The organism is Oribacterium sinus (genome assembly GCF_014202695.1).
Classification (GTDB): Bacteria; Bacillota; Clostridia; order Lachnospirales; family Lachnospiraceae; genus Oribacterium; species Oribacterium sinus.
The window spans coordinates 1-42,547 of sequence record NZ_JACHHH010000015.1; the positions used below are offsets into that span (position 1 = coordinate 1).

The window sequence follows — 42,547 nt, forward strand, 5'->3', positions numbered from 1 at the left end:
GGCAGAAATGAAATTTCAAACTGCCTGATTTTAGGGATTTTTTAAAGCTAGGTAGAATTTACCTCTGCACTGGAATTTACTTTTTCAATTTAGCATTTATACATTTTGTCTTTAAATGAAATTATCTATTTTTAGGGACTTTTGAAGCTATTCGTCAAGCTATCTTTGCATCTTGTCGAACTCTCTATTCATCAGCTTGTCTCTTAATCTTCCTTCAACTGGAATTTTTCCATAAGCTCATTTAAGGTATGAGCCTGTCCGGTTAACTCTTCGGAAGCCGCGGCACTTTCCTCCGCTGTTGCGGAGTTATTTTGTACCACGGAAGAAATCTGGTCGATTCCCACACTTACCTGCTTTACGCCCTTGGCTTGTTCATCCGATGCCAGAGAAATGTTGCTGATCATACTGTTAATCTTCTTACTTTGTTCAGAAACCACCACTAAAGACTGGGCCGTTTCCTCGGAAAGCTTTGCTCCCTTACCGATGGCATCAATAGCCTCTTCGATTAAGCTGCTGGTATTCTGGGCAGCCTTGGCAGACTTTTGAGCCAGGTTTCCTACCTCATCCGCCACAACGGCAAAGCCCTTTCCTGCCGCTCCGGCACGGGCTGCTTCGATGGATGCATTTAGGGAGAGGATATTGGTTTGGAAAGCAATATCGTCAATGGTCTTGATGATCTTATTGATTTCCTGAGATTTCTCCGTAATATCCTGCATGGCTCTGGACATCTCATCCATCTTATTGGTGCTGACATTTACAGCCTTCTCCGCATCATTGCTTAATTTTGCCACTTCCTCGGTAATCTTTACCGTACTGTCAATCTTGTGGGAAATATCATCCATGGTAGCGGAGAGCTCTTCAATGGAAGAAGCCTGTTCCGTTGCCCCTTCGGAAAGAGACTGAGCGGCATTGCTGACCTGATCCGCTCCTTCCTGTACCTGCTCTGCGGAATTTCTGATTTCCTTCATGGTATTGGACAGGTCTCCCCGAATCTCTCTAAGAGACTGTAGGAGAGGTGCATAGGCACCGGCATAATACTCCTGATCCTCCATATCCACCCGATAATTTCCTTTGGACAGCTCACTGAGTTTATCCTGCAAATCGGAAATAATGCCCCGGATTCTCTGCATGATTTCTCTCATGCTTTCTGCCAGCTCTCCGATTTCGTCTTTCTTATTGTACTGAATGTCTACATCGAAATTTCCCTTGGCCACTTCCACTCCGGAAGAAGAAATTTTCTTTAAAGGAGCCAATGAGGTACGAATCAGGAAATGGGTAAGGCAAACTAAAATCAATACCCCCAATAAATTGGTCAACACAGCAGTCTTTACCAAAGTCATCAGAGTAGCATTATATTCTGCTTCAGAAAGGCTGACACTTACCCACCAGTCTGTATCTCCTACTTCTAGCGGAGCAAGAAAGCGCTTTACCTTACCATTATCCAAGCTATCAGTAACCACATTAAATGATTTTCCCTCTGCCTTCATGCTTTCCAGAGTATTGTATGCATCCTCCGGCAATGTATCCTTTACGGGTTTTGCAACGGCGTCCGCATCCATAGAATAAGCAACATTGCCATCATGATCGGTTAACTCAACTGCCAAAGATGGAAAACGTTCGTCCGATTGCTGCAGAAGTTCGAAAACATCCATTTTCATATCCACAAGAACATAGCCCTTAAATTCCTCTTTAATAACAATAGGAACCATTATGGAAAAAACCCAATCCTTGGTATAGGCATCCTGATAAATGCTGCTAACGCTAAGCTTTTGTGTTTCTTTTAAATGCTTAAAATCCTCTTCTTCCTGATAGCCTGCGGAATAGGTCTGCACAGTACGAGTCTTGGCATTTTCCTTGCTAAGATAGAGGGAATAGTCATCCACGCCGGGAATAAAGGCACCCTTGTCAAAATAGACTCCTACGCCAAATATACTGTCATCACTGTTGACCGCCGCGTAAAGAGAGTCCAACATAGCAGACTCCGCATTATATAGATTTGCCGGAATGGCAACATTTCTTACCCGAGACTGGAAAGTAGTTGGTCCCATCACCTTGGTGGCAACGGCATTTCCATTCCCATCCACAATATTCCAGATATTGGCGGGCACAGCCCCCACCTCTTCCTGCGTCTCATAAGCCGACATAATGCCTTCTCTAATGGTTTCCGCAACTACCTGATTTTGATAGAGAATATTTTCAATATCATTGATAGCCATGTGGGTTTTATCTACCATATTGCTGTCAACGGTCTTTTCCATACTGCTCTTACTAATATTAATTAGAATAGAACCTGTCCCGATAAGTGCAATCGCTGAGCAAAGTCCGATTAAAATCGACATTTTGCTGCTTAAACGCAAGCTTTGGAACAAGCCTCCCTTCTTCGCTTTCGGCTCTTTTTTCTTTTGTTCCACTCCTTTTTTCATTTTCTCTTCTCCTTAAGTGCTAAAACACAGCTGTTCATCTGCTGACTCCTAAGTTTTTCGTCCCAAGCAAAGAAAAGAATAAGAAGTATAGAAAATTCTTATGCGTTTGACTTGATATATAAATTAAATTTTATAGCGATATGCCCAATAGAACCTATCCATTCCTGTTTTTTACTCTTTAAAAAATACAAAAAAGCGGTGGAAGAAAGTCTCCGGTTTTTATCCCGTTTTTCTTTCACCGCTTCTTTCTTATGCATTTTCTACAAACTATTTGCTATCCACTTAGCGCTACTTAAGATAGAGAAATGGTAGCTACTTCGTATCCTTCCGCTTCAATGCGAATCTCCTGCTCTTTATCCACATTGTCTGTAGGAATGGAGAATAAAAGTAAATCTTCTAATTCTTTCTCTCCTTTTGAGTCTCCGAAGCTAAACTTCTCTCCCATCTTCAACAAATCAGTACTGAAAGGTGCCATTTGTCCGTATGTTCTTCCTGCAACGGTCAGACTCTTGATACTCTTTAGGTATTTCTGAACAGCCTTTCTGTCTCCCTGGAAAGAAAGCTCGTAATATCCCTGAGCCTCTTTCTTCTCAAGCTTATCTACTACAGGTGCGGACTTTGCCTCAGCCTGTGTGTATTCAATCACAAGATTCTCATAGCCGTCTGCTTTCAATATAAGCTTATGAGCTCCTGCTTCTTTAGGATAATAATTTAAGTTTAAAGTGATACTTGTACCCTCAGTCGTGACAAAGAAGCTTGGTTCTCCTATTCTCACAAAGGCATCAAAATATTTTTCCTCAATTTTTTGATAGTGTACATCATCAACAACTACCTCGTTAAGGGCGCCGAGAAATTCTTTTTGACCCTTACTAAGGTTATTAAATGCGAAAAGTTTTACGTTATACTCTCCTGCCTCCGTTCTGTCGAAGTCTTTAGGGATAATCTTCTCCGGCTTCTTAAGATCTAGCTTTTCATCCTGAAGCTCTTCCTTTGTTGCATTAACATGAAGAGTTACCGGATTATAGCCATCTGCCTGAATTTCAACAGTGTTCTCTCCCTCATGGAAGGACTTTTTGTTAAAGTTAAGAGCATTGAGATATCCTCTCACCTTTTCTTTTCCCCTAAGGTCATGCCAATATGTATTTGCTTCTTTACTTAAATCCGCTTTAGCATCTCCCACTGCATATTCAGTCTGATTTACCGTAACCTTATTAATGCTAAGCAGTAACTCTTGAAGCTCATTGATCTGATTTCCTTCATCAAAGGATAAAACAAAGCAGTTTTTAGCTGCATCATAAGATAAGGTATGTGTTCCCGGCCAGTTCTTTAAATTATTTTCTGGCTGAGATGGGGTCTCAGGAGTTTCTGGCTGAGTCGGATTCTCGGGCTGGGCCGGGCTTACCGGAGTCTCCGGCTGAATCGGATTCTCGGGCTGGGCCGGGCTTACCGGAGTCTCAGGCTGAGTCGGATTCTCAGGCTGGGCTGGAGTTACCGGATTTTCTGGCTGAGTCGGATTCTCTGGCTGGGCCGGGCTTACCGGCGTCTCAGGCTGAGTCGGATTCTCTGGCTGGGCCGGAGTTACCGGATTTTCTGGCTGAGTCGGATTCTCTGGCTGGGCCGGGCTTACCGGAGTTTCTGGCTGGGCCGGAGTTACCGGAGTCTCAGGCTGAGTCGGATTCTCAGGCTGTGCAGGGGTTACCGGAGTTTCAGGCTGTACCGGAGTTACAGGAGTTTCCGGCTGTGTCGGGTTCTCAGGCTGTGCCGGTGTCACCGGAGTTTCAGGCTGAGTCGGGTTCTCGGGTTGTGCCGGTGTCACCGGAGTTTCAGGCTGAGTCGGGTTCTCGGGCTGGGCCGGAGTTACCGGAGTTTCAGGCTGAGTCGGTGTCTCGGGCTGGGCCGGGATTACCGGAGTTGCAGGCTGTGTTCCGGGTGTTTCTGTATCTGTAGATGCTCCTGTTCCCTCTGTAGAGGGAGTAGGAGTTCCAGCGGCACTTCCTCCGGTTGCTGTTCCTGTAGCGGCTCCGGCTGTTGCAGTTCCTGCTCCTCCTGTGGTAGATGCAGTTGCTCCTCCTCCGGTGGATCCGCCACCTCCACCTCCTCCGAAGCTTCCGCCTCCGGGTGCTGCAATAGCTCTACTTGCCCCAAGAACCTGTCCGGGAAGAGCACGGCTTGCTCCTGCTACCTGCTGGGAGGACGCTGCAGAGGGAAGTCCCTTGCCTGCCTCATAGACGGCATCTCCATTTTCGCCATGAAGCCACTGTCCACTCTGATTTACATAGTAGCCGTCCGGAGTTCTTCCATTTACCACCAGCACTCCGTAATTGTTGTCATCGGTAGGCATCAGATAATAGCAATAGCCGTCAATCCACTGCCATCCGGTTAATAATCTTCCCTGCTGTGCCCCAGATTCTGTACTGAGGAAATACCATTTTCCATCCAGCTGTAACCAACCGGTCTTTAACTGTCCGTTTTCCGGATTCAGATAGTACCACTCCTGGTTATATACTACCCAGCCCTTTACAGACTGTCCTTCTGCATTCCGGAATACCCATGCATTGTTTTCTACCTGCCAGCTTCCCGAAGTATTGCTCTTACCTGTCTGGGCAAATGCAGAAAAGCTCGGTGCAAGCATCATTGCCATTACTGTGGCAATGACTGTCGTCTTCAAACCGCGTCTAACCATTTCTTCTTAGTTCCTTTCAAAGTCAACTTGCTGTCCCTCTGTCTAAAATTCATTCTCTCCCTCAAATGAATATTGTGCGATTTTAGTAATATATCATAAAAACTAAGCTAATTTTCTCTTAATACTATTGTAGTTTTTAATAATGCTATTTATAAATTAAATAGTTTGCTTGCTTTTCTTTAAGTTCGAGCTTTCTCAGTATCGGTTAGGACTGAAGACGGATTGTTTCCCATATCGCCCCCGGAATTTCTCCAAAAAAGCGCACAAAAAAAGGACTGTAAAAATCAAAATAAAGAATTTTCGGCAATATAGGTCTGAATACGGGGTAGTCTGAGCCCGTCGGTACTTGCGAAAAACAAGTGAAACGAAGTTTTTCGCTTAGTATCCGCTACGAGGCGAAGCTAGCGAGAGCGTGCCCCAATTTCAGACCTATATTGCTTAGAAAATTTATTTTTACAGTCCTTTTCTGATTTTTACCCTTAAACTAGGAAGCACTTTCCGCGGCAGTTTTCGTCATCTCCTTCATATTCTTCTTTGCTTCACAGTAGGCTTCCATTTCCTCCGCTACAATCTTCGCTTGATGCACCGCTTCCACTACGGTTTTGGCACCGGTTACCACGTCTCCGGAAGCAAAAGTTCCTTCCTTCGTCGTATGCCCCTTCTCATCCGTAAGCAGTAAGCCCAAGTTGTTGGTCTCCAAATCTGTAGTGTTGGAAACAATGTTGGCTCTGGGGTTCTGGCTGATGGCTACGATAATGCTGTCCGCCTTAAAGAAGACTTCTTCTTCCGGCTGTCCCTCTTCCTGCTTCTTCAGGATAATGCCCTCGTCCGTAATTTCCACCGGAGAGTGATGAAGCAGAAATTCTACGCCATCCTCCTCCGCCTCAGCGATTTCCTTCTTGCTGGCAGTCATATTTTCCATGCCCTTACGGTAAATGATGGTGGCTCTGGAGCCGCTTCTTTTTGCAGTTCTGGCAGCATCCATGGCCACATTTCCCGCACCGATGATAGCAACATTTTCTCCTAAATGATATGTCTCCGGAGACTTTAAGTAGTCAATGGCAAAATGCACATTTCCAAAGCTTTCTCCCTTGATGCCCATGGTTCTCGGATTCCATACACCGGTACCGATGAAGGCTGCGGCATAACCGTCCTCAAAAAGCTTATCCAGAGAAAGCACCGGTCCGATCAGGATGTTGGGACGAATCTTTACCCCCAGATCCAGCAAATGCTTTTCCAGGAGATCAATGATATATTTCGGAAGACGATACTCCGGAATGCCGTAACGAAGTACACCGCCGATTCTGTTTCGAGACTCGAAAATGGTTACCTTGTAGCCCTTTCTTTGCATCAGAAGAGCAATGGTAATTCCGGCAGGGCCACCACCGATTACCGCAATACGCTCCTTGTTCTCCGCACCCTTTTCAAAATGCAGTTCTTCCAGATATTTTAAAGAAATCTCCTCTTCCATCTTATAGAAGGGAATAGGAATCCCCTTCACTCCCCGAATACAATTTCCCTCACACTGCTTCTCATGTTCACAGACCAAAGCGCAGATGGCGGAAAGAGGGTTATTCTCGAAAAGAATTTCTCCCGCCTTCTTCAACTCTCCCTGCTTATACAACTCAATAACCTCCGGAATAGAGGTATTTACAGGACAATGCTTGGAGCATCGTGGATTCTTACATAACAAACAACGATTGGCTTCTTCCATTAAAAATGTGTTCTGACTCATCTTCCCTCCCTTAACCCTTACTCTAGCTTCTCGGTTTCATGGTTTACGCTAAACTCTCACTTTACATACTTATCCTAAGTTCTTAGTCAAAAGGCTTAGTCCCATAATCTACTCAAAAGCCTTAGTCTAACTCTCTTTTTAGAAGAAAAATTCTACCACAGTTTATTATCGACCATTGTTTATTTCTACATTCATAGTTCTAAAATTTTCATAATGAAACAAAAAAGGAGCTGTAAAAATCAATTTAAATAAAATTTTTCGGCAATATTGGTCTAATACGGGGTAGTTTGAGTCCGCATTCAGACCTATATTGCTTAGAAAAATTTATTGATTTTTAACATCTCCCTGACTTTCAGTTGAAAGCTTCTTCTTACTTCTTGGTAATCTTGGTTCCTGTCTTACCCTGTAATGCTTCTCTTGCCTTTTCCAAAAGGGTAATCATAGCTTCATTTCCCTTCTTAGCGGAAGCGAACTGGATAGCAGCCTGTACCTTTGGAAGCATGGATCCGGGAGCGAACTCGCCCTGGTCTGCATACTTCTGAGCCTCTTCTACGGAAAGGTCTGTTAACCACTCCTGATCCGGCTTACCGTAACGGATAGCAACCTTCTCTACAGCAGTCAAAATAATCAGCATATCTGCTTCCAAACTCTCTGCCAAAAGGGCTGCAGCGAAGTCCTTATCGATAACCGCAGCGGCTCCGGCAAGGTGCTTTCCTTCAGAAACCACGGGAATTCCGCCACCACCACAGCAGATTACCAGCTCTCCCGCATCGGACATAGCCTTAATTGCGGAAAGCTCTACAATCTCCTTTGGCTTTGGAGAAGCAACTACGCGACGATATCCACGTCCTGCATCTTCCTTAATATTCCAGCCTCTCTTCTGTGCCTCAGCCTCAGCCTCTTCCTTAGTCATAAAACGACCGATTGGCTTGGTAGGATTCTGGAAAGCAGGGTCATCCTTATCTACACGAACCTGAGTTACTACGGTTACTACTGGAGGTACCTTTCCTCCTCTGTTCAAGAATTCCTCTCTCAAGGCATTCTGGATATCATAACCGATGTACGCCTGGCTCATGGCTACACATACGGAAAGAGGAGTCGGATCTTCCTTATGCTCGGAAGCAAACTCTCCCATAGCATTGTTGATAACACCAACCTGAGGACCGTTTCCGTGAACAACTACTACTTCATTTCCGTCTTCTACAAGATCAACGATAGCCTTTGCGGTGGTCTTTACGGCTACCATCTGCTCCGGCAAATTATTTCCCAGGGCATTTCCCCCTAAGGCGATAACAATTTTCTTTCCCATATTTTTTCTCCAATAAAAATTTTTACTCCTGAAACAGGAAAAATAGGCTTTTCAAATTCTTTTTAAGGGAAGAATAGCGCCCCGAATAAATCGGGACGCTATATCATTCTCCCTCTAAGCGTTTATTCTTAACGAGTATCGCACGCGTAGTGTGCGATATCTCGTTTTGCTTCAAAGGTTCTATCTGTCTGCATAAATTATGCTTCGAAGATTCTATCCTGTCCGCGCTTCTGTAACTCCTCTAATACCTTTGCAGGATCCTTGAACTTCTCAAGAAGGATCATAGCTGCGATAACGTATGGCTTGTAAGAAGCCTCCTTGTAAAGTGGGTCTCTGTAACGATCGAATACAGTTGCGTCAACCTCACCTTCCTTGCAGGATACGCCGGTGATATCAGCAGGTAAGCAGTGCATGTAAAGAGCCTTTCCGTCCTTGGTCAGCTTCATCATCTCTTCTGTACAAGCCCAATCCTTGTGCTGAGCGTTCTGTGCAAGAAGCTCCTTCTCAAGAGCCTTGATGCCCTCTGTGTCGCCCTCACCGTAAAGATTGGTTCTCTTCTCCATAGCTGCGAATGGAGCCCAAGACTTTGGATATACGATGTCAGCATCCTTGAATGCTTCCTTCATATCATTAGTAACCTTGAAAGATCCGCCGGACTCCTTAGCATTCTTCTCTGCTACGTCTACAACGTCCTTCATTACATCATATCCTTCCGGATGAGCAAGAACTACTTCCATACCAAGTCTTGTGAAAAGACCGATTACACCCTGAGGTACGGAAAGTGGCTTTCCGTAAGAAGGAGAGTATGCCCAAGTCATAGCCAGCTTCTTACCCTTTAAGTTCTCGATTCCGCCCATCTCGTGGATTACGTGTAAAGCGTCAGCCATACACTGTGTCGGGTGGTCGATATCACACTGTAAGTTAACCAGAGTAGGTCTCTGCTCTAAAACGCCGTCCTTGTGTCCTGCCTCAACAGAGTCAGCAACCTCGTGCATGTAAGCATTTCCCTTACCGATGTACATATCATCACGGATACCGATAATGTCAGCCATGAAAGAGATCATGTTAGCGGTCTCACGAACGGTCTCACCGTGAGCAACCTGAGACTTTCCTTCATCCAGATCCTGAACCTCTAATCCAAGAAGGTTACAAGCGGAAGCGAAGGAGAAACGAGTTCTTGTGGAATTATCACGGAATAAAGAAATTCCTAAACCGGAATCAAAAACCTTTGTAGAGATGTTTCTCTCTCTTAAGTTTCTGAGTGCATCTGCAACATCCCATACTGCCTTTAACTCATCATCAGACTTTTCCCATGTAAGGAAGAAATCGTTTAAGTACATCTTGTCAGTCTTAAGTCCCTTAATTTCCTTTACTAACTCTTCAAACTGCTGCTTCTTATCCATTTTAATCTCCTTTAAAAATGTGTTTATCCGATAAAGCCCCATGGCTTAATCTTTATTCTTATTTTGCACCTCTACTCCGGACTTGCCGAAAAGTATAGTACTGATTTGCACTTTAGACTCTAAAACTTAGTCACAGTAGTACTGCGGAAGAGCTGCGTAGAATGCTGCACAGGTTACCAAGTCCTTCTTCCATGTGATCTCGTTAGGTGCGTGAGCCTGAGCCTCAGCTCCGGGTCCGAATCCGATTACAGGGATACCGTTTCTTCCCATGATGGAAACACCGTTTGTGGAGAAGGTCCACTTGTCAAGAAGAGGTCTTGGCTCTCTCTCTGCCACTGTATCCACTTCACCGATTCTCTTCTCACCGTAAAGATCCTTGTAAGCAGCAACGGAAGCCTTACATAACTTGTGATCCTCAGGAAGTACCCATGTTGGGAAGTAGCACTCGATTGGGTATACACATCCTGTGAAGGAAGGACGATCATAGTTGTACATAGAAACTACAACATCCTCACCGTACTTCTTTACTGCAGGAAGCTGTCTGATTTCCTCAAGACAAGACTCCCAAGTCTCTCCGGCAGTCATTCTTCTGTCCAAAGATACAGCACAGCTGTCAGCTACTGCACAACGAGAAGGAGATGTGAAGAAGATCTCGGAAGCGGTAACAGTTCCTCTTCCTAAGAAACGAGCCTCTTTCCACTGCTCATTGTACTTCGGATTTAACATCTTAACCAATCCGCGGATAGAAGTAGACTCTGCATCTCCGTTGTTGTTTAATGCACGAACATCGGAAAGAATGTCAGCCATCTTGTAGATTGCATTGTCTCCTCTTTCAGGAGCGGAACCGTGGCAGGAAACACCCTTCACGTCAATGCGGATCTCCATACGTCCTCTCTGTCCTCTGTATAATCCACCGTCAGTAGGCTCGGAAGATACAACGAACTCAGGACGAATCTTATCTTCGTTGATGATGTACTGCCAGCAAAGACCGTCACAGTCCTCTTCCTGTACAGTTCCTACTACCATTACGCGGTACTTATCGTTCAGAAGTCCCATGTCCTTCATGATCTTTGCAGCATATACAGCAGAAACGGTTCCGCCGAGCTGATCGGAAACACCTCTTCCACCGATCTTGGTGTCATCCTCGTATCCGTCGTATGGATCAAATGTCCAGTTTGATCTGTTTCCGATTCCTACGGTATCGATGTGTCCGTCGAAGCAGATCAGGGTCTTTCCGGATCCCATGAATCCCATTACGTTACCCTGTGGGTCAACCTTAACCTCGTCAAAGCCAACCTTCTCCATCTCATTCTTGATAGTCTCAACGTGCTTTGCTTCGTCAGCGGACTCTCCCGGATTCTTTACGATTGCTCTCAAGAAAGCACTCATGTCAGCCTTATAGCCTTCTGCTCTCTTCTTAATCTCTTCCAAAACTTCCTTATTTAACTGTCCCATACTAATATCCTCCTTAGTTATATATAAGCCTGTTATCCAGGGTGTTGCACAATTTGTTTCTTTGAAAATAAAGTTCTATCTTACTTCTCTTTTGCTTCCCAGATGATGTTCTTCCAACGCTCAGGGTCTGTATCTCCCTCGGTGTTGAAGCAAAGCACCTTACTGTTCTCGTTAAGCTGTAACTTCTCTCTTAAATCCTTGAAGTCATCCTGTAACATGATGGCAGCCAATGCACCGAAGCCTGCTGCACCGGACTCTCCGGAAAATACCTGATCGTCTCCCTTTAACGGAGCGTTCAACATTCTCATTCCTCTTGCAGCAACGATATCCTCAGCAGAGATAAATGCCTTTGCATGATTCTTTAAGATATCCCAAGAAGTAATGTTTGGCTCTCCACAAGCAAGTCCTGCCATAATGGTAATCATGTCGCCGTCTACAATGCGGATGTTTCCGTCATTTGCCACAGCGCCCTTGTAAAGGCAATCTGCAACGGAAGCCTCAACCACAACCATAATAGGAGGATTCTCCTTATAACGGTTAGCGAAGTATCCTACAACTGCACCTGCCAAAGAACCTACGCCGGCCTGTACGAATACGTGGGTAGGTCTTTCTCCCAGCTGGTCGGCAGCCTCATCCGCCATGGTTCCATAACCTTCCATAATCCATGCAGGAATCTTCTCATAGCCTTCCCAAGCGGTATCCTGTACTACGATTCCGTGCTCTTCCTTCTCGGCAAGAGCTGCAGCCTGTCTTACACACTCGTCATAGTTTACATCGGAAATCCATGCCTTGGCATTCTCAGCCTTGATGTGGTTCAAACGGGTCTCTGTAGAGCCCTTCGGCATGATGATTACACAGTTCTGTCTTAACTTATTAGCCGCCCAGGCTACTCCTCTTCCGTGGTTTCCGTCGGTAGCGGAGAAGAATGTTGCTGTTCCAAACTCTTCCTTTAACTTCTCGGAGGTTAAAACATTGTAGGGAAGCTCGGAAATATCCTTTCCGGTTTCCTCGGCAATGTAACGAGCGATAGCGTAGGAACCGCCTAATACCTTGAAGGCATTTAAGCCGAAACGGTAAGACTCATCCTTTACGTACACATTGCCCAGGCCAAGATATTTTGCCATATTGGGAAGCTTGCAAAGTGGGGTCTCAGAGTACTGAGGGAAGCTCTCGTGGAAGGTTCTTGCCTTCTTTACTTCTTCCATAGACATAAGAGGAAGATTCTTATCCTCTGTCTTTGGCATTTCATTAATTTTCCATTTTAAATCCTGCATGGCTATTCCTCCTTTTTTTCGCCACTATACTGTTACTTTTTGCTTTGGTCAATATAGCTGTATAAAGTAAATTTACTGATGCCGTAGAAATTGGAAACCTTGTCTCCTGACTTGGTAATCAGGAAGGCTCCCGCATCCCGTAAGAACTGGATGGCTTGGATTTTTTCTTCCTTATTCATCAGAGCCGGCGGCTTTCCAATCCGCTTCACACTTTGATTAATCAGGTTGTCCAAAAGGTCATTCACGTTCAAAGGAATCTGTCCGTCCCCGTTACTGTCATGGCTCTCCACCGTGGTAATGGACTGCAATGCCGCATCCACATTCATCAGTGCGGTTACATCATAGTTGATGCCCAGAACCCAGCGGTATTTTCCGGTGCTGTCCTTCAGGAAAACTGTAGAGGACTTTAGGATTCTGCCGTCCTGGGTAGTGGTGCGATAGCCCAGATGATCCACAATGATGTCTCCCTTTTCTATCGCTTCCAGGGTTTCCAGTACCACCTTTGAGGCGCCGTCTCCTATCTTTCTTCCGCTCACATGTCCGTTGATGATGAAAATGATGGTATGTTCCAAATCCTTTACGGAAAGATCATGGATACAAACCTCGCAATCCTTTCCGAACTGTCTGGCAATACCGTGAGCCGTACTCACCAGCATTTCCAAGCTGCTATCCTCTGTCATTTTCCCTCCTTTCTACCGGAATTTATGCTTTCAAAATCTATCGAAATGCACTACCTAAAAATTTTTTATGTACCCCCTATCTTAGCACGGTTTTTTTACTTTGCAATGGTTTTTTCAAAAAATTTTTTAGCTTCCAAAAATTTTTTTATGTTCTCCATTGCATTTACTTTCAGGGAATGATAAAATCCTATCAAATCTGTTTTTCCCTAGAATTTTCAAGGCTTTACAGCGATTTTTTTAGGAAAAACTGTATACAATTTTCGCACTGAGCCAAGGGCTCTTAGAAAGAAAAGGAGGATTGAGCTATGTTTTTAATCGGAAATGGACGTCTTTTCACCAGAGACGAAAAGAACAGCTTTTTCGAGAATGGCGCAGTAGTTTGGGAAGACAACACTATTGTAGAAGTAGGAGATTTTGAGACATTAAAGAAAAAATACGCAGACGCGGAATTTATTGATGCAAAGGGTGGTGTGATTCACCCGGCTTTTATCAATACCCATGAGCACATCTACTCTGCTTTGGCAAGAGGCTTATCCATCAAGGGTTATGCTCCTAACGGATTCTTAGAGATTCTGGACGGACTTTGGTGGACTATTGACCGGAATCTGGACAACGACTTAACCAAACTTTCCGCAGAAGCTACCTATTTAGAGTGTATCAAGAACGGAGTAACTACCATCTTCGATCACCACGCTTCCTTCGGAGAGATTTCCGGATCCCTTTTCGCCATCGAAGAGGCTGCCAGAGACTTCGGCGTGCGTTCCGTTCTTTGCTATGAGATTTCCGATCGTGACGGTAAGGAAAAGGCACATGCCGCTATTAAGGAAAATGTTGACTTCGCAAAGCATGCTCTTTCCCTGAAGGACGACTTCATTAAGGGAATGATGGGTATGCATGCAAGCTTTACCATCTCCGATGAGACCATGGAGCTTTGCCGTAAGGAGAAGCCGAAGGAGATCGGATACCACATCCACGTGGCGGAGGATATCCTGGACCTTCACCGTTGCTTAAAGGAGCACGGCAAGAGAATCGTAGACAGACTCTATGACTGGGATGTATTGGGGGAGAAGACTCTCCTTGCCCACTGCATCTATGTAAATCCTCACGAGATGGATTTGATTCGCGATACCAATACCATGGTAGTACACAACCCGGAGTCCAACATGGGTAATGCCTGCGGATGTCCTCCTACCATGGAGATTGTACATAAAGGAATTCTTACAGGATTAGGTACAGACGGATACACCCATGATATGATAGAATCTTGGAAGGTGGCTAATATTCTCCATAAGCATCATTTGGTAGACCCGGGTGCCGCTTGGGCAGAGGTTCCTGAAATGCTTTTCCAGGGCAATGCTCGTATCGCTAACCGTTATTTTGAAAAGAAGCTGGGCGTATTAGAGAAGGGTGCGGCTGCGGATATCATCATCACCGACTATATCCCGCCAACACCGATGAATGCCGGCAACTTAAACGGCCACATGCTCTTCGGTATGAACGGTCGTTCCGTAGTTACCACCGTAGGAAACGGTAAGGTTCTGATGAAGAACAGAGAGCTTCAGGGAATCGACGAAGAGAGATGCCTTGCCAAGATTCGCGAGGGTGCAGCTCGTTTAGAGAAGAAAATTAACGGTTAAAACGGAATTTCACAAAAAGCAAAGTATTTCTATAGAAGAAAAGGGTAGCTGAGAACCCTTTTCTTCTGGAAACTTTGTTCGCAACATTAATGGGCCATTCTTGGTCAGGCAAGAATACCCCATCAGGGAAAAGCCCTCCTGTCTATCAGGAGAAGACGCAGGATCTTAAGCAGGAGGGCAAAATTCCCGAAAAGGAGATTTCCATGAGTGATATTATGACCCCGATTCCCTTTGACAGATTGATGAACCGTATTTTGGTAGAGCATCAACAGGGAGCTGTTTTTGGTATGCAGAAATGCTACCAGGCAAAAAACCTTCAGCCAAACACTCTTTTTGGCAGAAAATTAGAAGGACAGATTGGACCTGCTGCAGGACCTAACACCCAGCTTGCCCAGAACATCGTTGCTTCTTACTACGGCGGCGCTCGTTTCTTCGAGTTAAAGACCGTACAGAAGATGGACGGTAGAGAGCTGGCAGCTTGTGTAGCAAAGCCCTGTATCACAGCAGAGGACGAGTGTTACAACTGTGAGTGGTCCACAGAGTTGGAAGTACCACAGGCTTTTGCAGAGTATGTAAAGGGCTGGTTCGCTTGTAAGGTTATGGCGAAGGAGTATGATTTAGGCGATCCGGATGCTTTCCAGTTCAACATTTCCGTAGGATATGACCTGGAAGGAATCAAGCTTCCTAAGGTAGACCGTTTCATCAACGAGATGAAGGACGCTAAGGATACCGAAATCTTTAAGGAGTGTAAGGCATGGCTTTTGGCTAACCTTGACCGTTTCCAGAAGGTGACCAAGGAAGATGTAGAGGCTATTCAGTCCGAAATCATCAACAGCGTTACCGTTTCCACCCTTCACGGCTGTCCTCCTTCCGAGATTGAGGCGATTGCTTCTTACCTGATTCAGGAAAAGCATTTGCACACCTTCGTAAAGTGTAACCCTACTCTCTTAGGATATGAAACCGCTCGTGCAATCTTAGACGAGATGGGCTACGACTACATCGCTTTCACAGACTTCCACTTCAAGGATGACTTACAGTACAGCGATGCAGTACCTATGTTAAAGCGTTTGCAGGAATTGGCAAAGAGCTTGAACTTAGCCTTCGGTGTAAAGATTACCAACACCTTCCCTGTAGATGTGAAGAACAACGAGCTTCCTTCTCAGGAAATGTACATGTCCGGAAAGTCCCTCTTCGCTCTTTCCATGTCTGTAGCAAAGATGCTGACCAGAGACTTTAACGGAAGCCTTCGTATCTCCTTCTCCGGCGGTGCGGATTACTTCAACATTGAGCGTATCGTGGAGGCCGGCATTTGGCCTGTAACCATGGCAACCACCCTCTTAAAGACCGGTGGATACCTTCGTTTCATCCAGATGGCTGAGCTTTTAGAGAAGAACCTTGCAAAGCCTTGGGAAAAGGTTGAGCTTTCCTTAGTGGAGAAGATGATTGCAGACGCTAAGAGCGATAAGCACTTAGTAAAGCCTGTTAAGCCCCTTCCCAACAGAAAGTCCGATAAGAAGGTTCCTTTGGTTGATTGCTACACCATGCCCTGTCGTGACCGTTGCCCAATCCACCAGGATATCACCAGCTACGGCCGCCTGGTAAATGAAGGCAAGTTCCAGGAAGCTTTAGAGGTTATCTTAGATAAGAACCCGCTTCCCTTCATGACCGGAAATATCTGTACTCATACCTGTCAGTCTGCTTGTACCAGAAATCACTATGAGACAGACGTACAGATTCGTACCAACAAGTTAATCGCTGCAAGAGGCGGATATGATGCCGTTCTTCCCGGATTAAAGCAGGAAGGTTCTGTGCAGAAGAAGGTTGGTGTTATCGGAGCAGGTCCTGCAGGTATCTCTGCCGCTTTCTTCTTGGCAAGAGCAGGCGTAGAAGTTCATGTTTACGATAAGGACGCTGTAGCCGGCGGTGTAGTAGCCAACGTTATCCCCGGATTCCGTATCCCTGCTGAAGAAATTCAGAAGGACGTAAATCTTGCGAAGCAGTACGGCGCTCAGTTCCACCTTGGACAGGAAGTTAGCGATATTGACGCTTTCCGTAAGGAAAATAACTTTGATGCGGTAATCGTTGCTATCGGTGCCCACAAGGAAGCTCCACTTGTTCTGGAAAAGGGAGAGGCTTACAACGCCCTTCACTTCCTGGCTGACTTCAAGACACAGGGCGGCAAGGTAAACTTAGGAAAGAACGTTGTTGTAGTAGGTGCAGGAAACACCGCTATGGACGTTGCAAGAGCTGCGAAGAGAAATGCAGGAGTAGAAAATGTTTATCTGGTTTACAGAAGAACAAAGCGCTACATGCCTGCGGATCAGGAAGAATTGGAAGAGGCTATCGAAGAGGGCGTAAACTTCCAGGAGCTCCTTGCTCCATTTACCCACGAGAACGGTAAGTTACTTTGCCACCGCATGGTACTCTCCGATGTGGATGCTTCCGGAAGACGTTCCGTTAAGGAAAGCGACGAAGTGGTTGAGATTCCTTGTGATACCGTAATCGCTTCCATCGGTGAGAAGGTAGACGGTTCTTTCTATGAGAAGAACGGTATTGCTGTTACCGACAAGGGACTTCCTGTATTAAAGAAGGAAAGCAATGAGACTTCCGTAGCCGGCGTTTATGCTGCAGGAGACGGTGCTTTCGGCGCTTCCGTAATCGTAAAGGCTATTGCCGATGCGAAACTTGCTTGCGAAGCAATCTTAAACAAGACCATCGGTACAGATCGTCCATCCTTAACCACAGACGAGAAGATCTATGCTAAGAAGGGTAATCTAGTAGAGCCGGAGAAGGGATTAAATCCTGACAAGCGTTGTCTTGCCTGCGACCACATCTGTGAGAACTGCTGCGATGTATGTCCTAACCGTGCAAACTTCGCCATCAAGGTTCCCGGCGTAGAGATGCACCAGATTATCCACGTGGATTATATGTGTAACGAGTGCGGTAACTGTGAGACCTTCTGCCCATACAATTCCGCTCCTTACAAGGAGAAGTTCACTCTCTTCCACAGAGCCGAGGAAATGGAAGACTCCACCAACGACGGATTTGCATTCGTTGACAATGATGGAAATGCCATTGTTCGCGTAGGCGGCGAGAAGATGAACTACAAGGTAGGCGATAAGAATACAAAGCTCTTCTATCGTCTGGCTGAACTGGTAGATACCGTTTACAACGATTATTCCTACCTTCTGATTTAACATTTAATAATAAAAAAAGGACTGCAGAAAAAGTTATGTTTTCTGCAGTCTTTTTTATTTCTTTCTCTTCTTTATTTTGTAACCAAATCTTCCCTTTTCTGTCTTTCCTAATGTGCTATCATTTTAAGGTGTTGCAAATCCTTAATTATCCTAATGTTTTTAAGAATTTACAATAACCCGGGAACAAGTTGAGTGACAAAGCTAAGCTTCTAAAGCCTTCCATCGTTCTAAGCTTTCAGAAATAGAAGGAGTGATAGGAGCTTATAAATCTATAAGGAGTGTTATGATGAAAATGTTGAATCGAAATAAGACGAATCAAGCGCCTTCTTTTATGAAAGGAGCTCTTCTCTCTTTCCTCTTTCTTTGCTTTTTTGCCCTTCTCCCTTTATTCGGAGTAAGAAAAAGCTTTGCGGAGGAGCATCATTTGAAGTCCTACTATAGTTTGTACGGAGCGGATACCGGCTTCCAAAGCTACAGTAACGATAGCCAAAGGCAGATGAAAGCAGGAAATTATCCCACCGCAGTAAAGATTCTTTTAAAGCATCAGCCGGAGGGAAGTACCGGTACCATTCAGTATCAGGTCAACATTTCCGGTAGCGGCTGGAGTAAAACCTATGAGAATGGACAGGTCGCCGGAGAAGGGCAGAGCATGCCTTTAGAGGGAATCCGCGTTTTCCTAAACGGCAATTTAAAAGATCAGTATGATGTGTACTATAAAACCTCGGTACTGGGCACCTGGCAGGATTGGGCGAAAAACGGAGAAGACAGCGGAAAAATCGGTGTAGGAATGCACATTGACGGCATTTTAGTCACTGTGGTAGCAAAGGGGGAAAGCCCCAGAGAGGAACAGCCGGAGCAGAGCCATAAGGTCTCCAAGAGCAATGTGGACGCTTCCAAGCCCATGGTTGCCCTGACCTTTGATGACGGTCCCGGAAAATATGAAGACCGTATTCTGGCAGCCTTCCAAAAGTATGGCGGAAAAGGAACCTTCTTCTTCGTAGGAACTCAGGCAGAAAAATATCCTTCCGTAGTGAAGCGTGTGGCAGAGGCAGGACATGAAGTTGGTAACCACAGCTATAAGCATGAGAATCTTCCAAAGCTTTCTCAGGCAGGAGCAAGCCAGTCTCTGGCAAAGACCAACGAAATTTTAAGAAAACTTTCCGGTCAATCCGTTTCTCTGGTTCGCCCTCCCTACGGAGCTACCTCCGCCAGCGTTAAGGCCGCTTTACAAAGCCAGGGACAGCCTTCCATTCTTTGGAGCATTGATACCCTGGATTGGAAAACCAGAAACTCCAAAAGTACCATTAACACGGTATTACAGCACGTAAAGGACGGAGATGTCATCCTGATGCATTCTATCTATTCCCAAAGTGCCGATGCGGCAGAGGTACTGATTCCCGCCTTACAGGAAAGAGGCTTCCAGCTGGTAACCGTATCCGAGCTGGCGAAGGCAAAGGGCGTAGACCTGCAGGCAGGACACAACTACGGCTCCTTCCATAAGAAAGGTTAATGTTCAAAGAAAAAAGGAAATAATAAAAGAGCTGAATCAGTAAAGACATCAGAAGGCTTTTCAGAAAAATAACTTCGGAATAAGGGGCAATCTGAGCCCGCGGGTTCTTGGCTTTTGTTTTATAAAAGCTTAGAACCCCTGCGAGGCGAGGTTAGCGGGAGCGTGCCCCTGTTTCGAAGTTATTTTGTATTGAAAAGCTAAAATAATAGTCTTTATTCAGCTCTTTTTATTTCCTTTTTTCTACTTAGATTACCTTCCCATAAGAAGGTTCTTCCGTACTGCCTCCAGGAAGTCCCTGCAGGACTCGCTGCAGCTGTCCTTGTCTACGGGAATCAGCGCATTGCCACCGATATCCAAAAGATACAACGTCTCCATATCTATGATGTTTTTCAGCTCTTCATAGTACACAATCATGCTGCTGCGTTCCGTCTTCATCAAAAAGTAGTTTTTATAGAAGGCGATGCTTACCGGTAAATTCAGCTTTTTATTGGAAGACCGATACAGATTCTGAAGTTGTCCCTTATAAAGATAAAACAGCAAAAATGGAACAAGAACCATAAGAATTACCATGCAAATGGCAAAAAAGCTATTTCCCATCCAATACTGAGTAAATGCCAAAAGGCCTAGAGCAAACCAAAAGATAAAAACCAATCCCCAGATTTTCTTCTTATAATAGGACATCATGAAACGAATAAACTTCTCTTCACCGGGCAAATATCCTGCGGTATATTCCGGAATCTTATCTCCTGCGCGGCGATAACGATGAAGCTCTTCCGTAGTCCATCTTCCGTTTTTCAGGCCATCTACGTCCTGCTCTGAAGAAGTATTCTTCTGTCCTGCCTCGGTGATTCCTTCCTTGTTCTGTCCTCTTCTATCTTCAGAAAATTCTTCTTGATTTTTAGCCCTAAGCTTCTCGGATTCTTCTTCGATAAGATGGTACTGCTCCTCCTTGGATCTTCTGGCATTCCATCTGGCTAAGTCTTCGGAAAGCCCCACCAGCTCTTCTTCCATGTCTTTATTTTCTTCTGCTGCCATGCTTTTTCCTTTCTGTTCCTGCTGTCTTTTTCTTTGCTCCTTTTCGCACGGAAAATCCGAAACTTCCCAAGACTTTTCCAAGACCGAAATATTGTCCGTGGGAATAAGCCAAAAGCTTTGCCTTTTCCAGTTGCAAGCGTTTCTTTTCATCCAATAAGGAAGAGTCTACATGAACCGCCAGGATTTCCGCCAAAAACAGATCGTGACTTCCCAGCTCCAATACCTGCTTTACTTTACATTCCATATTTACCGGGCACTCTGAAATCATGGGAACGGAAAGCATTTTCCCCTCTTCCTGATGCAAATGCAGCTTTTCCCACTTATTGATATTTCTTCCGGAACGTACACCGGCCTCATCCGTTTCCCGTACCAAATCTTCCGTAGGAAGATTTACTACAAACTCTCCGGTTTCCATCAACATAGCATGGGAGTAACGCTCCTTCCGAACGGAAATGGAGAGCATAGCCGGTGTGGAGCAGACTGTTCCTGCCCAGGCCACCGTAAGCATGTTGCTTTCTCCTTTTTTATTTTGACAAGTCACCAGCACAGGAGGCACCGGATACAGCATATTTCCGGGCTTCCACATTTCCTTGGCCATAGAGCTTCCTTTCTTCCAAAACAATACAATTCATTGTATCGAGATTAGGATGGAAATTCCTCTTTATACGATGGGGGGATGATCCAAATAGGGGCCCACAAAAGCCAGGAAAAAGCTGAGAATTGCCGCTCCGAACAACATTGTCAGAACAATTCCCACCACAATGGCAATCAGCTGGGCTCTGGCAAAATTTCGAATATTCTTATTTTTCGTAGCTCCGAGACTCATGATAATCACCACAATAAGTCCTACCAGAGGAATCGCAAAAACCACCTGATACAGGAAGAAGTGAAGAGCCGGTACCACCTTAAGCTCCTCAGGCAGGTCTTCCTCGGAAATATCCCATGGTCCGGGCCTTCTTTCCAAAGTATCTCTGCTGTACTGTTTTTCCATGCTCTGCTGCTCTCCGCCTACATTACCGTTATTGTTCTCGTATCCCTGTTCTTCCATAGTGCCTCCTTTATGCTGTCCTTTTCCAATCCTTCTCCAACCCTTTGTTTATACCATGAATCGGCTTTCGGTAGCAAGCGAAAGGCATTTCAAAACCATCGTTTGCTTTCTGAAATTGTGCATTATATAATAGAAAAAAACATTTGAAAGGAGAATTTGCTATGTCTTGTACAACAATTTTGGTTGGTAAGGATGCCAGCTACGACGGTTCCACTATGATCGCCCGTAATATGGATTCCGGTTCCGGAGAGTATACTCTGAAGAAAATGATTTCCGTTTCCGGAAAGAATCCTCCCAAGAAATACCGTTCCGTGCTGTCTCATGTGGAGATTCCTCTTCCGGACAAGGCACTGGATTACATTTGCTTCCCCAACGCCTTAAACGATAATGGTATCTGGGCAGGCGCCGGCACCAACAGTGCCAATGTCTCCGTTTCCGCTACGGAAACCATTACCAGTAACGAGCTGGTACTGGCAGCGGATCCCTTGGTAGTACTTCACAAGGAAGGCAGGGCAGAAATTCCCGGAGGCATCGGGGAAGAAGATATGGTAAGCTTGCTGCTGCCCTATATTCATTCCGCAAGAGAAGGAGTCCTTCGTCTCGGAGAGCTTTTGGAAAAGTACGGCACCTATGAGATGAACGGAATCGCCTTTTCCGATACCAAGGAGATTTGGTGGCTGGAAACCATCGGCGGACACCATTTCATCGCCAAAAGAGTTCCGGATGATTCCTATGTGATGATGGCCAACCAGCAAGGCATCGACTCCTTTGATTTAAAGGATGCCTTCGGAAAGCAGGAATCCCATATCTGCTCCAAGGATTTAAGGGAATTTATCGCAGAGCATCATTTGAATCTTTCCTATGAGGAAGAGTTCAATCCAAGAGACGCCTTCGGTAGCCACTCCGATGCGGACCATGTGTATAACACTCCCAGAACCTGGTATATGCTGAAGACCTTGAATCCCCACTGCTTCCGTTATGAAGGGGAAAATGCAGACTTCACCCCGGATTCCGATGACATCCCCTGGAGCATGGTGCCGGAGAAGAAGATTAGTCCCATGGATGTAAAATACGTGCTCTCCTCTCATTTCCAAGGCACCAAATATGACTGCTACGGAAAATACGGTGATGCCAGTCATGTGGGACAGTTCCGTCCCATCGGCATCGAGCGCACCTGTTTCCTGTCTCTCCATCAGAATAAAGAAGAAAAGATTAAGGACTTGGAGTGCATTACCTGGCTTGCCTTCGGAAGCAATGTCTTTAATGCCCTGATTCCCCTCTTCTCCTCCGTGGGAAAGATTCCCGCTTACTTCAGCACCACCAGGAAGGAAGTCAGCACCGACAGCTTTTATTGGAACAACCGGCTCATCGGCGCTTTGGCAAATGCTTCCTACGCCATCAGCCGTTTCCACGTGGAGCGCTATCAGAACTCCGTACAAGCCAAGTGCTATCAGCTGATTCTGGAGTGCAAGAAGGAAATTGCAAAGAAAAAGAGAAGTCAGGAAGAAATTCGAGCAATGCTGGAAGAATGCAATGAAAAGATTGCCCGTTGTGCCAAGCAGGAAACCGCCGAGCTTTTGGACAAGGTATTGTTTGAAGCCAGCAGCGTGATGAAAAACTCCTATTCCCGCTCCGACGCTTAGAGTACTGTAAAGGCGGCATAGGCCAAGCGGCCAAAAGGCATTGCCCCTTAAAGCAATAGGCAATGCCTAATTGCGAAGCGTAATGCCCCAGGATAAGAGGAAATTCCCCATTATAGAAAGAGGTATATTTATGACAACATTGATTTCCGCGGAAGATACTTGGGCGCTATGGACTATTCTGTCCCTTAGCGTGGCTATCTCTATCTACCTGGAACAAAAATATGTCTGGGCCAACAAGATTACCGGCTGTATCTTAGCCACAATCTTCACTTTGGTGCTGGCAAACCTGAACATCATCCCTACAGAGTCACCGGTATATGATGCGGTATGGAGCTATGTGGTTCCCCTGGCGGTGCCCCTGCTTCTCTTCAATGCCAATGTAAAAAAGATTTTAAAAGAATCCGGCAGAATGCTGGCCATCTATCTTCTGAGTAGTGCCGGAACTCTCTTGGGGGGCTTTGTCGCTTACTTTAGCTTGAAAAATGCTATCCCCAAGCTCAACGATATTATCCCTATGTTCGTAGGAACCTATACCGGCGGCGCAGTAAACTTCGTGGCAATGTCCGAGCAGTATGCTGTTCCGGGAAAAACCGTTTCCGCTGCCATCGTTGCGGATAATCTTTTGATGGCACTATATGTTTTCGTCCTTATTTCCCTGCCTTCCATGGCCATCATCAAAAAACTGTATAAGCAGCCCTATGAGGATGCCCTCTTGGCACAATCCGAAGAGGACCGGGATAAAAACAAAACCATGGCAGCGAAGTTTTGGGGGGCAAAAAGCATTTCCCTAAAGGACATTGCCTTTGCGGTAGGGATTGCCTTTACCATCGTAACTGTTTCCACCAAGCTCTCCGGAGTCATCAGCGGATTCTTCTCCGGAAAGGACGCCTTCAGTCAGTTTATGGGCGGTTTCTTCGGGAACAAATACCTGCTGATTACCACTATTACCATGATGATTGCCTCATTCTTCCCGAAGCAAATGTCTTCCGTGAAAGGCTCTCAGGAAATCGGTACCTTCCTGATTTACCTCTTCTTTGCGGTAATCGGTGCCCCTGCCTCCATTCTTTTGATTATTAAAGAATCCCCTCTGCTTTTGGTTCTGGCTTTGATTATGGTAGCGGTAAATATGATTATTTCCCTGATTTTCGGAAAAATCTTCAAGTTCTCCATCGAAGAAATCATCATTGCCTCCAATGCCAATATCGGCGGCCCCACAACAGCAGCGGCCATGGCCGTATCCAAAGGTTGGACAGAGCTGATTATCCCGGGACTACTGATCGGAACTCTGGGCTATGTGATTGGAAATTATCTGGGCATCTTTGTGGGAATGGTTTTGCATTAAACAAAACTTTACCGACTTTGTAAAAGAATCTCATTCTGATAAAGCGCAAAAAATCAAAAGAATAAAGCACAAAAAAAGCAGAAGAACAAAACACAAAGAAATCGGAAGAAACAGAAGAAAAAAGAGGCTTGCAAAAAATCAAAACTGTCTCCTATACAGCATGAAGACTATGGATATCTTGATTTTTTGTAGGCCCTTTTTCTAGTTCAGTAGCCAATCAATTAAGCTTACAACATGAATTCCCTCATATTCCTCGTCCAATGCTTTGTCTAAAGTAATCACCATTTTTGTATAATTATCGGGAATTTGCTGTAAAGGCTTCAATTCTCTGTTTCTTACCGTCTCCTCCAGCATGCTCTCCGTAACTTGTACATAAAGCTTTTCATTGGCCTTTGTAGCAACAAAATCAAGCTCCAAACTAGCTATTTTTCCAATAGCAACATCATAGCCTCGGCGCAATAATTCAAAATACACTATATTTTCCAAGCTATGTCCCCTATCTCTATCCCGAAAACCTAAGAGATAATTTCTTAATCCGATATCCACGATGTAATATTTCCCCAGAGTTCTCAAATACTCCTTCCCCTTAATATCAAATCGCTTGACTTCGTAGAACATAAAGGATTCTTTTAAAGCGCTTACATAAGTTGCTATAGTTTGGGTTGCCGGCCTCCCCTGCCTCTCACGATTTTCCAGCAAATTTTCCGATACCAGAGTATTGCTCACGGAATTTAAGGATGTAGTGTTGCCGATATTATCAGCTAAAAATAGTATGATTTTTCTAAGAAGCTCCGCATCCGTAATCTGCCGCTGTCCTCTTCTTTTTTCCCGTTCTAAGATGTCTCGAAGCACCACCGTTGAATAGATGCCGTCCAGCGCAGTCATCACTCTATCTTGCTCCAAGCCAAAATCTGCAATTCCTGGCATTCCGCCATAGCGCATGTAAGCATCAAGTAAATCTCTTGTTTCTGCGATTTCTCCATTTTCCTTCCAGGCACGTTTTTTTGTTTCCCCAATAGGAGTCTGATAGTCTTTCAAAATATAACCATGAAAGTCTATGAATTCCTTAAAGGACAACGGATACATTTTCACTTCTATATATCTTCCGGCCAAGTAGGTGGAATACTCCGAAGACAAAAGATAGGAATTCGATCCTGTAATATAAATATCGCAGTTAAAATCTACTCGAAAGGAATTAATTGCATTTTCCCATTGATGAATTCTTTGTAATTCATCAAAAAACAAATAAGTTCTTTGATTCTTCGAAATCTTTTTTTTCACATAAGCATATAAATCCTTATAACTCATTTCTTGAAATTCTAAGGATTCAAAATTGATTGCTATAATCTGCTCTTGTTTTACTCCCGAATGCAAGAGATGTTCCTGCATCAGCTTTAAAAGACTGGACTTACCACACCTTCTGATTCCCGTAATAACCTTCACCGGCTCCGTGTCTTTAAAAGCAATCAATTTATTCAAGTAAATACCACGTTTCTTTAATTTTCTATTCTCGTCCACCTCTTACACCTCCTTGCTAAAGTTGATAATAAGAATACCCTAAACTTTTATTTTTTTCAAGTTTAGGGTATTTATCAATCAAACTTTTTTATTTTCTATTTTTCCTATTCTGCTTTTTCTGCCCCTTGTTTGTCTCCCCTCTATGTTGTAAAATAGTTATGTTGTATTTTTTCTTGTTTGCTGATGAATTTTAAGCTATAAAGGAGGATTGCATGGCAGATTTTCAAGAAAATTACCTAGGAACAAATCGGCAGGAAGAGCAGGAGCGAGTACGACAGCTGGCCGATGACCCTGAGGTGCAGGCACGACTCACAAAGATTCGTGGGGAGATGCAGGAAAATATTAAATGGAAAAATTATCTTATCGTTGCGGCCATCGTAGCCGGTTTACTGATTATTGTATTTAAGCTACTCGGAATATTGCTCGTAGGGCTCCTTTATTTTTTTGTCTATCGTCCGAAAAAAGAGCAAAGAAACGCTTACTTTGCAAAAGGCGGTAAGAATAACGATGATTTGTATGCGGAGGAATTCCTAAAGCCCATTCTTCAGAAAATCTTCCCAAAAGCAAATCTTGGACAAAGAGGAAGCCTGCCTCTACAGGCCATGAAAAAGGTAACGCCCAAATCAGAAAAATATGAGCCTTTCTTCTTCCTGTCTTTAGGAGATGAGCAGGACACCCGCATGTGTAATCTCTACTCTTCCCACATGGAGACCAGAATAGAGACCCGAAACGGAAAGGAATATGCAAAAAACGTTCAGGTGACAGACTTTGTCGGACAGGTATTTTCCATGCAGCTTCCCGTAAACTTTAACGGACAGCTACGGGTTGTTCCTACCAAAAAAACTTTAGTTCTAAAACGAGAAGTACAGGATGCCTATCCCGGAGCCCTTCCCGGAGAGCAGAAAATTGATGTGGAGGATATTCAGCATAACGAAAACTTCAACATCTACTGCAGTGATGAGCTTTCCGCAAGAAAGTTCCTAAGCCCAAGAGTTTTAACCTGGTTTGACGAACACATTTCTCAAAACGGTCTTTGTGTCTATCTGGAAGGAAATAAGCTGTATATCTCCTTATATACCGATAACTTTATCTTCCCCACACCTCAGACTCCTGAAGAAGTAGACGGCCTGTCCATTGAGAAGGAATATAAGGAGCTTCGGAAGCAGCTGGATTTTCTTTTGGATTTTACGAAGGTATTCCAAAGCTAAAAGAAAAAGAGCCTTTTTAGGAAAGCCCATCAAAAAGACCGATAAACCCGCATAGCGATGGTTTATCGGTCTTTTTTCTTTGGGGGAACTTTCCTACTGTTCCATTCAAGAGCACCGTACTATATCAAGGACAGCATCAAGCTGATACCATAGCCTACAAAGATAAAGCCCCCCATAGGAAAGGCATCTTTCATCTTTATTTTCTTTAGAAGCAGAAAGGGGATGAACGTAATCGCACAAAGAATAAAGGAGAAAAGAAGAATGATACAGGCTGCACTGATACCGGAATAAAAGGCAATGGCAGCATATAATTTCACATCTCCCATTCCCAGTCCCCCCTTTGATAGGAATACCATCAATAGAAGAAAGAGCAACATAATAAACAGGGAGCCTAAGGACTGGAAAAGGAATTCTTTCCACCCAAGGTGATAATGCAAAATTTCAATGAGGCCTATCACTACCCCTGCCACCAGAAAAATCAGTACTAAGATATTCGGAATAATATATTTTTCCCCGTCTACAATGGCCGCTACAGCCAAAATAAAATACAGCAAAGTCAGACGAACGATAGCAAAGGTATCTACTGCATTCTGTGCTGTAAAGTAGCCAAATACAGCGGAAAACAGAATAAACAATCCATACAATATATTTTTTGCCTTTTTATTGAAAATCGGATGGGTTTCCTTTTTATCTATCCCTTTTCGCTGTTGCTGTTTTTGATGCCATACCAGCAAAATGTGGCTTAGCTTAATAGCTAACACAGAGAGAAGCAGATATAATACACCGATGCCTAGTTTTAAAGCCATGTTTTCCCCTTTAATAGTCTTCCAATCCCCACAAATGAACCTTCACCTTCTGGGATAAGTCCAATGGTTCTGTTTTAAAAAGATTAAACCAAAACTTCATCTTGTACTTGGCAACAAGGGTTAAGTCGCCGTTATTGACCGTCCCGCTAAGCTCCATGTTCCCTACTACCCCCAATTTTTTTAATTTAGTATAAGCACTGAGTTTATTTCCATCCCCGGTAAAATAGGAATAAAACCGATCCTCCAGTACACCGGAAGACACTGTTTCATTCTTGTGCCAGCTTTCCGCAGAAGAGAAGCTTTGGTCTCGTACCACATAACGCTCAAATCTTTGCAAAATAGTACTTACACTGGTATTCTCCAAGCTTATTTTTTCATTCCAATAAGGATCCAGACTCAGACTATTGGCCGTTTGCACCAAAGTATGCATCACCTGATTCTGCGCCGAAAACACAAAGAACACACCATTCAATGCCATAAATAAAAAGCAGAATATGGGCAAGATAATCGCCGCCTCTAAGGTAACGGAAGCTCTTTCTCTAAGCAGCGTCTCTTTAAGATTATTTTCAACGGTATCTTCAACGTGATTTCGATTGCTCTTCATTTTATCGTTTTCCTCTTTTCCCATCATGAATCCTCTCCAAAAGAAGTAACCAAACCGAACAAATCCTTTCCTAGATTGATAAAGGAATCTACCAATCCTGCTATCTTGGAAAGATCACTTATTTTATTATTAAAATACTGGCTAAAATGGACCGTATTGACGTAATGAAGCACATCCAGGGTTGAGGCAACTGCCACTACTTTTACTTTGTTGGATTCTTTTAAGTCGACTTTCTCCAACAAGGGTGCAAAAAGAAAATCAAAGCTTTTTTCCGCTTCCAGTACATAATGGCATCGTCCAAGATCATCCGGAACTCTCTTTACCCTTACCGTTTCCTTACCGCCACCATTTCCGCCACTGTACTTCGTAAGTCTAAATCCTAAAAAACTACTTGCTTTCTCATTTCCGTGTATGAGAAGATTAATTTGTTTCAGACTAAGATAGCGATACAAGCCTATATTTTCAATATCTTGTACCGTTATCTCCTCTTTGTATTCCAAGCCTTCGTATTTATAATTCTCTGCCACTCTCACTACCGCCGCATTGCAGGCTGCTGTAAACATGTTTCGCTGATACAAATGAACGGATAAGGCCAAAAAAAACATAAGAATAAAGATAGAAAATATCATTCCTATCCCCCATTCCAGCATTATGGTTCCCTCTTCACTTCGAACATCCATAACTCACCTCTTTTGTTCCCATTGTTTACATTACTATTTAGAAAAAACCGATGCCATAGCCTTTGCTTCCTGACTTAAGTCTTTTAGATAGAGAGCCGCTTTTTCCACCGACCACTCACTCAGCTTCTTCTTGGTGTACGGCACCGGAAACATATATTCATTGGTATATTTGCTGATATAAAGTTTATTCCCCTTAAGGTAGGCACAAAGTCCCTGATCTGAAATCTGCTCATCAAACCAAGCCAGAACACTTGGACTTAAGAACTTTCGGGCAGCAATCTCATCCGTACAGTAAATGTTGTAATTTTCATTGTGCCGCACATCCTCCACATCAATCTTCTGCTCTCCCTCTAAGGCTCCCGCATATTTTCCCTGGGTCTCTATATTCAAATGCGCAAGTTTCTTTGTGGGCACAATCCGTACATGCCCTTGATAAACTTCCGTCAGAGTTAGGGCGTACAAAACGCCTTGGAAATCCCTCACTGTCTTAGTTCGTTTTTCCTTTCCACTCTTGTACTCTTCTTCATGCCAGGCATACAAATTACAAACACTAAGGTTTCGTTCATCATGAAATTTCAGTGCATAGAATTGATTATACTTCTCTGACTTGGGAACCGCATATTTTACATCCTCTATAGGCTCTTCTCCCCAGGAGTGAATCTTAGCCTTCGGAAGTATTGCCCCCAGTATCAGATTAAGAATCTGTTCTGTATAGATATCATCCAAATCGATATCACTTTTGCTCTTAAAAAAGGGGATGATGATTAAGACAAACAGCAGGACTACTGCCAAAGGAAAGCCTGCACGACGAGGCAGATAGCACAACACGAAGAGACAAATTAGTCCCTTGGCAGCCATGTCTACACCTTGCCTGTCTCTTTTTACAAGTTCGTCTTTTATCAGTTTATAGTTTTTTTTAAACTCTTCAGTGCGTTTAAGTTCCTTTAATTTCTCTACTTCTTCAGCTGTTAATGCCATTTTCCTATTTTCTCCTTTAAAATTGTACTTCCGTGAATGCTTTCACCTCTGATGCAATTTATTGGCCTTCCCTTATTTCTCCTCTATCTTACATCGATAACTGATAAAAAATACCCACCGTATCTCTAATCTCTTGATTCAACTCTTTAAGGCTGAGTGCTGCTTTTTCTACTGACCATGCATCCAGCATTTTCTGTGTATATGGTACTTGGAACAGATAGTGATCCTGATATACTGAAATAAACAGCTTATTTTCTTTCAAATATAATGATAATCCTTGCTTCGACTTTCCGTTTCCGATATATACTTTAAACCTCATAATAATACTGTTCTCTAATACCCAAGCGTTTTCGTACAATCAAGTTTAAACCCGCCAGTACTTTTTGTAATGGGCACAAATTCATTTAATTGATACTCTGTGGTAGCGGTAATTCCGGTATAAGCTTTACTCAAATGATAATCCGTTTTTTCCTTATACTTTTCCTTTGCCTCCAATTGCACAAGGTTCTGTAACCGCATAAGATACTGATCTTGATTTGTTCCTAAAAGCATCAAAATTAAACAATGCTCCCCATAGTCCAGCTTCATAAGGCCTTTCTCATCTTTTAAGCCCATGGCCTCTGTGGCTGTGGTTTCCTTTGGTTCTTGCGGAACAGTATTCCCTGAGTTGGAATTATCATTTTGGGGCTTCGTACTATCCTTTGTAGCTTTCGATGCATTGTTCTCTGAATTGGAATTATCATTATCTGGTTTTGTGGTATCTTTGGTAGCTTTCGATTCAGCGTTCTCTGTTTTAGAATCGTTGTTATCTGATTCTTCACTGCTTTCTGTCGTACCTCCGAATGTACTATTTATTTTATTTTTTGCTTCTGCTGCGATCTTATCCGCTGTATCCTGAGTGCCCTTTTTGATTTGTTTCGCTGTTTCATCATTTAACCCCCTACACTTTGAAAAATCCTCGATAAAGTTTGATATGCCTTCAGTAGACATATAGGCCTTCATCTTAATAAGACTAACGGATTGTTTGTTTACCAAAAGTATCATATCTATAAATGACTCTAGTAAAAGAAGTATCACAAAAACAACTACTACGAAGGGACCGGTAACACTTGTTTCTGTAATCCAGTCAGAACTTGCAATAGCCGGGAGATTAGAGACCAATCTTAATAAGAAGCCATTAAAGAAGGTACCCACCTGTGCACCTTTTTCCGAGTTGGAACCGGTTAAAAGATACTCCAGCTCTGCTCCCTTGTAGAGTTTGTCCCTTCCTTCCACATTATCCATTTTAGGATAATGCCAGAAATCTCCGTCTAGAAAACCGATATTATAAGTACCACCGGCCATTTCAAAAATATTACTATACTCATATCCCGTTAAACTGGAACCATCACTATAATTGGTTCTATTTGGCATATTGTAAACACCATAGCCATAGAGCAGAAAATTCTTCCCCAGGGACTCTCCACCGGAAAGTAGACGCCCAAGATTTTGGAGCCTGCTACTTGCCCAATCAAATATACCCTTAAAGAAGGTGACTAGGCTCTTCAAAAAAGTTCCAAGAGCTGTTAACGTCGCGAAAAAATCTCCATCTGCTGCCGCCATTAAGAACTGCCAAATAGAAGATAATAAATTCACAACGCTATCCGTTATTTCCGCTGTCCCCAAGTCCAGCACACCGCTTTGATTAATCAACTCACTGGGATCCAAATTAGAATCTAAGGAACCATCATATAATACTTTTGTCCCTATAATCTGATACAGTAAGTCCTTAAGACTTCTTACAAGATCAATCGTAGAATCAGAGCCTTTAATGGTATTTTCCATTTCTCCATATAAGGCAGCCGTTATTTTATCAATACTTTCTGCTTCAGAGAGAACAATATATCCTTCAATTTTATCATCTGCTTCAGCAGAGTAAGACTCCAGTTTTTTAGCCTGCGCTTCTAGTTTTTCATCATCTTCTTGTCCGTCATTATATATTTCCTTTTGCTGGTTATCTATAAATTTTTGAGCCTGATTATTCATTACATTATAAGTGGCAAAAAAAGGATCCTCTATTGTATCTTTACCATACTTATTCTTATACTTATTCTTATAGTATTCTTGGGTATTGCTCAGTAGTTCATCTAATCCTTTTGCATATTTTTCCCTGCTTTTTAAAAAATCTCTCTCTTTCTCTTTTAAAGAAGAAAGCCTCTCTTTTAAATCATCGGTAGCTGTGCCAAAGGCTCTGGCCTTGCTATCTACTTCACTAATGTAAGAATCCAAAGAAATCTCTTCTCCATTATCTTTCCTGCTTCTTGCCTCTTCTAAAGCTTGATACGCATTATCATAGGCCTTTCTTGCTTCTTTATACTTTGTTAAAGACTCTACATATTTCTTTGCTTCATCGCAGTATTCTTTTAAAGATTTTGCCATATTAATAGCAGAATCCGTAATATCAATTACATTGTTTCCACTATCCAGTAAATTTTTGCAAATCTGTAAAGGATTTTTTTTATGGTAGTAATCCAATAATTCTTTTATATTTAAGCCCTCTTCCAAAGTATTGATGGGTACGGAAAGCTCACTGTACTCGAATACCTCCTGCCTTAATACTAAAGGTTCAATAAGCGAGTTTTTTCCCTCTGCCGAGCTTCCTGATAAGCTGATGGCCTTTCCGAATCCTTGAACATTCGCTTCCAGATAGCTTTGATAACGAGAATCCAAAGACTCCTCCTGATCCTGTCTCACCGCCATAAAACCGAAACGTTCATCCAAGTAGGGGTCATAATGGGCAAGAGCAGAAAAAATAGAGCTTCCCATCAGCTCTTCAATAATGGCTTGTGCGCTTTGTATTCTGGCATATTCCACGAAAATCAAAGTACACATCAACAAAGGAGAAACGGTTAATGCCAAAAAAATAGAAATCATTCCCTTTCCGCCATTGACATGAGAATACAGAAAGAACTTTAGTTTTTTATGAAATTCTAAAATATTCATGGGAACGATTCTGTCCCTAAGCTTTGGAATGAAAATTACCGGCAAGAAAATAATCCATAGAATAAGAGTCATAAAATTTTTCATGACTCTCCCATGGAAAGAAATACTCATTGAAAACTTTTCCATCTGTCCCCCCTGCATAAACGCATCTTTTTAGATAGTGAACTACCATTGTTATTTTTCTATACATATTACATAACTTTAAACAATTCTCTATTATAGTTTATACTAACTTATGGATTCTTATTTTTCAATATTTATATTAAATTATTTCTATTCTTATCTATAATTAATGCCATTAAAGCTATCGGGAGTTTGACAGTTAAATAGTTCCAAAATCTCCTCAGGCCTTGAAAAGCCTGACTGCAAGCTCCATCACGTTTACCGTGCACTGGAAATCCTTGCAAAAGAGAATGATTTTTTCCGGTCTCAACTTTACAAGAATTCCGAAATGGTACTGAATCGACATAAAAGAGTTCTTTACTATGACTGCACTAACTATTACTTCGAGATTGAGGAAGTGGATGATTTCAGAAAATATGGTCATTCCAAAGAAAACCGTCCGAATCCGATTGTTCAGATGCAGGACTATCATCAACTTCAAACCGTGTCTTCAACAACACGCCGAACCGGAAATTTGTTACAATGCAACTAATTAGAACGGATTACGAGATTATATCTCAAAGAGAAATAAAAAAGATTTTAAACGCAAAGCGAAAGTAGAAATATTGCTAGAATTCAAAAAGAAACGTGCGTCGCTAGGCGATCGAGTAGGAGGCGGCGACTAACCGCCGTCCTCTCACAGCACTGTACGTACGGTTCTCGTATACAGCGCTTTCAATAGTTGACGTGCACAGACTGATAGGCTGTGGCTAAATCGTAAAAGCCACTGTTTATCAGTCTTTCTTTTGTCATTGCCATGTTCATGACAACTGTATGTGTTGTAAACCAATAGCCTCGTCTGCTGTTTGCCGTTTTCCACCCTAGGTCTTGAGGAACTCCCATGACCCTCAGGTTTCGGTATCTGGTTCGCACACATTTCCATTGTTTCCATACACACATACGTATTCTGTGATAGAGCCATCCGTTGATATCATTCATGTTGCTCTTCATACTTGCTATTCCATAGTAGTTAAGCCACCCTCTTGCGTATACCTTGATTCTTTCTAGGCTCGGCTTGATTGACTGACAGCGCTTACGGGAAGAAAGCTCTTTCAGTTTCGACTTAAACTTCTCCCAAGACTTTGCATGAACTCGGACATATATGCCACTTCTGTTCCTTCCCAGTGCAAAGCCAAGGAATTTAAAATTTCGGATTGCAAATACACTGACAGTGCGGCTTTTCTCTCGATTCACTGTAAGTTTCAGTTTCTCCTCAAGATACCTCGTACTGCTCTCTAAGAGTCTCTCTGATGCCTTTCTGCTTTTCGCAAGAAGCACTATGTCATCTGCATACCTTATGCATGGGACACCTCTTTTCAAAAACTCCCGGTCGAACTCATTGAGGTAGATATTCGCGAGCAAAGGGGATAAATTCCCTCCTTGTGGCGACCCTTCCTCTGTTTCAATAACCACTCCATTTTCCATTACGCCACTTTTCAGATACCTCTTGATAAGTTGCACCACACGTTCATCTTTAACATTTTTCCTCAGAAGGTTGATAAGAATCTCGTGGTTGATTGTATCGAAATATTTCGATAAATCTAGAACTACCGCATATGTGTAGCCCTGTTCAGCGTACTCCTTAATCTTAAGTATTGCTCCTTTTGCGTCTCTGTTTGGACGGTAACCGTAGCTGCCGTCTGTAAAAAGTGGCTCATAGATTGGAACTAACTGTTGTGTTATCGCCTGTTGAAGTGTACGGTCTATCACTGTTGGTATGCCAAGCTTTCGCACACCACCATCTGGTTTGGGAATCTCAACTCGTCTTACTGGAGACGGAGTATACTTTCCACGATAGATACGGTTAGTTAACTCCTGTTGATGTTCCTGAAGATAAGGAAGTGCCTCTTCGATGGTCATACCATCAATTCCAGGTGCTCCCTTGTTTGCCTTCACTCTCTTATACGCTCTGTTAAAGTTATCTTTATGCAGTATCGCTTCTAAGAGCTTCGGCTGTGCACTGCCTCTTTCTTTCCATATCAGATTGAATGACCTACGCGCTTTCGCATACCCTTCATGTTCCGCACTATCTCTTTGCGAACAGCCATTGTTTTCAATGTTTTCTGCCATAACCAGTCATTCCTCCTTTCTCAGTCATACTTGAGACTCCTACTGATTCGGTCCTTTGTCTCTCGACTACTATGACCTCTGCTGACTTCTGTGTGTTCAGCATTGCTTTGGACAATGGTTACCTCTTTCGAGGCATATCACACAGACCTCCCTAGGTACCACACGTTTCTTCCTCTCCATATATCTGCCTCATCTATCATGCATGATTCCGTGTAGTTATTGGACTTTGGCTTGTCTTGCAGTCTTATCCTCATGCATAACCTCATATGAGATTTCTGTTCGTCAGACCAGAGATTTGCCCATGAGTTAGTATCTTCCTCATATCCAGCTTCCTTCAGATTCGAGGTCACCCTCGACACCCTTGCCTTCGGCTATATCCTTCCCACTACCGGGCGGATTCGGGACTTTAACCCGTTAGAAACGTGCGCCGCTAGGCGCACCACAACAAGAGCCCATAAATGGCGTAATTACGCCGTTTATGGGCTCTTGACTCTTTCGCAACTGTCAAAGACGGGACTATACGCTTTTCTCCTTTGTTCTGTCAATTATTTTCTGTCTTGAAAGTCAAAATTTCTGTCTTGAAAGTCAAAAATTTTCCTATCTTATCTTTCCCCTCAGTCTTCTCCGCTTCAGCTCCTGTAAGAGGCTTGGGCCGTTGACCAGGCAGGACAGTCCCATTAAGCCTGCCACAGTAGCGATGGCGGCATTTCTGGCAAAGTTTTTCTGAGAAATAAGACGAAGCAAAGGATTGTTGGTAATCACGAAGTCGGAAACTTCCTTTCGGCTTTCATTGCCGGCTGCATCTCTTGCTACCACCAAAAGCTTATGTCGTTTTCCCTTTTCTCCGGAAATCTGCAAGGGGAAGCTGTCCTTTGCAACCGCTTCCTGCAAGCTCTTGTCCTTCCAGCTTAGTTCTTCCGTTCCATCCACGATGGCATCCACCTGCTCCAGCCACAGGTTATCCTGTACGGATAAATCCAGATCCAGGGAATCACCACGGTATACCCCCTGATTGTCCACATTGGAAAGCAGGATTCTGGGGGGTGTTCTGTCGATACCGAAGCGAAGCTCTGCCCCTCTTTCGGTCTGTTCCGTGCTGGCAAGGTTTCCTGCCTTATCCTGAGAGGAAATCTGCAAATGATACAGGCCTTCCTTGTCGAAGTTATCCTTCTTAATCAGATAATCTCCCCGATACCATTTTCCGTTTCCGCCGGAGCGAGTAGTCTGATACTCCGCCCCCTCGGAAAGGGCATGCTTCTCCTCATTTCTGTATAAGGTTAAAGCAGAAGACAAAACCTCATCCGCGTTGATTTCCGAAATCAGAATCTCTTCTCCCTCTTTCTGGTAGGTACCCTGCAGAGCCTTCGCCCTGTCGGACAGAAGATAGGTGGAACCGAAACGATTTACGGAGAACCAAAGCTCTTCCGTAGTTTCATTTCCCGCCATGTCCACAATCTTTGCGGAAAGCCGGTACACATCGTCCGTATCCGGCTCCTCCGGGAAGTTTTGGAAGGAAAGATTTCCCTCTTCTCCCCCTGCGGAGCTTTGGTAAACAATGCCCTCTTTCTCCTCCTGCTTCTGCTTTTGAGACTCGGTTTCCTCCATAGACTTCTGCATAGGAAGGTTTAAGGCATCCGTTCTGGCTATGGAAATGCTTCCGCCCTGCTGAGAAGACAGCTCATGCTCTCCATGTACCTCTCCTACAAGCTTCAAAGACAAAGCATCCTGATCCAGATAGCGATCCCCGTAAGAAATCTTGGGACTGACCTCTCCCTTATTGGCAGACTCGTTCAAAATATCACTAATCGTCAGACTGGGAGCCGTTCTGTCAATGACAAAATGATCTTCCGGATAAGCCAGGGCCTCATTTCCCGCCAAATCCTTCACCCGGATGTTGAACTGATAGTCTCCATCCTCTTCATAGGAAATGCTTGCCTGATGATGAAGCTCGGAAACGCCCCGACCTTCTCCACCGCTAAAGGAGGACAGGGCGCTGCCATGACCCTCTCGGCCGCCATCCTTCAACACGGAATAGTCCACAAGATCCGAACGGAAATTTTTCTCCTCAATGGAAATCTCCGCCCTTCTTCCTTCCTTGTAATAAAACTCATGGTTTGCGGTATTGTTGTCATAGCTTACACTGAGTACAGGGGCAGTTTTATCCACGGTAAAGTCCAAAGCTGCCTGAGTACCCTCTGCATAGACCAGGTCTTCCATGGCATTTCCGGCCAAATCCTCTCCGGTGATGGAAAGCTGATAATCTCCGTCCTTATTGAAGTAAATACGGCTTTCCCATCTGGTGCTGTCTCCGCTTCCGGAAACCTTTTGGAAGGAATCCCTTTCCACCTCCAAAAGCCTGCCGTCCTTTCCTCCCGCCGGGTCTGTAATCAAAATCTTGAAGGCATCCTGGGAGAAGTTTCTCTCCTCTACCGTAATGGTAGCCGTTCGATTTTCTTTAAAATAAAACTCATTTTCCACACGATTGTTGTCGAAAGATAATGTGACCCTCGGTTTTGTAATATCAATGCTAAGACGCTCTTCCTTTACCGTTTGGTTTCCGGCATTGTCCACTGCCTTGATTTTCAGTAACACGTCATTACTGTTGTTGTCCTTAGCCAAAATCGTAAGAGCATGAGCATCATCATAGGACTTCTTTAAGTCGTTTAACTGGGGCTCCTCCTTGGAAAAATGATAGAGAGAGCCTGCCTGGGTTTCTATACCGTCTCTGTAAACGGTATAGCTTACATCCTTTAAACCGGCATAGCTGTTTCCGGGGCTGGGCTCCGTTACGGAAATGCCTACCACCACATCCTTCTTATAGAGGCCGTTCTTCTCCTCTTCCTTAGGCAAAGTAATGTGAATTTCCGGATTCTGCTGGTCTAAAATTACCCCATCAGAGCTTAGGTAATACTGGTTTCCGGCCATATCCTTTAAGTGGACATAGGTAATAAAGGTCTCATTAGGAGAGATTTCTTTGGACCAGTAACCGTCCTTTACTTCGCCGGTAACATTCTTAAATGCAGAACTTGCCTGCAGGTCTGCAAGACTCATCTTCTCCCTTGTCCGAAGAACTTCCACCAGCCCGACACCGCTTAAGTTATCCTCCGCCTGCAAACGAATGACCTGCTTCTTATTGCTGAATCGACCAAAGCTGATACGATCCAGGAGCTTGGTCCAAAGGGTTCCATCCTTGGAACGATCCCAATCACCAATCTTCAAGGCACCTGTGGGGGCTTTTCTATCCACCACAAAATCAAAGGCCGCCTTGGTCTCTCCTACTTCGATGGGGGCATTTTCATTGCCCGCATAGTCCTTCACCTTTAGGCCAAGATGATAAATGCCGTCTTCAGTAAACTCTACCAAGCAGGTATATTTATTTCCCTCTTGTGTCCAGCTCTCCGAGTTCTTCAAATATGCTGCATGATTCCTTGCGGTAGATACCGGATTCCCCGCCTTGTCCTTTACGGAAAAATCAATCTGAAGAGAAGAGAAATCCAAGTGGGCATCCTCGATTTCGATTTTTCCCCTTCTCGCTTCTCTAAAGTATTTCTCATTGGCCAAGCCGTCATTGGATAAAGTCAGCCGAATCTTAGGCGGTGTTTTATCCACCACCAAAATGTTGGAAGCGCTGGCGGTTCTTCCGGAAAAATCTGTGGTATGTAAGTTCACCACATATTTACCATCTTCACTTAAGGAAAGCTCCGCCTTATTTAAGGTGGAATCGGAAGCCTTTTCCTTCTTCCAGCTTATATTGTTCGGCCGTATACTTCTTTCCCCTGTTCCGGAAGAAAGGCTGCTGGAACTTGCCACAGCAGTTCGCCCCTCCACCCTATCCGGGGTAAATACATAAGAAAGATCGGTGGCTGCCGGATTAAAGTTTTCTTCCAGCACATTGGCCTTCAGCTTAACATCCTTGGCAAAGTACCGTACCTGTCCACTTTCGGAAGAAGGGTCAAAGAAAATCTTGGGATCCGTATGATCCACAGTGATAGCCAGTTCTCCATTCTTCTCTAATCCTAAAGTATTCTTCCATTCTAAAGCATTTCCGGAAGGATCCTTATAGTCAAAGGACAAACGATAATGTCCTTCCTGGGTGAAATTCATTGTCAAATCATTCTGTTCCCCATTAGGCATGATTTGTACGAAGGAAGTAGAATTGTCCTTTAACAAGCTCTCTCTTCCATCACTAATGAAAGTAGAATTCTTCTTTAAGGTGAGAGCTTCCCTATTGCCCTGCACTCTATAGGAACTTTCTTTGTCTTCTCCATTTCTTCTGCTATAAACCTTCAAAGAAAAATCTTGATCCTCCGGAAAAAAGTTCTTTTCTTCCACATTCAGAGTTAAAAATGCCTTATCTTGAAAATAAAAGTGGTCATTAACTTTCTTACCCTTAGGCTGAAAATCGAAGCTTCCCTTTGGTTTTATTGTATCCACTACCAAATACTTATCGGTTTTAAGAGGCTGATCTTCATTTGTATTGTCTGCGTTATCTACCGCGAAGAATACAATCTTTCCCCTGAATTGAGGATCAATCTTGATTTTTGCAATGGCTCTGAAATCATCCGGTTTGCTAAATCTCTCGTCATTATCCGTAAGCTTGTACAAAGTATTTCCCTGATGAACAATCCCATCACTATCTTGTAGGTCAAAACGATAACAGATGGCAGCCATCCCGGAACGCTCATCCCTAGCTTCTAGTTCCACTTCCAGTGTGTCTTTATAGAAGTCATAGCCCGCAAGGGTTTTGACTCTGGACTCTTTGTCCGTCCTATAGGAAATGGAGATAAGCTTCGGCTTGGTAGTATCAATATTATACTTTTCAAGTACATACGCTTTACCAATTTCTCCGTTAGGTTTCTTGATAAAAAGTTCTCTTCCTTCCAAAGCACCGTCTTTTTCCTCAATTGAAAAACTTTTTTTCCACTTATTCTTAGTGTCATCCCAGGAATCACTATCGGAAATGCTATCATTTTTTGACTTAGGGGAGAATATTATATTCGTGTTATACCAGCCCTTATCATTAGCTTTCCCTTGCTTATCTATGAAATTAGAGAAGTCCGGATAAACCACATTGATTTCCGCATAAATGGTCTTTGGATCATAATTTCCTGTTGGGTCAACAGATGTAGCAGATATTAGGACAGGACCAACTTTACTGTTTTTAAAAGTAAGGACTCCTGTCTGTGCATTAAAATCAGCAATATCCTCTCCTGCTTCAAGCTTATAACTTACACTCGTGCCTGTAGCGCCTCTGGTACTTACGCGAAAAGAGTGTTTGCCTAAAGTCCTTCCGCCCTCCTGATTCTCCTTTCCATAATGCACGGTATACCGGAATACCTTATTCCCTCCCCTTTCTTCTTCACTTGGCTGTCCAAAATCTTTTAAACTAAAGGAAAATTGGTTCTGGTTCCCGGGGGTAATCGTTATATAAATTATCTCCGGTTCAGCCGTATATATTGTTCCATCCTTAGGGTCTACCCAATCATCTACTCTGGCCTCTATTCTAGCCTTTCCAATATGCCTCATTCTTATTATGCGTCTATTTTCATCAAGTTCAATAGAAGCATTTAATTTCGGAGAAACAATAGAGTAGTAAACCTTAGCTTTAAATATTTCATTAATTTCCGGCTGAATCTCTTCACCCTTTTTCAGTGGTATTTTAATGTTTTTATTTATAATGATTTCTCCATTAAAGCGTTTTTTTACAACTAAACTCCTTGCTTCCTCTAAAAACGCATGATTGGCGTCCTCCGGTACTCTGGCGATGATGGTATATCTTCCGGAAGTACCAACTAAAAAAGCAGTAGGATCATAAATCCGAGTTCTATCTCCCCTGGAATTCGCAAGGTAATATTCTATTTGGGGTACAGTTACATCCTCTTCCTCACTGGCCTTTTGATAGTATGCTTCCAAAGGAATAGGATTGCTTTCCCCCTCCTTCAAAATTACATCATTTACCGGAGGAAATACTAAGTTTCCTTGCCACTGCTTTTTCTTTTTTTGATTCAACTTAAGCTCTATAGTTCTATACAGGTCATCCGGTAAATTTCCGTCTGTAATACGTTCTTCATATAAACCAGACGTTTCATAAGACTTATTACTTCCTCGTACACGAATCTCTATCGTATAGTTTTTGGTCATATACTCTGCCGGAATTTCCTGGGAAATTTCTCCATCTTGATTGGTTTGTCCGGTATAAAATAAAACTTTCTGAACAATTCCATAAGTCGGATGTATCTTGTTAGAAGGTTTATCTTCACTATATTTCGAACTGGGATAATAGTGTTTGAATCCGTCACTCTCATCCCAGTTGACTTGTTCTTTAGTATAGTTACCGTCCGGTTCTATTCCGAAAGTACTGGAGCTAGTCTTTTCTTTCCCTTCATCTTCAAAAAAAGAAGCTGATACCTTTTCCTCCTTATCTTTATCCATCACGGAAGAAGACAGCACGTTTTCATCTGTCTCTTCTGTCTTTTTTGCATCGATTTTTTTATATACAACAAGCTCTACCTCCACCTTGATTGAGCCGGCTCGTTCTGAGTTATGATCTACAAAAGAAAAATCTAGTTTTGTAACTTTCTCTGCTTGACTTCCTTCTGCTTGACTTCCCTCCGCTTTCCATTCTACAGGAAATTGAAAAAGCACTTGTAATATAACAAGGCACAGGGCTATTAGCCTCTTTCCTCTCTTCCCCAAGATAAAGCTTTTCATAAATTACTCCTTCTTCCACAAACCGAGACAGAAGCATCTCTTCTATCTCGGTTTCTTTGCCTTTTGCATTGTTGAATTTCTGTTTAGAATTACTGTCTTTTTCTATTTTAGCTTTTCCCTAAAATAGATTATATAAACATTTCTATAAAACATAATGGCTGTTTTACTTTTTTTGCACCACTCCATTCACTACCCATCTTCCTTCCGAGTCTACTGTAAACCCATCGGGAGTAGTGGTGTTTCTATAGAGAGCACCCTCATTCTGTCCTTGCGGGTCTAAGTAGTAGCAGTTTCCATCAATCCACTGCCAACCGGTGAGCATTCTACCCTTCCATCCATCAGAGTTTGGGAAGAGATAATATTTACTGCCGTTTACCTCTACCCAGCCTGTAGCCATATAGCCGGAATCCAAGAAATAGTACCAGTAAGACTTTCCATTATAGGCTTCATAGCC

General features: G+C 43.5%; 26 protein-coding genes and 2 pseudogenes. 7 read left to right on the plus strand and 21 right to left on the minus strand.

The genetic code is table 11. The features are described 5' to 3' along the window. Positions 1 to 203: 203 nt before the first annotated feature. The 8 genes from HNQ46_RS11480 to HNQ46_RS11515 form a co-directional block, all read right to left on the minus strand. Complete coding sequence (locus HNQ46_RS11480) at positions 204 to 2,423, minus strand: methyl-accepting chemotaxis protein (RefSeq protein WP_183684811.1); 2,220 nt, start codon at positions 2,421 to 2,423, stop codon at positions 204 to 206. Positions 2,424 to 2,715: 292 nt separating this feature from the next. Further along, positions 2,716 to 5,106: a hemoblobin-interacting domain-containing protein gene (locus tag HNQ46_RS11485; RefSeq protein ID WP_183684812.1), complete on the minus strand. Its 2,391-nt coding sequence runs from the start codon at positions 5,104 to 5,106 to the stop codon at positions 2,716 to 2,718. Positions 5,107 to 5,590: 484 nt separating this feature from the next. After that, on the minus strand, positions 5,591 to 6,841 hold the full coding sequence (locus HNQ46_RS11490; protein WP_183684813.1) for an NAD(P)-dependent oxidoreductase: 1,251 nt from the start codon (positions 6,839 to 6,841) through the stop codon (positions 5,591 to 5,593). A 370-nt stretch (positions 6,842 to 7,211) separates the two neighbouring features. Next, the gene (gene arcC, locus HNQ46_RS11495) at positions 7,212 to 8,150 is read right to left on the minus strand and encodes a carbamate kinase (protein ID WP_183684814.1); all 939 of its coding nucleotides are present in this window, start codon (positions 8,148 to 8,150) and stop codon (positions 7,212 to 7,214) included. A 197-nt stretch (positions 8,151 to 8,347) separates the two neighbouring features. Beyond that, the gene (gene ygeW / locus HNQ46_RS11500) at positions 8,348 to 9,553 is read right to left on the minus strand and encodes a knotted carbamoyltransferase YgeW (RefSeq protein ID WP_183684815.1); all 1,206 of its coding nucleotides are present in this window, start codon (positions 9,551 to 9,553) and stop codon (positions 8,348 to 8,350) included. A gap of 126 nt (positions 9,554 to 9,679) precedes the next feature. After that, positions 9,680 to 11,008 carry a YgeY family selenium metabolism-linked hydrolase gene (locus HNQ46_RS11505; RefSeq protein ID WP_007157765.1) on the minus strand — a complete coding sequence of 443 codons (1,329 nt, stop codon included), beginning with the start codon at positions 11,006 to 11,008 and terminating at the stop codon, positions 9,680 to 9,682. An 80-nt stretch (positions 11,009 to 11,088) separates the two neighbouring features. Further along, a complete protein-coding gene (dpaL, locus tag HNQ46_RS11510) occupies positions 11,089 to 12,282 on the minus strand; it encodes a diaminopropionate ammonia-lyase (RefSeq protein ID WP_007157766.1) in 1,194 nt (397 codons plus the stop codon). Between the two features lie 32 nt (positions 12,283 to 12,314). Next, positions 12,315 to 12,962 (minus strand): helix-turn-helix transcriptional regulator, encoded by a 648-nt coding sequence (locus HNQ46_RS11515; protein WP_183684816.1) that lies wholly within the window; start codon positions 12,960 to 12,962, stop codon positions 12,315 to 12,317. 305 nt (positions 12,963 to 13,267) lie between these two features. Here HNQ46_RS11515 and ssnA point away from each other — a divergent pair, with 305 nt between their 5' ends. The 3 genes from ssnA (at position 13,268) to HNQ46_RS11530 (ending at position 19,306) form a co-directional block, all read left to right on the plus strand. Next, entirely contained in the window at positions 13,268 to 14,599 is a 1,332-nt protein-coding gene (gene ssnA, locus HNQ46_RS11520) for a putative aminohydrolase SsnA (RefSeq protein WP_183684817.1), read from the plus strand. A gap of 203 nt (positions 14,600 to 14,802) precedes the next feature. Beyond that, entirely contained in the window at positions 14,803 to 17,796 is a 2,994-nt protein-coding gene (gene ygfK / locus HNQ46_RS11525) for a putative selenate reductase subunit YgfK (protein ID WP_183684818.1), read from the plus strand. Between the two features lie 283 nt (positions 17,797 to 18,079). After that, entirely contained in the window at positions 18,080 to 19,306 is a 1,227-nt protein-coding gene (locus tag HNQ46_RS11530; RefSeq protein WP_183684819.1) for a polysaccharide deacetylase family protein, read from the plus strand. A 249-nt stretch (positions 19,307 to 19,555) separates the two neighbouring features. Here the strand turns inward: HNQ46_RS11530 and HNQ46_RS11535 are convergent, their stop codons facing one another. The 3 genes from HNQ46_RS11535 to HNQ46_RS11545 all read right to left on the minus strand — a co-directional run bounded on the left by HNQ46_RS11535 (position 19,556) and on the right by HNQ46_RS11545 (position 21,389). Further along, a complete protein-coding gene (locus HNQ46_RS11535; protein WP_183684820.1) occupies positions 19,556 to 20,341 on the minus strand; it encodes a YcxB family protein in 786 nt (261 codons plus the stop codon). Continuing rightward, positions 20,322 to 20,939: a flavin reductase family protein gene (locus tag HNQ46_RS11540; RefSeq protein WP_183684821.1), complete on the minus strand. Its 618-nt coding sequence runs from the start codon at positions 20,937 to 20,939 to the stop codon at positions 20,322 to 20,324. The genes HNQ46_RS11535 and HNQ46_RS11540 overlap by 20 nt, the downstream gene beginning before the upstream one ends. Positions 20,940 to 21,002: 63 nt before the next feature. Next, positions 21,003 to 21,389: a hypothetical protein gene (locus HNQ46_RS11545; RefSeq protein ID WP_183684822.1), complete on the minus strand. Its 387-nt coding sequence runs from the start codon at positions 21,387 to 21,389 to the stop codon at positions 21,003 to 21,005. Between the two features lie 161 nt (positions 21,390 to 21,550). On the opposite strand from HNQ46_RS11545, the gene HNQ46_RS11550 reads away from it, so the two are divergent. Together HNQ46_RS11550 and HNQ46_RS11555 are read left to right on the plus strand one after the other, a co-directional pair. Further along, positions 21,551 to 23,032 (plus strand): C69 family dipeptidase, encoded by a 1,482-nt coding sequence (locus tag HNQ46_RS11550; protein ID WP_183684823.1) that lies wholly within the window; start codon positions 21,551 to 21,553, stop codon positions 23,030 to 23,032. A 130-nt stretch (positions 23,033 to 23,162) separates the two neighbouring features. Then, complete coding sequence (locus HNQ46_RS11555; RefSeq protein ID WP_183684824.1) at positions 23,163 to 24,374, plus strand: DUF819 family protein; 1,212 nt, start codon at positions 23,163 to 23,165, stop codon at positions 24,372 to 24,374. Between the two features lie 201 nt (positions 24,375 to 24,575). Here HNQ46_RS11555 and HNQ46_RS11560 read toward each other — a convergent pair whose 3' ends face one another. Continuing rightward, positions 24,576 to 25,892 (minus strand): ATP-binding protein, encoded by a 1,317-nt coding sequence (locus HNQ46_RS11560; protein WP_183684825.1) that lies wholly within the window; start codon positions 25,890 to 25,892, stop codon positions 24,576 to 24,578. Between the two features lie 212 nt (positions 25,893 to 26,104). Here HNQ46_RS11560 and HNQ46_RS11565 point away from each other — a divergent pair, with 212 nt between their 5' ends. Beyond that, entirely contained in the window at positions 26,105 to 27,100 is a 996-nt protein-coding gene (locus HNQ46_RS11565; RefSeq protein ID WP_183684826.1) for a DUF3137 domain-containing protein, read from the plus strand. 119 nt (positions 27,101 to 27,219) lie between these two features. Here the strand turns inward: HNQ46_RS11565 and HNQ46_RS11570 are convergent, their stop codons facing one another. The 6 genes from HNQ46_RS11570 to HNQ46_RS11595 form a co-directional block, all read right to left on the minus strand. Then, a complete protein-coding gene (locus HNQ46_RS11570; RefSeq protein ID WP_183684827.1) occupies positions 27,220 to 27,906 on the minus strand; it encodes a prepilin peptidase in 687 nt (228 codons plus the stop codon). A 10-nt stretch (positions 27,907 to 27,916) separates the two neighbouring features. Further along, on the minus strand, positions 27,917 to 28,537 hold the full coding sequence (locus HNQ46_RS11575; protein WP_183684828.1) for a TadE family protein: 621 nt from the start codon (positions 28,535 to 28,537) through the stop codon (positions 27,917 to 27,919). Continuing rightward, the gene (locus tag HNQ46_RS11580; RefSeq protein WP_183684829.1) at positions 28,534 to 29,190 is read right to left on the minus strand and encodes a hypothetical protein; all 657 of its coding nucleotides are present in this window, start codon (positions 29,188 to 29,190) and stop codon (positions 28,534 to 28,536) included. Before HNQ46_RS11580 ends, HNQ46_RS11575 begins: the two co-directional genes overlap by 4 nt. A 33-nt stretch (positions 29,191 to 29,223) precedes the next feature. Continuing rightward, positions 29,224 to 30,168, minus strand: coding sequence for a DUF3137 domain-containing protein (locus HNQ46_RS11585; RefSeq protein ID WP_183684830.1), 945 nt, complete (start codon positions 30,166 to 30,168; stop codon positions 29,224 to 29,226). Positions 30,169 to 30,256: 88 nt separating this feature from the next. After that, a complete protein-coding gene (locus tag HNQ46_RS11590; RefSeq protein ID WP_183684831.1) occupies positions 30,257 to 30,487 on the minus strand; it encodes a hypothetical protein in 231 nt (76 codons plus the stop codon). A gap of 14 nt (positions 30,488 to 30,501) precedes the next feature. Further along, positions 30,502 to 32,877 (minus strand): prolipoprotein diacylglyceryl transferase, encoded by a 2,376-nt coding sequence (locus HNQ46_RS11595; RefSeq protein ID WP_183684832.1) that lies wholly within the window; start codon positions 32,875 to 32,877, stop codon positions 30,502 to 30,504. Between the two features lie 622 nt (positions 32,878 to 33,499). Here HNQ46_RS11595 and HNQ46_RS12415 point away from each other — a divergent pair. After that, positions 33,500 to 33,733, plus strand: a pseudogene (locus tag HNQ46_RS12415) (IS1634 family transposase); the annotation flags it as partial. A gap of 254 nt (positions 33,734 to 33,987) precedes the next feature. On the opposite strand, the gene ltrA reads toward HNQ46_RS12415, so the two are convergent. The 3 genes and pseudogenes from ltrA to HNQ46_RS12200 all read right to left on the minus strand — a co-directional run. Further along, on the minus strand, positions 33,988 to 35,382 hold the full coding sequence (ltrA, locus tag HNQ46_RS11600; RefSeq protein ID WP_183684833.1) for a group II intron reverse transcriptase/maturase: 1,395 nt from the start codon (positions 35,380 to 35,382) through the stop codon (positions 33,988 to 33,990). Positions 35,383 to 35,979: 597 nt separating this feature from the next. Then, a complete protein-coding gene (locus HNQ46_RS11605) occupies positions 35,980 to 42,093 on the minus strand; it encodes a DUF7743 domain-containing protein (protein WP_183684834.1) in 6,114 nt (2,037 codons plus the stop codon). A gap of 163 nt (positions 42,094 to 42,256) precedes the next feature. After that, positions 42,257 to 42,547: pseudogene (locus HNQ46_RS12200) on the minus strand (hypothetical protein); the annotation flags it as partial.

Bases quoted from the DNA above. Each gene is read 5' to 3' on its own strand.
- HNQ46_RS11480 (WP_183684811.1), bottom strand. From the start codon at position 2,423: ATGAAAAAAGGAGTGGAACAAAAGAAAAAAGAGCCGAAAGCGAAGAAG.
- HNQ46_RS11485 (WP_183684812.1), bottom strand. From the start codon at position 5,106: ATGGTTAGACGCGGTTTGAAGACGACAGTCATTGCCACAGTAATGGCA.
- HNQ46_RS11490 (WP_183684813.1), bottom strand. From the start codon at position 6,841: ATGAGTCAGAACACATTTTTAATGGAAGAAGCCAATCGTTGTTTGTTA.
- arcC (WP_183684814.1), bottom strand. From the start codon at position 8,150: ATGGGAAAGAAAATTGTTATCGCCTTAGGGGGAAATGCCCTGGGAAAT.
- ygeW (WP_183684815.1), bottom strand. From the start codon at position 9,553: ATGGATAAGAAGCAGCAGTTTGAAGAGTTAGTAAAGGAAATTAAGGGA.
- HNQ46_RS11505 (WP_007157765.1), bottom strand. From the start codon at position 11,008: ATGGGACAGTTAAATAAGGAAGTTTTGGAAGAGATTAAGAAGAGAGCA.
- dpaL (WP_007157766.1), bottom strand. From the start codon at position 12,282: ATGCAGGATTTAAAATGGAAAATTAATGAAATGCCAAAGACAGAGGAT.
- HNQ46_RS11515 (WP_183684816.1), bottom strand. From the start codon at position 12,962: ATGACAGAGGATAGCAGCTTGGAAATGCTGGTGAGTACGGCTCACGGT.
- ssnA (WP_183684817.1), top strand. From the start codon at position 13,268: ATGTTTTTAATCGGAAATGGACGTCTTTTCACCAGAGACGAAAAGAAC.
- ygfK (WP_183684818.1), top strand. From the start codon at position 14,803: ATGAGTGATATTATGACCCCGATTCCCTTTGACAGATTGATGAACCGT.
- HNQ46_RS11530 (WP_183684819.1), top strand. From the start codon at position 18,080: ATGATGAAAATGTTGAATCGAAATAAGACGAATCAAGCGCCTTCTTTT.
- HNQ46_RS11535 (WP_183684820.1), bottom strand. From the start codon at position 20,341: ATGGCAGCAGAAGAAAATAAAGACATGGAAGAAGAGCTGGTGGGGCTT.
- HNQ46_RS11540 (WP_183684821.1), bottom strand. From the start codon at position 20,939: ATGGCCAAGGAAATGTGGAAGCCCGGAAATATGCTGTATCCGGTGCCT.
- HNQ46_RS11545 (WP_183684822.1), bottom strand. From the start codon at position 21,389: ATGGAAGAACAGGGATACGAGAACAATAACGGTAATGTAGGCGGAGAG.
- HNQ46_RS11550 (WP_183684823.1), top strand. From the start codon at position 21,551: ATGTCTTGTACAACAATTTTGGTTGGTAAGGATGCCAGCTACGACGGT.
- HNQ46_RS11555 (WP_183684824.1), top strand. From the start codon at position 23,163: ATGACAACATTGATTTCCGCGGAAGATACTTGGGCGCTATGGACTATT.
- HNQ46_RS11565 (WP_183684826.1), top strand. From the start codon at position 26,105: ATGGCAGATTTTCAAGAAAATTACCTAGGAACAAATCGGCAGGAAGAG.
- HNQ46_RS11570 (WP_183684827.1), bottom strand. From the start codon at position 27,906: ATGGCTTTAAAACTAGGCATCGGTGTATTATATCTGCTTCTCTCTGTG.
- HNQ46_RS11575 (WP_183684828.1), bottom strand. From the start codon at position 28,537: ATGATGGGAAAAGAGGAAAACGATAAAATGAAGAGCAATCGAAATCAC.
- HNQ46_RS11580 (WP_183684829.1), bottom strand. From the start codon at position 29,190: ATGGATGTTCGAAGTGAAGAGGGAACCATAATGCTGGAATGGGGGATA.
- HNQ46_RS11585 (WP_183684830.1), bottom strand. From the start codon at position 30,168: ATGGCATTAACAGCTGAAGAAGTAGAGAAATTAAAGGAACTTAAACGC.
- HNQ46_RS11590 (WP_183684831.1), bottom strand. From the start codon at position 30,487: ATGAGGTTTAAAGTATATATCGGAAACGGAAAGTCGAAGCAAGGATTA.
- ltrA (WP_183684833.1), bottom strand. From the start codon at position 35,382: ATGGCAGAAAACATTGAAAACAATGGCTGTTCGCAAAGAGATAGTGCG.
- HNQ46_RS11605 (WP_183684834.1), bottom strand. From the start codon at position 42,093: ATGAAAAGCTTTATCTTGGGGAAGAGAGGAAAGAGGCTAATAGCCCTG.